Here is a 57,671-nt window from a genome sequence, read left to right as displayed (position 1 = left end):
ATCGTTACGTACAGATTCAACGGTTGGCATTTCCACTCCACGTTCACCAACTAGTTCTCTAAGCCAGACTGCATCGGATTCCTCCCACATATTCAGGTCGAGTCGTTCCGTTTTCAGCTGGAACGCCATCTCTTTAAATTCAGATGTCATAGCGATAACCTCCTATTTATATCACTGTACTACTTATAATCGTTTCGTACTGTACCCTATGGGAAACCTGCTAGATTCTCTAGTTTTTTTGCATTAAGATACATTATTGTTATTTTATGCATAAGCAATTCCTTTGCAAAATAGACCTTGTTATGAAACTTCATTTTAAAAATTTAACTAGATTACACTCTTTTAGTTGCTACTTATACAGTATATGAAATTTATATCAACGATTTTCTCGATATATCGACGATTCAACACAACATATCGATTTACCAACAATATTATTTATGAAGCACCCACTCAATTAACTCAATTGCTGCTTTAATACGGTCCTTCGTATCATCTAAAAATAGTTTATTAAGTAACGCATCTAAATGAATTGGCTTATTCGGTAACGTTTGAATATACTTCAACACAGATCCCGCTGGCGGTACTGGCTTATTATTAATAGCCCATATTCCTTCTAACAATGTCCAAGTTGAAGTTTGAACTATGTATGAAGCCTTTAACTCATCATTTGCTTTCAAAGCAGATTGAATTTTAATTAACGAACTCTGTAACCAATGAGAAATGCCTTTCACTTTGTCGCTAGAAACACGATAGTTTTCAAATTCAGATATAGCTATTTCTTTTAGTTTTTTTAAGTCACCACTTTTATCAAATAAACATTTATCACATCCATATTTTACTATAAATCAAAAAAAGAGGATATTTGTTTATTAATAAACAAATATCCTCTACCTTTACATATATATTACGACTGTTGATAAGCCGCTTTCGATGATTTTACATAATAAACTGCATGATCTACATTAATAATATGATCTGGTTTTGGTTTACCACGGCTCGCTCTATGACCTGCTAAATGCTCTTCACTTGTTTCCCAGTTTTTCCATGCTTCTTCAGATTCCCAGCGAATCATAACGACTACTTCTTCGTCGCCGCGTCTTACTTTTTTCACAAGAACACTTAAATCAATAAAACCTTCAAACTTTTCAATAATACCTTCTCCAGTAAAACGTTCTACAACTATATTTGATGTACCTTCTTTTACTGTAAATGTTTTCGTTTCGATAAACATATATCCCACTCCTTCATTCTAATACGAATACTACTATACTTCTATTATAGTTGATTATGATAATTATTTTCAATTATAAAGTTTAGATTTTTCGAATTATGCTGTTTTCTCTTCTATCGCCTCATCTAAAAACTTGAAATACGGAAGTAACATTCCTATTAAAGAGGTGACACATATAATTGCACCGATGATTAAATATAGCGCTCTTACTCCCCACATTTCACTCAATATTCCCCCTACTAACACACCTAACGGCATAGCGGATCGTATGAAAAATAATCGCACTGAAAATACTTGTCCTATCATATTGTTCGGAACTGACTGTTGGCATATCGTTGTGTTATGAACATTGAAAAATGCAATACAAATCCCTGCTATTACTTCAACTATTATTGCAATGATAATACTATGATTGAACCCTAGCGAAATGTATGTGAGCCCCCCTATAAACAATCCTCCAAGCATAAGTATACGCCGGCTTTTATATGTTACTTTTCCGACTAGTATAGATCCAACTACATAGCCAAGTGGGAATCCGGCCATAAAATAACCAAATTCCGCATATCCCGCTGATAGCTCATCTTTTATATAAGGAAGGTTTGTGACCATTGTTACTCCTACTCCAAATTGAACAAAAGTTAGAAATATACCGAGCCAAACGATGATTGGTTTTGTGAAAAAATATGTAAAACCGTGAAGAAACTGTTCTAGCCACGTTTTCCGAATAGGTTGCGACGTTCTATTTTCTTTTATATAAAGTAAGAAAGTGCCACTAACAAATAAACAAATGCATACGAAAGATAACGCAAGTTCTGTGCCAATCAAATGAATGACTACTCCACCTAATACTGGCGCAAGAAACATCATAAGACGAGTCATTCCATCAATGTACGCATTTGCATCTTGAAGTTGTTCTTTCCCTACAATGCTCGGTGTAATTGCTTGACTTGCAGGTGTATAAAGTGGTGTAATAAGTCCCACTACAATTTGAACAACATAAATGTGCCAAACTTCTAAACTACCGGAAACTAACATTATCAAAGGTAATAAGAATACGGACGCTCGTATCCATTGTGAAAAAATCATAATCCACTTCCGACTCCATTTATCAATAAATGGGCCACTGATTAATTGCAGTATGAGTGATGGGATGAAATATAATAGCCACATACTACTTAAAGCCATTTCCGATCCTGTTAACTCATATACTAGAATTGAATTACATAACGTTCCGAACCCCCCTCCTAATTCTGAGATTGCACTACCAATCCACATAAAAAAGAACGAACGATTTTTCAATACATTTTTCAATTTCACACACCAACTTTTCTTTTATATTCCTCCCTTTATGTACATTCTTGTTGTATATTATCTATTTAAAAACGCATCTAATTCTTTCGCTAACGATTGTACTGCTTTCTTTCTTAATACATATTTCCCATCATGTATATCCACTAACTTCGCTGCACGTAACAATTTCAAATGGTGGTGTACAGTCGATTTACTAAGTTGCAATCTTTCTGTAATTTCCTGCAATGTTCGTTCTTTTTCGAACAACATTTTTACAATGCGTAACCTCGCTTCATCTCCAAGAGCTTTATGTTTTTGAACTAAAAAATAGTTCGGTTCATATGGATCTTCAGGATGGATACTTTCGTTTGCAACTGGATAATGAAATACTTTCGTATCTTCAACATCCGCCTCAATATTCCACGGTCTGTACGTTATTTGCGGGATAAGAAGCACGTGATGAACACTTGGTTCTGGCATATAATGAACGCCACCTGTAGCCCACTCGACAAACTCTTCTGGTTTCATCTTTTTATTCATTTCACTCTTTGCTTCATAATCTCGTTTTAATATAGAAAGTATTTCTTCTTCCTCTTTCTGAATAACGCTCTCATACCATCCTGTCATAACAGCAATTAAATGGGATTTTAGCACTTGTACATCAACATCGCATATAAAACGAATATAAGTAGAGAAAAACTGATGTTCTTGTGTCAGTTCCATTAGTTCATGTATTGCAGTTACGTTTGCAGTTACGTTTCCACTTGCCGCTAAAATTCTTTTTTCTTGGTACTTCTCTCCTAAAAACGGTAAACATATATACTTCAAATCTTCTTCTGAAAGTGAATCAATTTTAGCGTGAAACTGCGATACATCGTGAAAATCTTCTTCATACAACAACTGAAGCAATGCTTTCCACGTATTATTTTCTTTGACAAATTGTAAATGCTCTCTCATTTCTTCTGTTAATGATTTCTTAATTTCTTCCCATTCATTTTGACTCTTTTCAAGTGTATCAATTAACCTCTTATGAGTAATTGCTGCAATTCCAAGAGCACATTCGAAAAGTATCGAATATTTCACTTGAACGTTATAAGTTTCCCTCTTTCTACTCGTTATGTGATAGACCTCCATTTTTATCCCTCCTTGTTTGCTATATATTAAATTCTATTTTTATCGAATTTTACCTTCTATATTTTTAGAATCAACAAAATTTTAGTTGAAATACATTCATTCTAAATTAAGGAGAATAGGAGCTTTTTTATATACAAATAATAAGCCTCAAGGAGTTGTTGACATGTATTTCATATTGAATATGTTAGGGATTTTCGTTGTCATATTAATTGTTTACTTATGTTCGCCTAATAAAAAACATATAAAATGGAGACCAATTGTAATTCTCATCATATTGGAGCTTTTTATTACGTGGTTTATGTTAGGCACAAAGCTAGGCAGTATTATCATTAATAAAATTGCTTCATTTTTCAGTTGGCTACTGGCATGTGCGAATGAAGGAATTCGATTTGCATTTACTTCTGCTATGGAAAATCAAACAATTGATTTCTTCTTTAGCGCATTACTTCCTATCATTTTTGTTATCACGTTCTTTGATATTCTGTCTTACTTTGGAATCTTAACTTGGATTATTGATAAAGTAGGTGCAATTATTTCAAAGATTTCTCGTTTACCAAAGTTAGAAAGCTTCTTTTCGATTCAAATGATGTTTTTAGGGAACACCGAAGCGCTTGCGGTTGTTCGGGATCAATTATCTGTTTTAAAAGAAAATCGTCTGCTGACTTTTGGAATTATGAGTATGAGTAGCGTCAGCGGATCCATTCTTGGTGCTTATTTATCAATGGTTCCAGCAACATATATTTTCAGCGCAATCCCATTAAACTGTATTAACGCATTAATTTTAGCCAATGTATTAAATCCTGTGGAAGTTTCGAAAGAAGAAGATGTTGTTTATTCACCTTCCAAACATGAAAAAAAGGATTTCTTTTCTACTATTTCCAACAGTATGTTAGTCGGGATGAATATGGTTATCGTTATTTTAGCTATGGTAATTGGATATGTAGCTTTAACAGCATGTTTAAATGGGATTTTAGGATTTTTTGTAACGGGTTTAACAATTCAAAAAATCTTCTCTATTATCTTTAGTCCTTTCGCTTTTTTACTCGGTTTATCGGGCAGTGATGCTATGTATGTAGCTGAACTAATGGGGATCAAAATAACGACGAATGAATTTGTTGCAATGATGGATTTAAAATCAAACTTAAAGTCTTTACAACCGCATACGGTTGCGGTTGCCACAACATTTCTAGCTTCTTTTGCTAACTTTAGTACAGTAGGTATGATTTATGGAACTTACAATTCATTATTTGGCGGCGAAAAATCATCAGTCATCGGGAAAAATGTTTGGAAGCTTCTTGTGAGCGGAATGGCTGTTTCCTTATTAAGCGCTATGCTTGTTGGGCTTTTTGTATGGTAAATAATTTTTAAAATAAAAGACACCCAAACGAATTGAGTGTCTTTTATTTTTATTTTCGAATTTGTCCATTTCCACGAATGACGTATTTTGTAGAAGTTAATGCAGGAAGCCCCATTGGTCCCCTTACGTGTAGCTTTTGTGTACTGATGCCAATCTCAGCTCCGAATCCGAATTCAGATCCATCAGTAAAACGAGTTGATGCATTGTGATACAGCGCAGCAGCATCAACAGATACGAAAAATTTGCTGACGTTTTCCTCGTTTTCTGAAATAATCGCTTCAGAATGCATAGATCCATACGTATTTATGTGGTGAATCGCTTCTTCTATAGAAGAAACTAATTTAACTGCTAGCGTGAGAGATAAAAATTCTGTCCCCCAGTCTTCTTCTGAAGCAAGTACAATTGATGAATCAATTGCCAATGCTTTTTGATCACCACGTAGCTCCACGCCTCTTGCCTTCAAAGAAGAAAACAACTCGCTACCATATTGCTCTGCCCACTTCTCATGAAGTACAATCGTTTCAATCGCATTACATACAGATGGACGCTGCGTTTTTGCATTTATAATAATATCAAATGCCATTTGTTTACCCGCTGTTTCATCAATGAAAATATGACAATTCCCCGCACCTGTTTCAAGTACTGGAACAGACGCTTCCCTCACAACAGTATCGATTAATTGTTTGCCACCTCTTGGAATAAGAACGTCTAAATAATCATTCATTGTAAATAACTGCTTCGCGCTATCTCGCGTTGTATCTTCTATAAGCTGTACACTTTCTTCTGGTAAGCTTGTTTGTTTGAGCGCTCTGTGAATAACGGCAACAATGGCTTTATTAGAATGAATAGCAGAAGAACTACCACGTAATATGACTGCGTTTCCTGTCTTCAAACAAATAGTAGCAGCATCCACTGTTACATTCGGTCTTGCCTCGTAAATCATCCCAACAACACCAAGTGGTACACGCATTTCCTGAATAGATAGTCCATTTGGCCTTTCCCATGCACTTACACATTCTCCTACAGGATCACGTAATTCAATTAGCTGCTTAATCCCCTCTGTCATATCAATAATACGATTTTCAGTTAGCATAAGACGATCAAGGAGTGAATCCGAAAATCCTTTTGCCTTACCTTCTTCTATATCACGTTTGTTTTCCTCTAAAATATAAGCTGTTTCACTTATTAATTGATTTGCAATTGCAGCAAGTGCTTCGTTTTTTTGATCCGTATTTTTAAGCACAAGTTCTCCAGCGATTTCTTTCGCTTTTTTTCCCTTTACTAACACTTCATTCATTTTTATTTCCTCCTTTTTGATCCCTCTTCTTAAAGTGAAACCCAATGATCTCTATGGATGACTTCATAACTATGCCTTTCGCCTCTTGCTTGAATATGTTGGCTTTGCATACCTTTTATCTCTCTTAATTCCTCTGCGCTATATGTGCATTGTCCTTTTCCAATTACGCGCCCTTGTTGCGTCATGACTTCTACAACATCGCCAACTTTGAAAAATCCTGACACATTTGTAACACCCGCAGGAAGAAGACTCTTGCCATGCTGAATGATAGCTGTAGTTGCTCCGGCGTCTATTTCAATTTGACCGCTAACAACCGAATGCAAGGCAATCCATTGCTTGTTCATCTTCATTTCTTTTTGAGGGGCATTTCCGACATACGTCCCGTCACCTTTCCCCTTTAAAACATCAACAAATTTCTCTTGTCCACGTCCTGTACCGATAAATACACTTACCCCAAGAGATAGCGCCGTCTTTGCAGCATCAATTTTTGATTTCATACCGCCAGTCCCAAGTTTTGAGCCAGCATCTCCAGCAAGAGAAGCAATTTCTTCTGTAACTTCAGGAAGGAAATAATATTTTTTCGCATCCTCATTTTTTTGAGGATTTTTATCATATAAACCGTTCACATCTGTAAAAATCATAAGCATATCTGCCGAAACAAGTCCGCTTACTAAAGCTGACAGCATATCATTATCACCGAACGTTAACTCCTCTAAAGAGATGGAATCATTTTCATTAATAATTGGAAGAGCAGAACGGTTTAATAACTCTCCTAACGTAGCGTAAGCGTTACTATATTGTTCTTTTCTAGAAAAATCACTTCTCGTCAGCAATAGTTGTGCAGTAACGATACCGTATTTACGGAATTCCTCCGTGTATGCCTGCATTAACAAACTTTGTCCGACAGCCGCAGCAGCCTGTTTCCCTTTAATTGTTACAGGTCTGCTAGGGTATCCTAGAGCAGAAAAACCTGCAGCAACGGCCCCAGATGTAATTAACAACACTTCATGCCCTTCCTCTTTCAATCGAGCTAATGCGGCAACATGATCTGAAAGTTGTTCTTTAGAAATGCCTCCATGACTATCCGCCAAAGAACTGCTCCCAATCTTTACAACTATTCGCTGTTTCTTCACTTTTTTATCCCCCAAGTCTAAAATCAAAGTTTTTTATACATTACATTTCTATTCATACAGCTCGCAGCGATTTCTATTCTTATGAGTGCTGCACGTAGCCTATTTAAGAGCAAAATAAAAATGACCGCTTCGCCCTTCATAAAATAAAAAGGACGAAACGGTCATTGTTCCGCGGTACCACCTTAATTGATATACATAGATATCCACTTGGTGCCTATAACGCAGGCGAACGCCTAAACTTTCATTTAAGACTCAGGGATAGGTTCGATATATTCTATACGAGGAATCTTTCAGCCGGTGAATTCCACTCTCTTTCGCAAGAAGACATATGTACTATTTCCCTTCAACGATTTTCGGTTTAATTTTTTTATATTATGCGATATAGTTCGATTTGGTGTCAAGAGGTATTTTTAAAAATAAATAGAGGAGCAAGTTACTTGCATGAAAAGATTGCTCTACTGAATGAAAATACAAATTGATATAACTACAACTCATATTCATAAACATAATACCTTACATTATAGTGTATATATTTACAGAATGTCGAATATAATTGATTTTTTATCTTTTGGTGTTGCAAAAAGGAAAATATTCTCTTAGAATGTTTCTTTATATTGCATGGAGATGTTATTGTTATTTTAAGATAACAATTTCAAAATGATATAATTTATTAAAAAAGGAGCAAGATTGAATTATTATGGATAAACAAATTGGATTCATCGGATGCGGAAATATGGGGATGGCTATCATTGGCGGGATGCTAAACAAAAAGATAGTGTCTTCAAATAAAATCATGTGTTCAGATTTAAACACGACGAATTTAGAAAATGCTAGTACAAAGTACGGAATAACTATAACTACTGACAACAATGAAGTCGCTAAAAATGCTGATATTTTAATTTTATCAATTAAACCAGACTTATACTCATTAGTAATTAACGAAATTAAAGAAGTAATAAAAAACGATGCTATCATCGTTACGATTGCTGCTGGTAAAAGTATTGAAAGTACTGAAAATGCCTTTAATAAAAAATTAAAAGTTGTACGAGTAATGCCTAATACCCCTGCTCTTGTTGGAGAAGGAATGTCAGCATTATGTCCGAATGAAATGGTGACAGAAAAAGATTTAGAAGATGTGCTAAACATTTTCAATAGTTTTGGTCAATCAGAGATTGTAAGTGAAAAGTTAATGGATGTTGTAACATCTGTAAGTGGCTCTTCACCAGCATACGTATATATGATAATAGAAGCGATGGCAGATGCTGCTGTACTAGATGGCATGCCAAGAAATCAAGCATATAAATTCGCTGCTCAAGCTGTGTTAGGCTCTGCAAAAATGGTACTAGAAACAGGAATACATCCAGGTGAATTGAAAGATATGGTTTGTTCTCCCGGCGGAACAACGATAGAAGCTGTAGCAACTTTAGAGGAAAAAGGCTTACGAACAGCTATCATTTCAGCTATGCAACGTTGTACACAAAAGTCTGTCGAACTATCTGGTCAAACGAAAAAGTAAAACTATAAATTCACATGAATGTAATTAGAAATGCACTACATGATAAACGGCCAAACTCGAATTTACTTGAGTTTGGCCGTTTTAGTTGTTAATTATATTAAAATAATTTCATTTTCCCCTTCCCTACTACGCTTGTGTAATTTTATTAGAAACAAGTAATTTTTCAATGCAAATCGGTAACATATCTAATAGCGTTTCAAATGCGTAATTTACATCTAGACGTTCTGTCCATTGATGTGCATCTTTCCCTACCGGTCCCATATTTAAAACTGGAACGTCAAATTCTTCTAGTTCCTGAAGTGGAATTGAGTAACCTTTATCCCATAATGGCATATTATCTACAAGTGAACTCATTGAATGTAATGGATTTTGTAAGCCCACATAGCTTAAATCTGAAATTCCTCCAAAATAGTTTTGGTTTTCAAATGTAATATTATGATTGAAGTGTGCATACCTTTCCATTTCTCCGACTACTTCTTTAATTAACTGGTTGTTGCGTGAACTTACAGCTGGATAATATGGCGGAGCGAAGAAAAGTACAATCATCGGCGCCTTTTCTTTACATAAAATAGCTAGTTTATCTACTAAATCAATCGTTACCGCACGATCATCTTTATCTTCTCTATTTTTAATAATGCTAGATTGAATATCATCTATTTTCTCTTGCCCGTGTTGTTCAATTGCATAAGCGATAAGCTCTTCATATGTTAATACATTTACTTTGAGGTTAGGTGGTATAAATGGATTATATTTAGAAAAACGATAAGCTTGCTTCTCATATGATTCTTCTATTTTTTCTGCTACTTTCGTTATTTTTTGACGCAGCAATGAAACGACATCTGTCATTGATTTTTCTAGTAAAAACAAATTAAATAATGTGACTGCGCGATGCGGAATTTGTACAGAATACTCCTCCTTTAAGTCCCTTTGAAGTAAGTTAGTTGGCGGAGGACTCGCTTCCCCTTCTACAATATCACAAAGGTCTGTATTCAACTCTAATTCTGCTGTTATTAATGAAGCCATATAACTCCCATTTAAACCTGCAAAAGGTTCACCTACATGTGTCTCTTTTCCGTAGCAAAGAAAACCAGGTAACACTTTACCAATAGAACCAGTGTAAATATATTTCTTTTGGTCACCAGGATGCCTTGAAAACATAGGCTCTGAATTTAGTACTGTTTTATAATCTAAATCATGTTCTCTTGCTAAATCTAATAATCTTGGGACAGCAGCTCTCATCCCTACAGAGTTTACTTCTTCATCTGGTACAGCCAATAAAAGAACATTCCCATCAAACCTTCCTTCGCAAGCTTGCTCAATCATTGCCATTTGTAACGTGAGGCCGCATTTCATATCCATTGTTCCTCTACCAAACAGCCAATCTCCATGTTCTATATCTTCACGTACATGGTCTGGTAATTCATCTTTATGAGAATAAAACATAGACGTTAACTTTTTAGGATTGAATGCATCTTCTTTCCACACTCCATAATCTTGTACATCTACAACATCAAAATGACTTACTAAAATTACGGTATTTTTTGTACGATCGCTTTTCTTTACTAGTGCTGTAACAAAATATCTTCCGTCCCCTGTCGGATTTTTTTGCAAATGGTGCGGATTTTCTTTGAAGTACTGTAAATCAGATAATTGTTCCACAACGAAGTCTGGCAATATCACTTCAGCTTCTGTACCTGTAATACTAGGAATTTCAACAAGACCGCTTAATAATTGAATCAATTGTTCTTTTGATTGCCACTTTGACATATAAATCCCCCTATTTTTCCGCATTATGAAAATGAATTCCAGTATATGAATAAAAAATGACGACAGTTATCAAAATTATAGTTCTGATGTACTGCCGATTTTTATTGATATTTCATGTGCTGCTTGTTTTACCTTACCAATAAGAAAAGATAGTCGATCATCATTAATGCGATGACTAATTAACCCAACACTTAATGCTCCTACTACTTTATGATTAAATCCGATAATAGGTGCAGCTACTGAAGCTGTCCCTTCTGTTTTTTCTCCATAACTGACAGCATATCCTTCGTTTCTTATTTGCTTTATTTGATCAAGAAGAATTTGCTTTTGTTCTGGTAAAGCAGAAAGTAGTTGCTCAACAATATATTCCATTTCATTCTGTTTCATATTGGCAAGCATCGTTTTATTTGCAGCACCAATTGAAAGAGGAATCTGTTCCCCTAAGTTATCAATAACTCGAATTTTTAAAGGGCTATCCATTCTTTCAATAATAATAGAATGTGTTCCATTTGGAATGTTCAAATAAACACTTTCTTCCACTTCATAGGCCAATCGTTTCATTACTTCTCTTGCGACTGATCTGTAGTCTACCTTCTCCAATTGTCGTAATCCTATTTCCATCCACATTGGTCCAATTTTGTACTGTTTCGTCTCTGAAATTTGTGTAACTAGCCCATGCTCGATTAGAGAGTTAAGTAATCTATGTACTGTACTAACTGGGAGATGTGTTCTGTCCGCTATATCAGAAATGGCCCAATACTCTTTTTCATTAGTAGAATTTAATAACTTTATAATACTTATCGCTCGATCAATGGACTGTACCATAACTCACCTCTACTTCACTTGTAATATGTTAGCACGCTCAATTACCTATCAATTTAACAAACATTCGAAATGAAATCAATCTATTTATTCAATTTTCTAAAAATAAAAATATGTTGCGAACAATAATTTGAAAGCGCAAACAAAAAAATATTGACTTTTCTTTTTAATTATCTGAAAATTATAACAAGATTTCACATCACGGAATATATTCCACAATACGGAAAAACATCAAAATTTATGCTATCAACTACGAAAGTGAGGAAAACAATGGCGCAAGTAAATAATACAAACAATGAATTAAAACGTACGATGAAAAGTAGACACTTATTCATGATTGCACTCGGTGGCGTGATTGGAATGGGATTATTTAACGGATCTGGTTTTATTATAAGTCAGCTGGACCTGGTGGATCCATACTTGCCTTTATGGCCGGTGGATTATTAATGTATTTCGTTATGCTATGTCTTGGTGAACTCGCTGTAGCCATGCCTGTTTCGGGGTCTTTCCAGGAATATGCCACTAAGTTTATCAATCCTGCAACTGGCTTTACAATCGGATGGTTGTATTGGTTAAGCTGGGCGAATACGACCGGCCTTGAATTTACAACTGCTGGCATTACAATGCAGCGCTGGTTTCCTGATATTCCTGTTTGGGTTTGGTGTTTAATATTTGGAGTTACAATCTTCACGATTAACGCACTATCTGCTCGTAGTTATGCAGAAACAGAATTTTGGTTTTCAAGTATAAAAGTATCTGCCATTATCGCTTTTATTATTCTTGGTGGCGCCGCTATGTTCGGTTTTATTGATTTAAAAGGCGACGAACCAGCTCCGCTATTATCAAATTTCGTGAATCATGGTGGTTTATTTCCAAATGGACTTGCAGCTATTCTATTAACAATGGTTACAGTCAATTATTCCTTCCAAGGTACAGAACTTGTTGGAATCGCTGCAGGTGAAAGTGAAGATCCAGCAAAAACTTTACCTCGTTCTATTAGAAATATTATATGGCGTACGATGTTTTTCTTCGTCTTAGCAATCTTTGTTCTTGTTGCTTTAATTCCTTGGGAAGAAGCAGGATTAACAAAAAGCCCGTTCGTTGCCGTTTTTGATAATATCGGTATTCCCTATGCGGCTGATATTATGAACTTTGTTATTCTTACTGCTGTTCTTTCTGTCGCAAACTCAGGACTATACGCGGCAACTCGTATGCTTTGGTCATTATCCAAAAATGAAATGGCTCCAGCCTTTTTAAAGAAATTATCATCACGAGGAATACCTTTAAACGCTTTAATTATGACAATTGCTATTTCTGCTTTTTCTCTTTTAACAAGCGTTGTAGCTGCTGAAACGGTTTACTTATGGCTCATTTCCATTTCTGGAGTTATAACAATCATTGTTTGGATGTCAATTTGTGTCTCTCAATTCTTTTTCCGTAAACATTATGTAGCAGACGGCGGAAAATTAGAAGACTTAAAGTTCAAAACGCCACTTTATCCACTTGTACCAATACTTGGTTTTGGATTGTATGGCATTATATTAATCAGTCTAATCTTTATCCCAGAACAACGTCTAGGAATCTATTGCACTGTACCATTTATCATCTTTTGCTACACGTACTATCACTTTAAAGTTAAGAAAAGACTTGCTACTAACACTCGTAGTGAAAGTAAAATTAGCGAGACTATGTAATACTATACTTATATATAAAAGACCGCACATAGCTTTTACCTTATGTGCGGTCTTTTATCATTCTAATTCGCTTTAAAATTATATAACGGCTTAATAATATGCTTTATATCTATTGTCTCTTTCGTATTTTCGATAATTTCATTCATTGGCTTGTATACCATTGGTGCCTCATCAATTGTGCTCTCTGCTACCGATGTAGTCCAAACTTCTGTCATCGTATTTTGGAAGTCCTCTAGACTCAATAATTCTTTAGCCTTCTTACGACTCATGATACGTCCTGCCCCATGCGGACCAGAAAAATTCCAGTCTGGATTACCTTTACCAAATGCAATAATTGAACCATCTCTCATGTTAATTGGAATAATGACTCGTTCATCTTTCTGAGCTGAAATAGCACCTTTTCGTAGAATCATATTTTCTATGTCTATATAGTTATGTATTGTAGTAAATTGATCGGTTACTTTCCAGTCCATTTTCGTAACAATTTCATCAATCATTGCTTTACGATTTAACTCAGCATACTTTTGAGCAATATTCATGTCATTCATATAATCTTTGAATCCCTGTCCTTCTAAATAAGCTAATTCTTTTCGAATATTAGGCTTCTTTATTCCACGTAAAGTTTCTTGTATTTCTTTTTCTCTCCCCTCTTTCATTAATCTCTTAATAATCTCATCTTTCATTGATGTAACATCAATGAGTTGTTCATATGCGAAGTTTTGGTAATACTCTGCTATTTGTTTACCTAAATTACGAGAACCACTATGAATGACAATATATACATTCCCTTTATCGTCCTCATTCAATTCGACAAAATGATTTCCTCCCCCAAGTGTACCAATACTTTTTTGAGCGCGTTGTAATGTAAATGGAGCTCTCACACCATCAAAATCAATCATTTTTGAGAATCGATGTTCTTTATCTCGGATACGAAAACCACTTGGAACGAATTTACGAATTGTTTCATCTAAACAATCGAAATTAATTTCTTCTTTTTTCTTATCAATTACAACAACCTCCATACCACAACCAATGTCTACCCCTACAAGATTAGGAACAATTTTATCTTGTATTGTCATTGTTGTCCCAATCGTACACCCTGCTCCCGCATGTGTATCTGGCATAATACGAATTTGACTATCCTTTACAAATTCTTGGTTACAAAGATCAATAATCTGCCCTGTCGCAGTCTCATCAACGTTATTCGTAAATACTTTCGCTTCATTGTATTTTCCTTGTAATTTCAACATCTTTCATTTCCCCTTCCTTTTGAAAGAATTATTTTATTACGTTGTTTCTATTCTCATCATTACTCTCATCCACCTTCTGCTTTCCATTATATATGTATGATATCCTTCACAATAATAAAAAAAATGATGTTTTATCTTGTTTACATAATATTATTATCATATCCTTGAATTTATACCTACATATGAGTATTCCACGTCCTCAATATCCGTTATATATAACAAAAACTCCCCTTAAATCGAAAATGATTAAGGGGAGTTTTATAGCCGATGAAATTATAATTCCGATTTCACCCGGACAGAAACATTATTTTTAATTATATTTTTGACTTCTTTAAAGCTAACAAAATTGTTACTTTTCTCATCCCAAAGACGGAAACGTAGTGATTGTAAGCTTGTAGCAAGTGTAATTGTTGGTACATTTTTTAACAGAAGCGTATTATTGTGTGCCTCTTCTAGCTTATAATTAGGTACTCTTGGACTTAAATGGTGAACATGATGAAATCCAATATTACCAGTTAAGAATTGCAAGATTTTTGGAAGTTTATAAAATGAACTTCCTTCTACTGCCGCTTTTACATATTCCCAATCTTTATCCTCTTCAAAATAAGAATCCTCAAAAGTGTGCTGTACGTAAAACAGCCAAATCCCTACTGAACCTGCAATTAAGAATATCGTACCATGTACTAATAGAAACGATTGCCATCCTATTGCCCAGCAAAGTATAGCTACTACAGCAACGATAATAATATTCGTCAAATACGTATTCATACGTTCTTTCTGTCTTGCACCTTTTCGGTTAAATCTATTTTTAAGCAAGAAAACATAAATCGGACCTAATCCAAACATAACGAATGGATTGCGATATAAACGATATGCTAAACGAAGTCTAAATGGTGCAGCTACATATTCATCGACTGTAAGCGTCCAAATATCTCCTGTACCTCGCTTATCTAAATTACCACTTGTAGCGTGATGAATCGCATGCTCATGCCCCCATTGATCAAATGGGAATAACGTTAACACACCCATACATGTACCTACTATTCTATTTGCACGTCGACTTTTAAAGAATGAATAATGGGTACAATCATGAAAAATTATGAAAATTCGCGTCATAAAACCAGCAGCTAACAAAGATGGAACTAATGCTAACAGATAAGAAACAGACAAACTTTTATAAGCGAGATACCATAAAACAACAAATGGCACGACTGTGTTAATAAGTTGCCACACACTTTTTTTAATTGTTGATTTTTCATATGGAGCAACTTGTTTTTTTAAATTTTTAGTATTTTCTAATGTCATTTTACTAATTCCTTTCCTTTTTGTTGCTAATTCATATTATAGCATACTATTAGTATCAGGTGTTAAAAGTAGATGTAATAAATATTATTATATACTATAAAATTCTCTTTTTTCTTACTCAATACTTACAAATTACTTACGCTCAAAATAGCGCTATAATTGAACAGATTGAGCATTTTATTTATCAAATACATTTCCAATCTTTACAATTAAAACCGAGAACTTTTTACAAGCAGAAAAGAGCTGCCATAAGTCAGTTTCACCGGCTTATGGCAGCTCCTCTTCATTTCATTTCATTTCATTTTATTTTATCGATGGATCCAAACTGCACCTGCAGACTTGTCTTCAGCTTGACCTACTACTTCAAACTTCAATCCTAGTTTAGGTAACTTACGTCCCGCATCTGGAATAACGCTGTTGATGTATTGCTTAGAATCATCAAATTTTGCAACTCCTGGTAATCCTTTATAGTCAAAGATACCGCGAGTTGGTGAATTTACTTTCCATGCTGGCGTTTGATCAAATGAGAATGCCGCATCGGCAATTTGATAACGTGTACTGCTCTTCACAGTAGGTTGTCCGTTTAATGTTCCTACGATTGCCTCTGGATGAGAATCTACTACTCCAAGGAACCCTTCACCTGGATGAACGCCTACCCAGTTATCTGTAAAGCTTTGATCCGCATACCATACAACCATTCCTGTATTAAATACTGGACCACGTGCATATTGTAATGCAGTATCAGACCCAGCGTAATTACGCCACTCGATATAGTAGTTATGTTTCTTCTGTTCAAATCCGTTAGACACAGTAAATCCTTTTAATGTCATTGCTGGCTGGCCTTCTGCGTCATCAGAGAAAACAACTTTTCCATCTACAGTTAATGCTGCATTGTCTAACGCAAATCCTTTATATGCTACTGCAATATCTGTTACATACTCAAATTGCAGTTTTACTTTCTTTCCTTTGAATTGATTTAAATCATATGATTTATCAATCCACTTACCATCCGTTGTATCTATACCGCCTTTTACATCTTTTTCGCCCATTCGATCAATGCGTGTCTTCGTTCCATCTTCTGCAATCGCATATACGTCAAGGAAATCATACTTCGCTTCCAGTTCGTAAAATGCCTTATAATCGAACTTGGCATCCGTTGCAGTCGTTAAGTCAAATACTGGTGTCTCAAGTGTTGTATGAATGTCATTTCCTTTCGTACTGTAATAAAACTTCTTACCAAATGCTGACTCAATATTTTTTATATCTTTGTCTGGCAAGTTAACACGAATGATTCCTGGTCGTTTTGATTTTGTCACACTTTGATCTAAATACGTTGCAGTACCGATTCCCGTGCGAAGTTTATCATAATCTACCTCAACAATATTCGCCCAGTTCCCCTTCATATTTTTTTGGAAAAACTCTTTATTTTGCGGTGAGAAACTTGTTGGCTCTGTACCTGCAATTTTTCCAGCCCAGCTACCGCCGCTCATTAGGGACCATGATTCAACTGGTTCACCTTGTCCTGAATACTTTGTATCATATTCATCTGGCAACCCTAAATCATGACCATACTCATGTGCAAACACACCAACCGCTCCGTCTTCAGGCTCGATTGTATAATCGTATGCTGCCATCTTTCCGCCCCAGTTCGAAACAGAAGATTTTGTCCCATCAATCGCATATGGCTTCGATCCTAGTTTTGAACGATGAGACCAAATCGCATCATCTTTCAATTTACCACCGCCAGCTTCTTGACCCACGCCTGCATGTACTACCATTAAATGATCAATGATTCCATCTGGCTCATTTTTATTTCCATCACCATCTTGATCGTATTGATCAAATTGATCATAATCAGCTAAATTAATGCCTTTTGCTACTGCTGCTTTCAATGCTTCTTTCACAAAATCTTTTGGGCCTAAAGGACCTTTGTTGTCATGACCAGTTCCCGCATCAGCACCATAATCTGACGCTTTTCCTGGAACAGTAAGCCATTCTGTTACAGTTCCATCAACTGTGTAGCTTCCGCCAGATTGTTCTTCATAATATTGTTTAAATGTATTAATCTTCGATCCATCAAATAACGTAAATGGCTCATCACCAAATAACATTTTTTGATAATGTTCACGATTAAAGTCCTTAGAATACATATACCCCGGTTCTTGATCGATATTATTATGCTTAAAATCGCTAAATTCTACGAGTAATACAAGTACTTTATCTTTTCGAACAGCCCCATTGTACTCAGCTTGCTTCGCTGGTGTAGTCGGTACTTTTCCATTTAATTTTCCTGGGTTCAATCCTGGACCTTGCCCAGCTACTGATCCTACTTCGGGCTGCTGCGCTTGTTCATTTTCCTTCATTTTTGCATCTTTTACTTTTTTCATAAAATCTGAAGCTTCTTGCGTAAGATTATCTCCTGTCAAGATTTCTTTTCCAGGGTTTTCCCCTTTCTTTTTCTCAACATATTTTTCGACAGCCTTTGATGTCTCAGCTTGTGATGCAGATTGATCGATTACTCCCCGTTGCTTCAGCGCTTCTGCCAAGCGTTCCTCTGGTATTAAATGCTCATCAATTGGTAGAGATGGTGGCGTATCAGCATACGCTGCATGAATTCCAAAAGTAAACGTACTACTTAGCACTGCTGCTGTTGTTAATACCGCTAAAGGTTTTAATTTCTTTTTCTTTTTCAATGTATTTCCTCCCCAGTGTCTGCAAATTATCGATTTTTGCCGATAGCAATATAATATTCGTTATAATACGAATATTCAATTTTTTTAAAGTGCTAAAATGTTGAGAAATATTTTTTCTAGGATGAAAAACATAAAATAGGTAAATTTACAGGAAGTTCACTCTAGAATTTGTGGTTCTCTTTCCTCTTTTTTTCGAGTGAAATCTCATCTACACAAAAATGCCAATTCCTAAGTAGTAGCTAAGGAATTGGCATTTTTTTAACGAGAATGCTTTATGAATAAACGAATTGCTTCTTCTGGTACATAGAACTTACCATTGCTTTCTACAACAACACTTCCTAGTTCATAATCTTTATTCTTAATACGAATTATATTTTTGTTAACAAATAATTGAGCTGTTACATTATTATGTTTTACTATGAGTACAGGATTCGCTACATCAGTTTTATCTATTGTTACAGTTGCACCATTCTGCTTAAAGGCTAATTCACTCTCTACAAATAATTTGTTTGTTACTTCTTCTAAATTAAAGCCCATCGCTTTCGCTATTGTCTTTGCAACGTCCGTGTTTTGAATCAAACCAACTGGCTTTTGAGGGCCGTATGAATATAAAAATACATCCTCACCAGTATGACCTCCTGTTGTAAAGCCTATGTTCGCACGGTTAGCCAATAATGTAGTGAAAATTGGACCTACGTCTATTTTCTTTTTAACCACTTTTAACCTTTCTTTTTCATCATAAGTTAAATTGTCCAACCCGTATAATTTAGCTACCTCTTCTACATTGGATAGATCAGATTTCAAATTATTGATAGCCCCTTCAAGTGTCATTTTCGCTTTTTTCAATGGATCAATATATGCAGAGACCGGCGTAGTATTATAACCTTTTGTCGTATTCATATTGCCAATAGAAATACCGCTATTACCATGGTCCGCTACGGCGATTAGCATCGTATTACCATCTTTTTTTGCAAATCTTAATGCTTCTGCAACTGCATGATCAAATGCTAACACATCACTAATCATCCCAATTGGATCATTCACATGTGCTGCCCAGTCTGGCTTGCTTCCCTCCACAAATAAAAAGAATCCGTTTTTATCTTTTGATAACGTTTCAATTGCTTTTTCCGTCATTTGCGAAAGCGTTGGTTGCTTTGGATTTGTTGCTTCTCGGTCCATATCAAACGCTAAGGCATTATGTGAAAAAGAGCCCCAAATTTTATTAGATTTAGATTTCAATAATGCCTCTTTCGTTTCCACAAATTCGTATCCTTTGTTTTGAATTACTTCTATTAAATCTTCACCATCTTTTCGAATTCCACTACTTTTCACAGGGAGAAGTGCCGCTTTTCCCCCGCCTAATACGACATCTATATTTTGATACACTTGCTGCTCCGCGATCACTTCAAAATTTTTACGATTCACATGATGAGCGGAGAATCCAGCAGGAGTAGCATGCTGAATTTCAGCTGTGGCAACAATTCCAGTAGCGCGACCAGTACGTTTGGCACCTTCTAAAACATTGGCAACTGGCCGTAACTTGTCCTCTTCTTTTATTGGTTTTAAGCCAGGTGAACTCACAATAGTAGGTAATACCCCTACATATCCTGAATTCGATTTATTCCCCGTCGCTAATGCTGTAGCTGCTGGAGCTGAGTCTGTTATAGCTGATTCCGCCGAATATGTACGAACTCCTCCTGTTACAATTTCATCTAATGCAAGTGGTTTCCCTTTATACAAGCGAGCTAATGTGGTTGCTGAAGAACTTGTTCCGTCCATAACCATTATGATTACATTTTTCGGTTGGCGTTCTACTTTTTTCACTTTCGCTTCCACCGTATGATCATCCATCATACTTTCAGTACATAACATACTTAGTGTTATCGTTCCTACTAACAGTAACTTCTTCATCTTTAAACCCAATACAAACATGATTGCGCCTCCATTAGTTTCACATTCATTTACATACAAAATTCTGACTGCCTACATATGTTTTATTAGTTCCCAATTTTTCTAAAGCTAACAATAGTAACTTTCTCATTCATTACATGTCGGTATAGTTCATCTATCTTATAAAAAAGATTTCCCATCATTAACTTGTTTAACAACAAATCCCCAATTAAAATAAATAAAAATTTATTGTTAAACAATAAATTTCATGGTAAATTAATAAGATATTAAATAAATGAGGTGCTTTTTATGAAACAAGGATCAACACTTTTCTTAAAGACAGCTGTGATTCTAATGGGTATCCCTGTTCTTGCTATGTGCATTTTTTTAGTCCCTAAAATAGGGAATTTCGCTGCTGAATTATATCCCGAAATGGCATATATTAAATATCTTGTATTTATCAATTTATACGCGACAGCAATACCTTATTACTTCGCACTGTACCAAACATTTAAGCTTTTAAACTATATTGATAAAAACAACGCATTCTCAGAGTTGTCTGTTAAAGCTTTAAAAAATATTAAGTACAGCGCACTAGCCATTAGTGTATTATATGTATTAGGTATGCCACTTTTCTATCTTGTGGCAGAGAGAGATGACGCCCCTGGTATTATTATTATTGGAATGATTATAATTTTTGCTTCAATGGTAATCGCGGTCTTTGCTGCCGTACTCCAAAGACTATTAAAAGATGCGATAGATATAAAATCAGAAAATGATTTAACGGTCTGAGGTGAATAATATGGCAATTATTATTAATATTGATGTAATGTTAGCGAAAAGAAAAATGAGTGTAACAGAGCTTTCGGAGAAGGTTGGAATTACAATGGCTAACCTTTCGATCTTGAAAAATGGAAAAGCAAAAGCAGTCCGTTTTTCAACTTTAGAAGCAATATGTAAAGCATTAGAATGCCAACCAGGAGATATTTTAGAATATCGCCCTGAAGATACCGAATAAAAAGAGTCCTTCATACGAGAAGGACTCTTTTTATTGTACATTACGGCGCAAAGCTAATTTGACCAGTAAACAATAAGATAATTGCGATAATCCAAAATATAAAAAATGATGAGGACAGTATGAATGAAAGAATCGCAATCCCCTTCTTCTCTGTTTTTTTCGTCATTGTAATGATAGAAAATATGATACCTACAACTGTTAGGGCAACTGTAACATAATCTCCCACTATATTACCTGCATTCGCTATCCTTGTCGGTGTAATAAAAACGAACAGAAAACATAAAATGCCGATGAGTAAAGATATGTAGCTTATTATACTGTACTTCTTTTTAGGAACTATTTCAGTTTTCATACTAATCCCCCCTTCTATATAGCTATAAGTTCATATTAGCACAAATAACCATAATTTAGTTAAAACAAAAAAGAGATACAGCGGAAACTTCCACTGTATCTCTTTTTTATTTAATAACTAAACCCGCTATTTCTTCTTTATCATTATAAGTTATAATGAATGTCCGTTGTTCTTTACTATATTTTGCTACAAGAATAACAGTATATAAGCCATCTTTTTCTTCAATCGATTGTTTTTCAATTTTTTCAAATGTACCAGCTTTCTCTATTATAGGTGTAAGATCTTTCATCTTTTCTTCTGACAATGCAGCTTTCATTTTACTATCAAATTTTTCACGCACGTCTTTATACTTTGCCTCATTTAATAATGATACAATTTCTTCCGCCTTTGGAATAAACTTTTTTGACGTACTTTCATCTACTTTATTACCGGTACATGCTGCGAGCGCGAACGCCGCGATAGCACTTATAATAATAAGTAACATTCTTCTCATTTTAATACACCCTTTCTTTTTAAAATGAAACTATAACTAAAAGTGAGTAACGCAAAAATTGCTATTGAAACTTCTGACATAATAATCCCGCTTTTCCCTGGCACATATAGCGATATAATGCCAGCTAATGCATTTACAGTCCCATGGATGAGAATTGCATATACAACATAACGAAATTTCTTTTGGACAACAGCTTGCAATACAATGAAAGAAAGCCCAACATGCAATACCATCGCAAAGATGCGTTCAATACCACCGAGATAATAACTGTCACCATTTTGAATGACTGTTTGTGATAATAATAGGGATATTACTGGGATACCGACTATCAACACCGCCTCAATACCACCATGCCCTGCTCCAAATAAAAAACCAGACTGCCAATCTCGTTGCTTCATAAAATAACGCATTGCGATAAAACGAGCTATCTCTTCAAAAATTCCAGCTGATATACTAAGCAAAACTGCAAATAGTATAGGCTGCATAACAGAAAACATTTGAAAATCTGTGCTAGTTCCATTTAAATAATTTAGCATTGGTATGCGAATCAATATTTGTGATACAACAAAAGCCAATATACCTAACATATATGGAATATAGCGTTTCTTCCAAAAAGCATATAAAAGTGCTATAAGCGGTAAACCAAAGCTAATCATTGTTGTAAAAATAAGACCATTCATCTCGCTTCACCTCTTACTTGAAGTGTATAAAATTGAGTGAAGAAAGTATGTAGTTATTTCTTATTCGGTTTCCTTTTCATCATAGATGGTCATTTCATCTCATTTAATATAAATGTTTGTGTGAAATAAGGACTTACATAAGTTGTTTCTAACGTCGCATTATTTGTTTTATTTATGATTCGTTTTAACGAAAATAGCCCGTACCCTCTAGCACCTTCTTTACTTGAATGGTTTTTCTCATAAATTTTTTGTAAATCAATCGCTTCCCCCTTTGAACTATTACGCACGATAAAATATTGTCGTGAATCCATTTCAAAGAATGCGATTTGTAATATCTTTTCCTCACTACATACTGCTTCCTCAATTGCATTATCTACTAAAACTGAAATGATACGAATAAATGAAATAATCGTCATCGAAACACTTTCAATGTTCTCTGGTATATCAAGCATTACTTTTATTTGTTGCTGCTGAGCAGTGCTAACTTTTGCTCTTAATACACTTCTTACTTCAGGAATTTGTATGCGAGATAATTTTGCGATATCAAGTTCATGATCATTTATTGTTTTTAATGTGGGAGCAATAACATCGTAGTACACTTGCTCAATTTCTTTCACATTTTTTGTACGTATTCCTTCTTCTAACGATAGTAATACATTCATATAATCATGACGAAAACTAGCAAGCTCATCATGCATATCCTCTAATTTTTCCACATAATCTAATAACTCTTTATCTAAACGTTTTTCATGCTCTTCTCGTAACTTTTCTTTCGATAAATGTGAGCTTATTAGTACGATGATTAGTAATAATAAAAAAATAATAATCGCTGAATTATAACTTACTTCACTGTATTGTTGATTTATTTTTGCTAAAAACTCAGTTGACGGCTGAGTTAAAATTAATTCAATAATAAACCCGATCATTAATAATATATAAGTTACATAGTATAACGGACTACTTACTATATATTGAGCGATTTTTTGAATTCTTTTTCGCGCTACTAAAATACCGATAAAAGTAAGGATTGATACGATAAGATGAATAATACTACCTGTCCATAAATATAAATTGAATGGCGTTAACATAAAGATTTTCATCCCTAAATCTAATAGCAACATTTTCACTAACGTTATAATCACCATACTCACCAGTGCAAAATATACATTATGCTTAAATTTCAATTCATTTTGCATTAATCCTAAACTTATTAAAAATAACACAATCGTACTATTCAATTCTGGATATCTCGTTACTGTTACGACAATAGCAAGTAAAATAATGAATACCGTACTTAAAGCTATTAACATTCTAACTGACAATCTGTTGTATCGGATTAATTGTATATATAAAAACGTATGACACATACTAGTAAGCAGTATTGCAAATAAATCATAAATATACATTACATCTCACCCTTTAACATGTTACGTACTTTACTCACTAAACGCCGTGACACTGGAATGCGTTTCCCGCTTTTTAAAACTATCATTTTTTGTTTCGCATCGTAAGAAGACATTTGCTTCGTATTCACGATATATGACTGATGGCAACGAAATAAACGTTCATCTATTATTTCTATCTCCTTTAATGCTCCATAAAAATAAACGATTCGATCTAACGTCACTAATGCTAACCGGTGCGGTTCATCAGTCATAACATATTCAACTTCATGAAAAGGAACCCGCACAGTGGCATTACTATTTGCAACGATAAAGTCATCCGACGGAATAATATGCTTATTTCTTGCTTCATATTGAAGTAAACATTGTTCAAAAACTTTATATCTCTCCTCGTATGGCAACCCTTTATCAATAAAAGTTAAAGCTGATACCATGTATTGATATGAAATAGGTGCAAATTCAGAATGCGTCGTTACAAACACGATAATTCCTTGCGTATCATACTTTCGTATCTCTTGTGCTACTTGTAACCCTTTACGCTCTTCCCTTTTAATCTCTATATCTAAAAAATAGATTGGGACATACTTCGCCTTCGGAATATTAGTAATAATATTCTCACTTTTACTAGTCACCTCAATAAAATCAAAAGGCAACATATATTTCTCACAAATCTCTTCAACTAACCGCTTCATTTGCTGTGCTTGTATGACATCGTCTTCTAAAATGAAAATACTCATGTAATCACTCGCTTTATTGAAATCTTTTCATCTATAGATTTATCTATAAATATATAATTCAAATTATAATAATATTCTCCTTCTCATTAATTGAAATAATTAATCTGCTATTACATAGAGAAACCTCAACTTTTCAAACAAAAAGTTGAGGTTTTCTTCAAATCAATTTATAACTAAATCCGCCCAATCCTTCGGCAATTCCGTTTCTAAGTAATAATCCTCTGCTTTCCAATACCTATTCTCAAACTTTGAAAGGTTTTTCTGTGTTTTCTTACTCTCGCGTAGAAATCTTGTCTCTCTTGGACAATCCAAGTACACCATATAATGAAAGAAATCTCTCCATTCTTTTCGCTGTAGAAAAACACCTTCAATTACAATTACGCCTACTATGGGAATCTGTACTTTCTTCATTTCACATGAGTCTACCTCATCATTATAGAACGGTAATTTCAGTCTCGTTTCATTTTGTAACTTTTGAAAAAACTTTTGCCGAAGCCACTCAATATCCCATTGCAAATAATAATACTCATACCATTCTTCAAATCCGGTATCATAGCGTTTATTACGCTCCACTATATGATCATCAATATGAAAAATATGAAACGGAATGCTTTCCTGTTTCATATTTTCCTTTAAATTTGCAACAAATGTTGTTTTTCCTGAACGACTTAAACCATCTATACCTAAAATGAACCTATTTTCTTTATGCTTCTTCATAACATTTATCAATTCACTCGTACTCATTATTTCTTCCACTCTTCTTTTAATAAAGAATATAAAATCGTATCATGCGCAACTCCATTTTGAATCATATGTTTTCGAAGTAATCCTTCTTCTTGAAATCCTGCTTTACTTAATAATTTTTGAGAAGCTTTATTCTCTACATATACAACAGCAGCAATTCTTATAAGTTGCAACGTTTCAAACCCGTAAGCTAAAATCGCCTGTAACGCTTCCGAGGCGTATCCTTGTCCCCAATATGTATCGTCTAATTCATAACCAATTTCAGCTCGCTTATGATGATGGTTAATTAAATGAAAACCGCACGTTCCGATTAATTGGCCCGTCCCCTTTTTCTCTATTCCCCAGCGAAATACACTTCCCTCTTCATAACGATTTTTAAACGTTTGAATCGTTGTTTTCGCTTGCTCAATATTTTCGAAAGAATCCATTCCGAAATAACGTATTACAGATTCTTTTGAAAAATAATGGAACATCGTTTCTGCATCTAACAGTGTTAGTTCTCTTAATTGTAAACGTTCTGTTTCTAGTTTCGGAAATCCCATCTCTTTTTCTCCTTCTATTCTAATGAACTGCAAATTTCAATATAATTTCCATCTGGATCAGCAATATATGCAATGGTTTGCCCCCACGGCTTTACAATTGGTTCAACTAAAACCGTAATACCTTGTTCTCTAAGTTGCTCAATCGTTTCTTGTACATTTTTGACAACGAATCCTAATTCAAAATGAGAAGATTGTAACTCGCCTTCTGTAAGTGGTAATCCTGTTAATTCTTTCACATCTTGCCGCGTATTCATTGCTAATATTGTAGATCCCGTATTAAATTCAATATATGTACCGTGCTCTGATTTTATAGGTAACTGTAAAATATCTTTATAGAATTTTAAACATTCCTCAAACTTTTCTACATATAAAATGATGTACTTCATTTTCAAATTCATTTTACATCCCCCTTTATATCCATCCCTAAAATTTCGACAAAAGTCTCATAAAAACCTTGTTTCCTATAGTAACGAGCACAAAAAAATGAGGCCGATTTCTCGGCCTCCCAGCTTATTGGCATAAAACAGGAGATTTGGTTTGGACATAACCAGTTCGTACTCTTATTATATTTTATTTTTCTGAATTTTAAATACATTAAACACCTATTTATATTGAGAAAGTTTTTTCGCTTGCATAAAATTAATGAGTTTAAGAAATGCTACAAATGGAGGTGTATACATATGGAACCAATGCTATGTCCAAGTTGTAAAACGAACCGCACTCGCTTTAATATTCTTGAGCAACAAGTAAAACCAGTCAAATTAAATCCACAAACTGGTCAAGTAGAAGAAGAATATACAAATGAAACGATGAACGCTTTTCATATGGCCTATCAAGGACCTACTTACAGAGTCCAATGCGCTGTATGTGGGCTTGTTGAAAATCCTGAACAATTTATTAAACCTGCTCAAAATCAGTCTTTCTAATAAAAACATGATTATCCCTTGTAGAAATAGATTTTTCTATAAGGGATTTTTTCGTTTTATACTTTAATAAAAAACGTGTTTCTTCCTTATTATAAGTTACACCCCACATCTTTTTAGTCATCTTTTATTTTTTGATCCTCAATATGAATCTTTTTTCTTCATTTATTATTTTCAGGGTAAATTATTGCGGCTTTGATATTGTTAATTTTATGCCTTCATATAGATTTTTATTATATAAAAAAGAGTGAGCAAAAATACGATTATATAGAAACAAAAGAAGTTGATTCCCATATTTAATTACCTCTTTACAAAATCAACTTCTTTTCAACTCCACTTTTTATTATAATATTTCACTTTTTAATTTCTTGATTTTCCAAGAAAGTCTTATAAAGAAGTACATCCACATACCACCTGTAAGACCGGTCATAACTTTCGCCCACATTGGCACTCTTGATTCCATCGGGCTTAAAAACAGATTATACATTGATGGTAATAAACTTGCTGATATAATAACAAGGAATAACAATAATTCATTTAGTTTTTGTATCCTCGTCTCCTTTTCTGAGTAAATATCAGGCAATTCATTTACTTCTTCTACTTCTTTACAAAAATAATTCCATCTTGTGAAACTTGTTACGCGTTTCCAACCTGACATTTTGTATATTTCGAAATATTCTTGTTGTTGTTCTTTCGAATCTCTATAAACCAATCTAAAATCAGCTTTGTACATTACATCTTTTGGCTCCGTTTTCTGAAACGTATACATTAAATTATATTTTTGTAATGCCCAACCTTGCTGATGCATCTTTCGTAAAAAAGCTTCTTCTTTTTCTAAATTCCATGCCATAAAAAATTTGAATACCCTTTTTGTCTCCATCTTCCATTCACTCCCCTAATATACTATTCCCATTCCTTACAGATCTCTGCAACCTGTTATACTCTAGCTCTAACACTTCTTTACCAAGTGGCGTTAACTCATAGCACTTCTTTCTATCTGTTGAGGCAACTTCAATAATTAATTTCTCTTTTAATAACTTCGTCGTATTCCCGTATAAAGTTCCAGGACCGAGTTTTACTTCTCCATTTGTCATCTCTTCTACCATTTGCATAATTCCATAACCGTGCATTGGTTTCACTAGTGATAACAATATGTAATATGTCGCCTCAGTTAACGGAATATATTTTCTCGCTTTCGTATTCATTATAACCACCTCCGATACATCGCTTCATGATATATCGACTTGCGATACATCGTATACCGATATTGTATATTCACATTCCAAAATATGCAAGATTATAATTTAATAATTGAATATTTATTTCTTTGAATTGAAAAATCATATAAATTTTCTGAATAATTTGTTAAAATATAGAAATATCCGTTTATATTTTGAAAGGAATGATATATATGATAAATAAATTGAAGGAAAATATAGGATCAGTTTTTGTAGGTAAAGAAAATGTTATCGATCTATTAATTGTTTCCTTGCTTGCTGACGGTCATGTACTTCTTGAGGATGTACCTGGTACTGGGAAAACGTTACTTGCGAAAACACTTTCCAAAAGTATTGGTGGTAATTTTTCTCGCGTTCAATTTACACCGGATGTACTTCCGAGTGATGTGACAGGTATTGAATATTTCAATCCGAAAACGAGCGAATTCGAGTTAAGACTCGGACCAGTCGTGGCAAACATTCTACTGGCAGATGAAATTAACCGTGCAATGCCGAGAACACAGTCTAGTTTATTAGAAGCGATGGAAGAACGACAAGTGACGCTTGAAAAGCAGTCAACTCCTCTTCCAAAACCGTTCTTTGTTATTGCGACGCAAAATCCAATTGAATCACAAGGAACGTTCCCTCTTCCAGATGCACAGCTTGATCGCTTTTTAATGACAATTTCTATAGGTTATCCGAATTCTGAAGATGAACTACAAATGATGCGACATTTTCGTAACGATGCACCACTAGAAAGTGTCACATCTGTTATTACTTTAGATGATATTTTAGAGGCACAGAAACGAGTAAAAGAGATTTTCGTATCAGAACCGTTAGAACATTACATTATTAAACTTGCTCATGCTACAAGAAATCATGATTATATCGCTAACGGTGTAAGTCCGCGTGCCACACTTGCTTTAGTACGTGCAGTTCAAGCGCTAGCCTTTTTACGCGGGAGAGAATATTGCACACCAGAAGATATACAATTGTTAGTTCCTTCTGTTTGGAATCACCGTATCATCTTATCAATGGAAGGCGCATTACGTACGACAAAAAATGAAATGATGCAAAAGATTTTAAAAGAGGTTGACGTACCAGTGGAGATTGAGCAAACATGAATGGACAGCGCGTTGTAACTGTACCTTTATTTTTTCAACTTCATATTATTCAACTATCTGTTCCAGGCGCGATACTATTTACATTTTTTATGCCGCAACGAATCATTATGTTTTTCTTTTTCTTCTACTATTTATTTGCGATTTTCATTTATAAATATGTCGCATATATAGAGAAACAGTTTCAAGTGCTAAACGAGAAACAAACAACTCGTTTATTTCCTAATGAATCTGGACAGTTTTTTATTCATTTAAAAAATGGAGCAAACATACCACTCGTTAACGGTGTTTGTTATTTTCATTTAGACCCGTCCCTACTACCGAATAAAGATCAAGGAATTGAACAAATATCAAAAACACTATTCTCTTTCCCATTTTCACAACCTGCTCATTCAGCGCAAAAATGGGATTTATCATTAACTGCAACGAAGCGTGGCGTGTTTCAAATTGAACAGTTCGAATGTGTTTTGAAAGATCCTTTTCATTTATTATCTGTACATTTACCTGTATTTGATAAATTAAGAACTGAAATTATTGTGTATCCATCACCTAAAGAAGTAGCAGATTTGCAAGAACTTCAGCAACTTTTAAATGGATCTTATCGAACGAATTTTTCTTTTTACAATGATGAAACATCTATTATCGGTGTGAAACGGTACGAACGTGAGTCTTTCCGTTCCATTCATTGGAAAGCATCTGCCAAAATGCAGGAATTACAAGCAAAGCAATATGAGCCTGTTAAAAATTATAGTTGGACAATTTGTCTTTCATTAGCTGCTGATCGCGGGTTTGGTTGGAAAGATAATATAGAAGACCTTATTTCATTTGCAACATACATTTGTCAATATGCTACGAAGCATCAAATACCGTTTGAATTATTTATTAGTGTATTAGCTGAAGGTGGCCCTCTGCACTTACCATTAAATGAAGGACAAACACATTACGCAAAAGCTTTAGAGGAATTGGCACGTATTTCAGACGATAGCACACTAATTCCGAAACAAGGATTTCTCCATTATACAAATAGAAAAGGAGAACGATCGTCTACAATGATTTACATTGGCTTGCAGAAGAATGACCTCTCCCTTCTATCGCAACCTACGTTTCTCATAAATAACGAAGGGATGGTGGAAAAGCTTGAAAACTTGGCTCTATCACGTTAATGACTTTATTCTGCTGCTCCTCCTTTCGTTATTAACAGAAAGGGACGAACTTGTTGCTATTGCTATATTTTTAGCACTAAGCTATATTGGTGTATTTCTAATCCATACATTCACGAAGAAAAAAACAACAGGATTTGTCATACTGTTAATGACTCAAATAATCGGTTGTTCTATCTTTCTCCCGTTCTCTCTATTTGGCACAATTATGTTACCGCTTTTCTTCTTTATCGTACATGTAGTTGGACCAGGATACCCAGTTCAAAAATCGTTAGGTGGTATTGTTTGGTTTGGTGTTTCAGCTATATTTTATGCGCCTTTTCCACCACTCGGGAAACTATTACTATTAGTTATACACATTATGATTACATTTTGGTTAACTGGAGCAAATCGTAATCAACAGTTATTACGTTTCGCTTCTATTATTACGATTGGTGTAATGAGTATAGTACTTATTCAAGTGTTTCCTTTCATTCGGCTTGTTTTTTCATTTATCATAGAAGCAGTTGCATTAGGGTTCGGATACGCTATCAATCCATTATTTTCAGCAGCCGTGTTAAAAGAAACAGATGATTTTTGGTCGAATAAAGGAAATCTAAAAGACCCTACAATTAAGGATGATTTGGAGCCACGTTCTTTTGATCCAACTCTTATAAATAGCATTACCATATTAGTTTGTACACTCATTGCTATTTATGTCGTTTGGAAAATAATAAAAAAACGAAAACAATTCAGTTTACCAAATATACCTGTCTTTGAATCTACTATCATCACTGATAAAGAAGGAATGAGCCAAAAACGTTTGAAACGAAACAAACCGCCACATAACGAAATTCGAAAAGAGATTTTTAAGCTTGAAAGTAAGTTAACTCCCCCTTTAAATAGAAATCGAGGAGAAACTATTGAGGCATGGTTAGATAGAATAAATAGTGAAGAAGATGTAAATATTCAGAGTCATATTATTAGTAATGCTTATAATACAGTGCGTTATTCAAATGAGGAAAACATCGTACTTTTGCAGGAATTTAAGGATGAAATTCATAAGCTTTACATGTATCAGAAGGATTTAAAGAAAAGGAAAAAATAATACAACAAAAAGACTCCTATTTTCATAGGAGTCTTTTTATACTTCTACCTTACTTTTTAAATTGAGGCGTTTTTCCCTGCTTCAATCTCTAATGACTCTTCATGCCACCAAAGTGTTTCTTCAGGATCTTCTTTAGCAATTTGGTGTGCTTCTTTTTTCGATTCTACTGTAGGATATGAACCTTTTAGCGCACGTCCTGATGTTGTAACAAATAGTACACTAAATACAACTAATCCAATAATACTTACACCTGTTAAATAAAATGCCGGTGCAAGCGGGTTACCAGTTGAATGAACTAAGTATGAACATACAAGTGGTGTTGTACCACCAAATATCGATACAGAAATATTAAATGAGATCGAAAGTGCTCGATAACGTACATCAGTGAAAAAGAGTGATGGTAATAATGAAGGTAATGTTCCTTCATATACACTTAGGAAGAAACCTAATACGAAAATACCTGCAAATATAGCTGCAATATGCCCGTTACCTATTAGTAAAAAGGCTGGAATTGCAAATACAGTTAAACCAAGTAAACCAATTTGCACGACGCGTTTATTACCAATTTTATCACTTAATTTACCGAAATATAGTGCTAGTGGAATCATAAGTGCCATCGTAATAGAAATAATTAGTAAGCCTGTTGTTTCTTCGACTTTAAGTACTTGAGTTAGATAAGAAGGAATATACGAAAGAATCATATAATTTGTAATATTAAAGAAGGCGACAATTACTGTGCTTAATAAGAAGTCTTTTTTGTGATATTTCATAATATCCATAAATGAAAATTGTTCATTGTCTTCAGATTCCTCTTGTGCTTTTTCCATCTCTTCAAAGATGGGAGATTCATCTAAATGACGGCGTAAGTATAAACCGACCAAACCAATTGGTGCAGCTATTAAGAAAGGAATACGCCAGCCCCAGCTGAGCATTTGTTCATCTGTTAACAATAACGTCAAAATGGTAACAATTACCGATGCAGCAATGTAACCTGAGAGTGTTCCAATTTCAAGACCACTACCGAGTATACCACGCTTTTTATCTGGAGAAGATTCTGCGATATAAACCATTGCTCCTGAATATTCGCCGCCTGTAGAGAAGCCTTGAATCATTCGGGCAACTAAAAGTAGTATTGGTGCCCATACACCAATTTGTTCATAGGTTGGTAGTAATGCGATGAATAATGTAGAAAGTGCCATTAAAATAATAGTAGTACTTAACACGATTTTTCGGCCGTACTTATCTCCTATTCTACCAAAGAATACACCTCCGATTGGTCGAACGAGGAAGGCCGCTGCAAATGTACCGAATGTAAGTACAAGTTGCAATCCACTATTATCAACACCTGAGAAGAATAATTGACTTAAAATTACCGCTAAATACGCGTATAATCCAAAGTCAAACCACTCCATTGCGTTCCCAATACCAGTAGCAACGACTGCTTTCCTGGCTTGTTTAGGATTGACAATATTAACGTCTTGAGGTTCAAAATTTAAATCATTATTTTGTTGCATATAATAAAACAGCTCCTTATTTAATTTAACTTCTTTAAGCACACCTTCTCTTATTGAATAAAATTAATTCGAAGCACTTAAGGAAAATTAACGTCCCCTTATCTGTTATTATTGTTTCACATAATTAATTATTTGTCCAATGAGATGCTCTCTAGGTTAAGTAATTTACTATTTTAAAAAGCTGAAGAAGCCGCTAAAATAGCGGCTTCTTCAGCTTTTTATATTTTTTTATATTTTTTTAAATACTTGCTGTAGCAGCTATGTTATGAACACAAGAAATAAACTCATAAATGAATGCGTCAATTTCCTCTTTCGTAATAATATACGGCGGAAGTAATCGAATAATATTCCCTTGTGTTACATCGACCAACATTCCTTTATTCATTAACTCAATCTGTAATTTCTTCACATTTTCATTCGTGTCATTCACACTTATCCCAAACATCATCCCCGCATGACGCACTTCCTGAATATAATAAGAATTTTCTTTCTGAATGTCTTGCAGTTTGTCATTCAAATATAGTGACGTTTCATATGCTTCTTGCATTAAACCATCGTCAAGTAATGTATTTAATACAGTTAAACCTAAAGCCGTTCCTATTGATGAATGAGCAAATGTGGTGCCGTGATCTCCTGGCGCAAATACATCACATAACTTTTCACCTACAATAATTCCGCCAAGTGGTATCCCGCCTCCTGCTCCTTTACCAATTTGAATAATATGTGGTGTAATATTGAAATTTTGATAAGCAAATAGTTTTCCCGTTCTCCCCATACCACTTTGAACTTCATCAACGATAAGTAGTACATTATATTTCTCACATAAATTTTGAACACCATGTAAATATTCACCCGATAATGGATAAATTCCCCCGCTTCCTAATACAGGTTCTAACATAATTGCAATTGGATTTTCATGAATTATTGTCTCTTCTAATTGCTCTATATTCTCGCGCTCAACTTCATATACTGGGATCGATGTTTTCGGGAAATTTTGATATACACTTTCTTGTCTTGTAAAATGAAGTGCCCCCAACGTACGCCCGTGGAAACTATTCTTCAACACTACAATTCCTTCACGTTCTTCATGCATAATAGCTCTATATTTATCAATTAATTTCAACGTCGTTTCTGTCGCTTCCGTACCTGAGTTTGTAAAAAAGACCTTTCCGTTTTTTAAAGAGCAATCAACTAATTTCTTTGCATATTCAATCGCAACTGGATTTAAAAAATGAAACGGTAAATGCAACGACTTCGTAACTTGATCCATTGTTGTTTGTACGATTTTCGGGTGATTGTATCCTAATACATTTACTCCGACACCAGAAAATAAGTCTATATACTCTTTACCATCCACATCATACAGTTTACACCCTGCTCCTCTTTCTATCGCAAGCTTTGTACGACAGTACGTTGACATCATATACTCTTTATCTAATTGAAACCAATCCGACATGTTACATTCCTCCTAGTTATTTTCCCTGTTTTATTTATGTTCATTTTCTATAAAGTCATGTATAAATTCATTTTTAAGATTGAAATTTTAATAGTAATGTTCTTCCCGATATTCATTTTTCCATAATTTCTTCTATTTCAACAGGTCCACTACATACGCGTTTTTCTCATCTAGCGGTCTGTAACTAGTTTGAACTTAGCGTGTTATACATAATCAAGGCTATAAAATCATATTTAGTAACAATGGACGAAAAAGATTTGGAGGCTATATTGATGAATGAACACTATGATAAACAGAGGCAATCTTTACTAGGGAAAGACTTTAATGAAAATGGAGAACGTAATGAACAAGCAATCCTTCACTCTCAAACAGTTGGTTCACGTGGACCTGTTCTAGAGCAAGATAGTGTGCTTCACGAGGCGTTACAACAATTTATTCACGAAAAAATTTTAGAAAGACCTGTTCATGTAAAAGGATTTGGTGCGTTCGGTTATTTTCAAACAATCTATCCAATGCCCGAACATACTAAACTAAATTTCCTACAAAATGCTAATGAGAAAGTTCCCGTTATGGTGCGATTTTCATTAGCTGTTAGCACGAAAGGAACACCTGATACTTCTAGAAATGTACGCGGTTTTTCTACAAAATTTTATACTAAAGAAGGTATTTTCGATCTATTATGTAATCACATTCCTGTCTTTTCTGTACGCGATCCGATGCGTTTCCCTGAAACCATTCAAGCGTTGTCACCTTCACCTAAAAATAACTTATTAGACTCTAATAGATTTTGGAGCTTTGTCGCTAGAGCACCTGAATCCATACATTTCGTTGTCCGTTTGTACTCTGATAATGGTACGGCCAAAAGCCTTCGCCACATCCCAGGACATAGTGTAAATACATATGTTTGGAGAAATGCAGAAGGCAATCGAAAGTATGTAAAGTATCATTGGTACCCATTTGAAGGTGTACAATTCATTACTAGCGAGGAAGCAAATAAACTGGCTGCCGAAAACCCTGATTATAGCGGCAAAGATTTATATGATGCAATTGCAAACGGTAAACCAGTGGAATATGGTTTATATGTCCAGCTCATGGACCCGAAAGATGAAGCGCATCTTTCTTACGACCCTTTAGATGATACAAAAATATGGGATGAAAAAGCGTATCCTCTTATACCAGTCGGCAAAATGGTATTAAATAAAAACCCTGAAAATTATATGGAACAAGTAGAAAAAGTCGCTTTCTCCCCTTCTAATTTACTTGACGGTGCTGAATTATCAGATGATAAAATGTTGCAAGGGCGAGCTAACATTTATAGTGATTCTCAAAGAAGAAGAATTGGTCCCGAATTTCGGAAATTAACGATTAACCAACAGCAAAATTGGACACCTGCTAATCAAATAACGAGCGGTGACGGAAGATACATTGAAGGTGAACTTGAAAGAACTTCAATAACGAAACAAGATGACTTTACGCAGGCTGGTGAATTTTATGCGAAGTTAAAACCGATAGAAAAAGAACATCTTGCAGAAAACTTAGCTGGTGATTTGAAAGTTATATCTGATGATATTAGAAAGATAGTGTTAGAGTATTTTCATAACGTGTCAGCTGATTTGGTGAAGAGGATTGAAACCAAGATAGAAAAATAATAAGAAGTAAGAACGCATCGACTTTTTTCATAAAAAAGAGCCATTTATCTAACCTTTTTTAGTCAGCTAAATGGCTCTTTTTTATTTTTTCACCACATTATATCTTTTCAGAACTACACTTCCGAATTTATTAAATATCCGATCCATCAAGAAGCCCATCAATCCAAGAATAACAAGACCGACAAAAATCCAATCTGTTTTGAAATATAACCTTGCATTCCAAATCATATAACCAATTCCTTCATTAGCTGCAACCATTTCAGCTCCAACAATGGCCATAAATGAGGATCCCATTGCAAGCTTTGCCCCCGTATAAATATAAGGAAGTGCTGCTGGTATGATGACATGGAACATAATTTGCCATTCTGATGCTCCCATACTTCTCGCTGAGCGAATTTTATCTTCTTCAACAGCTTGCACACCGGTAATTGTGTTAATCGTCACAATAAAGAAAGTTGCATACATAATGAGAAAAATTTTAGATTGCTCTCCAATACCAAACCAAAGCATAAATAATGTTATAAAGGCAAGAGGTGGAATAAAGCGAATAAAATTGATAACTGGATCAAATAGCGCTCTTAACCATGGGATTCGGCCAATTAATAATCCTACCGGAATGGCTACAAGATTCCCTAAAATCCATCCAGCTATTACTCTTAAAAAACTAACTCCTATATATATAAATAAGGAACCATTTTGACTCAGTTCAATTGCTCCATACAAAACTGCTATCGGACTTGGCAAAAATTGCGGATCAGAAAAATTCGCTACAACACTCCATATCGTAAGGATAAGTATCCAAGCGATAATTCCACTTTGTAATAGCTTCTTTTGTAAACCAATCTTGAAATTATTTGTTTCATAAATAGTCTCTTTTCTTGCAATCTCATCTTTCAACACGCTCATATTTGGACCTCCTTTCAATCAAAGTGTGATTGAATCATTTGATAATAGTAATTAAATTCTTTATCTGTAAATGTTCTCGGATACGGTAGTGGAATATCGTAAATCTTTTCAATTTTTGAAGAAGGTCCTTTAGACATTACCCCTATTCTTTGCCCAAGTAATAGAGCTTCTTGAATATCATGAGTGACAAAAATAATCGTTTTGTTTGTTTCTTTCCAAATTCGAATTAACTCTATTTGCATTGTTCTTCTAGTCATTGCATCGAGTGCTCCAAATGGTTCATCCATTAATAAAAATTGCGAGTCATTGGCTAACACACGTGCTAATTGAACTCTTTGTTTCATTCCTCCAGAAAGTTCTCTTGGATATTTTCCTTCATGCCCATCTAGTCCAACAAGTTTTATATAGTGAGAGGATATATCATTTCGGGTCTGCTTTATCATTTTTTTCATTTTTAAACCAAATTCAATATTTTCTTTAATTGTTAGCCACGGAAAAAGCGCTGCGTCTGCTTGTTGAAATACGACGCCACGATTTCTATCAGGCTTAATTACCTCTTCATTATTGACTATTAGTTTCCCTGATGTCTTTTCAACAAATCCAGCAAGCATACTTAATAACGTAGATTTTCCACATCCGCTTGGGCCAAGTAATATAAAAAATTCACCATTCCCAATTGTTAAATTTACATCTTCTAAAACAAATTGTTCGTTATTAAATGATTTAGATAACCCAGAAATAGAAATGGCCACAGGAGATTTCAATACTTCTTTTTCACTTACTGTACTCACCATACTTCACTCCTATTCTATTTATAAGTAACAGATTCAGGGAAAGCTTTTTTAAGTGCTTCAAGATTAATTTTATCTTTCAATTCATATTTATCTTTCAGTTTCCCTTTCTCTTCTAACCATACTTTCATATCTTCTAAATGTTTTGCGTCCTCCTCTGTAAATCCAAGAACATAGTTTTGTCTTTCAATATCTTTTAACGCATCTTTCTCTGGTAGTTTCAATTGCTCAAAAGCAAGCTTAGCAGTTTCTTTTTTATTGTTATCTACATATTTAATACCTTCAGATAAAGCCTTAAGTGTGTTTTCAACAGCTTTTGGATTCTTCTCGACGAATGATCTTTTTGCTAGTAAATAGCTGTCAATTGTAACGCCTGCACTTTCTAAATCACCTAATTTTGTTACACCTTTTATATTTTTAAATTTATCCTTTAATGCACCAGAACTCCAAACAGCATCTATATCACCATTTTTCATTCCTACAATAGCTTCGTCTGGTGTACTATATGGAACGAAGGTAATATCCTTTTCATTAATATGTTTCGCTGCCAAATATTTCGCCCAAACATACTCCGTTACAGTCCCTTTAGGTACGCCTAACTTTTTACCTTTTAAATCATTTTCTGTTTTAATCCCCTCTCTAACTAGAAGCTCATTGTCTTTTGATGATTTTTCATTTCCTCGCGTAAGTGTTGAAATTACGACCATATCTCCTTTTCCTAACGAATTTAAAAGCGCATAATCAGCAGCAAGACCTGTATCAGCTTGTTCCGTTAATACCGCATTAACTGTATCAATTCCATAAGCAAAATTCGATAGTTGAGCTTTAATACTATTTTTCTCAAAATAGCCTTGTTTCTCGGCAGCTCTAAACTGAAAAGATCCGCCAGCAGCTGTATCTATAGCCATTTTCACCGCGGCCGTTTCTTTCCCATTACTTTTTGTCGTTCCCGCACTTTCTTTTGAAAAGTTTGAGCATCCTGCTACAGCTAAACTAGTAACCATTGATAAACTTAAAAATAAAGGCTTTAGTTTCACCATTTATCATTCCTCCATAACAATTTGTTCAAGCTTGAAGTAAGATTTATTTAACCGAAATATTACGTTAAATTATTACAAATAAAGAAATGGAAACATTTTGTCATATAACAAACCTATCAAGTTCATTTTAATAAGTGGGGGAAATGACTCTCCCCACACTTTAAATTACTAACGTTAATCTCGTATTTTATTTATTTCTTCCAATGTCGCTACACAGAAATCTCCCGTGCCGTAAGATATTGTTCCTTCGACTGTCACAACAGATTCCGTACCAGCTTCTGCAGCATTCGGGACTCTAAATGCTGCTATATCAAGAGGAGTAATTTCTTTCTCCTCTGGTTTTTCTAGTTGAGGTACCCACTCATACGGTACACGATACGCACGGTAAACCATATTGGAGTTTCTGTTATTTTTATAAGGTGAAATATATTCCCATACAAGCTCATGCTCACGAGTAACTTCAAAAATCCGACCATCTGCTCCTTCTGTAATCAATGTATTTCCGTTTGGTAGCCTTTGGGCAGAACTAATATATGGACTGTAAAATCGATACGAATCTAAAGGAGCTTGATATCCAGCTTCAGTTGGCGTATATTGCCACTCAATTTCTAAAGTTACTGGATTAATTTCTAGAATCCTCGAGTGATCACGAACAGCATTTTCGGAACCGTATGGAGATGCAGGGTTTGGAAGACCGTATCCTGCCCAACCACCATTATCAAATACAAGTAAATTCCCTTCTCCAGGCAATCCTTTCGGAATGATATGTGCATGATGTTGTCCAATGATCCATCCTAAATGCTTAACATCTGGGCTAGAATAATCAGGACCGAGTTTCCAAACTATATTTCCTGTCTTCTTGTCAATAATGGCAATTATATTTGACTCCCTAGCATCCCAAATAATATTTTCAGGATGAAAACGTTCATCTCCTTGGTCATAAAACTTATTCGGACCAATTGTAGACATAGAATTTATATGCATCCAATCTCCATCCGAATTACCACCAAAGGATCTAATATTAGGATTACGGAATAGTACATTTTTAGCACTTTCATCAAATCCAAGTTCTTCAAAATGATCACTGACAGCCCACTCCCATATAATATTCCCTTCCCAATCTACCTCAATAATGACATCATCTAATAACGGCTTATCGGATATATTCGGATTATGTACATTTTTGTGTGCTAAAATTAACGTATTTCCACCATCTGTTTTCGGTTCTAATTCTGGTGCATAGTAACCCACGGGATTTCCCTCACGCTGATAATCATGATGAGCTCTAGCCATCCACTGCGGATCATGGCCTGGGTCTTCAATGTGTTCCAGACGGTTAAATCTCCAGACTATGTTTCCTTCCCAATCTACTTGAACTAAATCTACTTCATCTTGAAAACCGTACTCAGGATCTCTTTGTGCTGTATGACCAAAAACATATACGCCTGGTAATAACTTATTTGGAAATCCACGCAGTCCTTTCCATAAGTGTACTTCCTTTCCATTCATATCAATTAATAACGCACCATGATCTGCAGCTTGATAAATTGTATAACCACTCCAAGCTTTCCCGGGATTATATACTGTTGCCCCTGTTGGATAAATTGTTGGATGTCCCATTCTTTCCACTCCTATTCATATTATTAATAAGTCACCTTTTAACAGTTTGAATTTTCAGACCTAAATAACTAGAGTAATAGTATTCTTTGTTATTCCTCTGTATTCTCATTGCTTAGTTTCATAATTGTATCCGAAAGGTGTTCTAAATTATGGGCTAAGCGTTTAAAAACTTCGGTCTGCACTTGTAATTCTTCTGTTGAAAATCCATCGAATAAAACAGACATAAAACTTGTTCTTATTTTATTATTTCGCTTTATAAATTTCAGGCCATCTTCAGTAATATCAAGTAAAGTGATTCGTCTATCTTCCTGATGACGTTTCCGAATAGCCAAGCCTCTTTCTTCTAACTTATCGCATAATGCCGTAATCGCTCCTGATGTAAAATCCAGTTCTTCTGCTAAATCAGTTAGACGCTGCTCACCATCTCGAATAATTTTGTTTAATATTAAGATGCCCGGCAACATAATACCTTCAATCTTAATTTTGTCACGTTCCTTTACAAACTAACGGACCATTTTACGAAACAACCAATCTGTTTCTTCGATTAATGTTGGCATCGTTTTATTCATATCTCCTCCGCTCCTTGCTCTATGAATAATACAAAAAGGCACGAACACATTTCAAAATTATGAAATGTATACGTGCCTTTGGTTATCCAATCAGCTATTCAATTTGTTTTAGCATTAAAATAATGAGTGGTAAAATAAGTAATACCCACATATTAATCCATTAATTCCTATGCGTCAAGTATGTTTTAAAATATATTTTCCTAATTTATCTATTTGTTCTCGTTTAAGGTTATTTTTGAGGTTATTTATATGTAACCCTATTTATAACAATACATCTAAAATATAAAACTCCCCCACTTTACATAACTACTGTAGCGGAGGAGTTCTTTCTAATATTACTTTATCAAATTCACCGGCGAAGCAACTACCTTTCCACTTTTCACATCATATAGCCCTATAGGCGTTACCCGTATAAAAGGCAAGTGCGTCGCAGAAAAGAATAAAATTGTAAATGCTGGATCATCATGCGCGTAGCCACGCTCTTGTAGTAATTTCACCATCTGTTTCTCTTCCTGTATTAATTCACTCATTTTTAAATTAGACATAATTCCGAGCAATGGTAATGCGATTTCATGTAATACTTCATTCTTCTCAGCTATTACCATTCCCCCGCCAAGCTCTTTTACTCTATGAAAAGCTATAAGCATATCTTCTTTTCTTTTTCCGATAAGAATGATGTCACCTGTACCAGAATAAGAGCTAGCAAGCCCACCTAGTTCTTTCGCAAAACCTTTCACAACTGTATTCACTCGCCAACTGCCATCACGAGCAATCATCATAAGGAAACATTCATCATGATCTGTGGACAATTCATTACATTCTATGTTGATTTTACTAGTATATGGTTTTGTAATAACGTTATTTAATAAGTGTATACCCGTTTTATTAGAGAAAATCATATCCTCTTTTTCTATGGACCAATCTAATGATAATGGAGTTACTTTACATTTACTCCAGTCTATATGTAATGCTTCATGCGTATTTACACCGTCACGCTTCACCCATTTCCCCTTTGCAATAACGCTCGCTGGTACTGGGTTTTCTTTACTTTCTAAAATATTGATATTTGCAATTCTCCCTGTCCCAATCGAACCGTGTATATGCTCCATATTATAATAACGAGCAATATTATAACTTGCCATATGATATGCATCTATTACTGGAACACCTTGCTTTATAGCAGTAGTAATCATTACATTCGTCATTCCGTTTTCATAAAAGGACGGATGAGAACCATCTGTTGTGAAAAAGAATCTATCAAATTGCTTCACACCTAATTCCAGTAGTTCTTTTAATAAAACTTCTAAATCTGGTCGGATGGAAGAGTTTCGAAGAGAAACAGTGTAACCTTGCATAAGACGAGTTAACACTTCTTGCCCCGTCATTGCTTCATGATCACAGTCTGTACCTAACAGTTTTAATTTTACTAACGTTGCTTCAGATGCTCCTGGGAAATGTCCTTCTACTTTTTTCTGTAATCGCTTTGTTTCCTGCACCCAAGTTAGCATTTCATCATCGCCATGTAATAATTTTGGCCATGCTGTTAGCTCTCCTCCTTGAAGAACTGCTTCATGCTGTAGCCATTCTATTATTTCTTCACTATTAAATAAAGATTGCCCATTTTGCAATTCAGTTTGTCCATCAAAACGGCACCACCAATACATACTAGCTGGAAGCTTTTTAAATTTATCTAATAAATGAAATGATTCCTCACGCTTTAATGTGAAAAATAGAGTTAAATTATCATTAATAAAAGTTGTTGTCCCAAATTGCATCGCATGATTCGCTAACGTCTCTGGATTATATAATTGATATGGATGTGCATGCGGTTCTATGTAACTAGGAACGACATACTTTCCATCACAATCAATAACTTCACATTCATGTAGTTGCTCTGGTAGTTTTTCTCCTACATATATAATTCTGTCATCATAGATCCAAATATTTGCTTCCATCCATTCACGTATATAGGAATTTAAGTATGTTGCGTTCTTTAATAATTTATGAGGACTTCTTGTACCGTCTATTATTTCAACATGTTCTCGTAATTGCTCGTTACTCCATCTGAACTGATTTTGTCCCAATGTATTTCACTCCAATGCCATATTAGTTAAGACGAAAAATAATTAATTAACTAAACTATTTTCTATTTAAGTCCACTCAATATATATCACTATTATATTTAACAATCATAAAAATTACAATTTTCGGAATATAAATCGTTTTATTGTTCACTTCTTCCTCATTTGAACATGAACATTTCTGTGAAGTTGTTTTACTGGAACCTTTGAAAGAATAATGAATATTTTGTAAGGGCAAAAACGTATTTTTTAACAATGGATGTTCTTTTCAAGATAGAGATGGGATTCAAATAGGAGACAATTGTATAATCGGTATGAATGCTACAATTGCCACACTTAATCACGGGCTAACTTTAGAAACAAGAAACACGACATACGCCTCCCCTGTTACAATTGGTGAAAATGTATGGATCGGGTCTAGTGCAACCATACTTCCTGGTGTGACACTTGGAAACAATTCAGTTATTGCTGCAGGTGCAGTTGTTACAAAGGATGCACCTGCAAACATTGTCGTTGCAGGAGTGCCCACAAAAGTTGTGAAAGTAATTCATAGCAATTAAAAACATTCTAGATTTTTCAAATGCAAACAAGCTACTTTTATTGAAATTTGCTTTACTGCTTATATATTTATTTTATCGTTCTTGTTAAGAATTTTATTTCTCTTTGTGAGAAGAGAATGTGCCTATATATTTTTCTATACAGCAATAAAAAGACTTATAGAATGATTCTATAAGTCTTTTACTATAAGGAATTAACCTATACTTATCAATTAACAAATTCAAAAACCAAAAGGTTCGCTATGAATAAAGTTCTAAAAAATAACTATCGACTCTAATTATCAATCATTTCATAATAGTCTATCAATCCCTCTTACTGCCTCATAGCCAAAATATATTCCAAACATAATTAAAACAATTCCTGCTACTATAGAAATCCATTTCATTACTGTATGATTAATAAATCTTCTACCAAAATGAATAGATGTAGCCATAAATATATCCCAAAGCATAATCCCAGCAAAAATAGCTGCACTATACCATAAAGCTTGTTCTTTTCCAATAGTATTCATAGCACTAGTTAGAACTGATCCGTATATCCCTATCCAAAAAATAATATTTAATGGATTAGAAATTGCGATAGCAAACCCCGATAGAAAAGATTTTAAAGGATGTTCTTTTTCACCTGATGAAATATATTGAACTTGTTTAGTAGCTTCTTTCATGCTTTCATAGCCTAAATAAATCATCGTTACAAAACCAAAAATCCAAATGCAGAGCTGGGCAACTGGAGTTGTTAAATAAGTCGAAATACCAAAGTAAATTAAAAACATCATTACAACATCTGCTGACATTGCTCCAACTCCTACTAACCATGCACTCAAAAAACCATTTTTTATTCCTTTATTTATTTGAGCAACATTAATCGGACCGACTGGTGCAGACAATGAAATCCCTAATAATATATAACTGAATATCATGCTAATCATTTCTCTTCACCCCCGTAATAGGACATTTAAACCTTTCTCTAATTTTTCTATCTGTTTCATAATCTAATATTAGCTCATATGTATATTATTTATACGATATAGCCGCTTCTTCTAACAGTTCTACTACTTGTTTATACATATTTATCCTTCCTTTGATTTCATTACAAAATTTGAAAAGATAGCCTTTTCTATTGCTGTTCCCGCTCCCTATTCTTTTTCACAATATATTCAATTATAGTTTACGACACAATTAAATTTGAAATAAAATACAAATTTGTAATATAAATGGAATCAAAATATAAAACTTATATTAATCATTATTTTCATACTAGTCAATCATTTTTACACAAATCATAATTATCTATTTTTGTATACTTAATTCTATTTGTTATTAATTCATACGATAAAAGTACCTTATTATGTAAATTACGGAAATACATTTAAATATTTTTCAACAAAAATCAGAATTTGCTTATTATTAACTCCGAAATCTAAAACTACTTACCTTTGTATGTTGCAATATTTTAAAAATGTAAAAGTCACTATAAATAAGAAATATCAAATAAATATAATAGTTTTATAGTAAAATGAAAAAATTTAAATACATCATTACTTTTCTTGTAACAGCACATAAAAAAACCCGCATCATGGGAAGTAAATTGCTCATGATTCGGGATTTTTTAAGAGTATATTTTCATAACAATTAAATCACATACAAGTCCTTATATACCTCTATAGTAGAACTCTTTTCATCTATTATTTATTAAATTCAACTTGCATCATTTTATTAAACTGTGTAAGGATTTCAACCGGACCTAAAGAATTAGCATTGACAGCAAATGTATGCTTGCCTCCAATTACTCCACCAGCAAAAGTCATAAACCCAGGAATTGATCCTCCGTGACCCCATACTGAGACACCATTTGGAAGTTTAGTCTCATAAATTCCAAGGCCATATCCATCACCAACCCCTTTTCCTTCTATAGGAACTGTAGTAAGCATTTCTTTTAGCTCGCGTTCCTTCAGTAACTTACCACCAAGTAAAGATGAAAAGAACTTGTTTAAATCATCCGCATTAGAAATCATATCTCCAGCTGCATTAGCTAAACTCGGATTATAATACGTAATGTCTTTCAACTCGCCTGTTTCGTCCATTTTCACATATCCACGAGCATGATTCTTTCCTGGGATGACGGGTGAATTTCCTGGTAAAAACGTATTTGGCAAGTCCAGAGGTTCAATAATTCGCTTTTCAATTTCTTCCGCATAACTATTACCAGTTATTTTTTCAATTAGCATTCCCAATATTACATATCCTGTGTTTGAATACAACCAGTCTTTGCCCGGCGAGAAATCTGGAGGTAGAGAAAGACCTATTTTCACTATTTCTTCAGCTGTATACGTTTTTTTCGAATTCATTATGTCAGCATCTTTTGACTTTAAGTATTCAGCGATACCACTTGTATGATTCAAAAGTTGGCGTATCGTAATTTGATTGCCATCATACCCATTTCCTTGAACGAGACCCGGTAACCACTTCTCAATTGAATCGTCAAGTTGTACGCGATTTTCTCCAACTAATTGAAGAACCGTCGTGGCGGTAAAAGTTTTCGTCACACTACCAATTCGAAAGCGATAATCTGATTTCACCGGTTTCTTTGTGCTTAAATCTGCTACGCCAGCAGTATAACTACTAATTTTCCCTTTATTAGACGTCTTAGCTAATACCCCTGGCGCTCCAATTTGAATTGTTTCCTGCATGACCCTTTTCCAACCATTCCGATTCTTTTGATCATGTGCTTCTGACGAATTAGAAATATTTTGAGTAGACTCTGCTTTTACAGTAAAGCCAGATGTAAATAGAGTAGTACCCGCTAATAAAACTGTCAAACTCGCTAACTTCATTGAATTACGTTTTTTCATAAGGATTTCTCTCCCCTATTCATATCGTATTGATTCAAGCTATACTTTCATCCTATATGATAAAACTGTCTTTTTTCTTATCCATTCCTTACGAAATACTTACGTTTAAATTTAAATAAAGTAAACTGGGGAAGAGTTATGCATGCAAATAAAAAGAGAACATGTTTTCATTTTTTATGTAAACATGTTCTCATAAACATTTAAAATTCTATATCAACTTTTCATCCTATTCTTTACACAACTAATCTAAATTCATTTTTACCAGCCTGCACTAGCATTCATTCCATTTCCAATAATAGAAAGTAATAGTGGCCATAATACTGGTCCTAACGTAAGCAGTACATTTAGAAGTATAAGTATTCTATATCCACCGGTGAAATTATGATTTTTACGATTCACAAATACGAGACTGACTAATGAGATTATGGTCGTTAAAAATAACACTAACATTACCAGCCAATACCACACCATTAAACTGAGACTCCATGGTGTTAATAGCTCGTGTATGATGCAAAATGAGATTCCTAATACCGCAAAACTAAAGCTAGTCACCGCTGTTTTTATAAGCCATTTACTTATTTTTTTATCGTATGTATTTTTACAATATAAATCTATTAAAGTATACAAAGATAAATATGCCATGAATACGCCTACCCAAGACAATAACCAGTCTCCGTCCCCTTTGAATAATAAGAACAGCAACCAACACATACTTACTGCAGAAAAAACAAAGGAAATAAGTATGCTTTTTAATACCGATTTCATTACATTTTCACACCCTTAAAAAACTTAAAAATTAATTATAATTTACAAAAATTAAGTATAGGTTAACATGTAATGAAGTATAAGTAAATAAAGTTAATTTACAGTTAATTTCGTTTTCTTAGTTGAAGGCTGTTATATATATGAAAATGATTCATGATAATCAAACTTCTCTACAAAAAAGTAAAGGTGAATATTTACGTATCCACCTTCCCATCTCCCTCTACCCACTTCATTATTTTTTCCACATCTAACTCCGTATACGTCTTTTCACCATAACGAACAGACTCATATAGCGAAGTAATATTTCTCGTTCTACTAATTCTTTTTAACCACTGTTGCATCGTTTCATAGGATCTTCTCTGTTCATGAAATGGTAATGTTCTTTCCCATTCAACTAGCATTTTTCTTATCGTATTTGTCGGTAATGGCTGTTTTAACTGATGAATGACTTTCTTGTTATTTTCGGTTCTTACCGTATTTTCTTTTGTTACCGATTTTTTCTCCTGTTCTATTTCTGGTTTCGTTAACTTTTTCCTAACGGATTTATAAAGAAAATATATAATTCCCCCTGCAATCATTACATAAAAAACTATACTGATCCATGAATTTTCCTTTTCAAAACCTTTAAATTTTTTACCCGTTGTCGTTCTCTCACCATTATCTCCTACTTTTTTCTCTTCTATAGGTGTTCCGTAATCTTCAGTATCACCATAGTTTATAGTTTCCTTATAAACTTTTTCAGATTTCTTTTCAGTAAAAAAACGTTCTTTTACTATGCTTTGCACATGCACAACACCTTGTGATAACGTTATTGCACTAATCGCAAAGAAAAATATAATTAAAGCTCTTACACTCCACAACTTCACTTTCATATGCCGCGCTTTATTCACCATGACATAAGCCCCTTCTTATTCTTTCATTACAATCCATTTATTTGTTCTACTATATTTCTTTGGAGAAGTACCAAGGATTAAAGGAACCGCATCCAGTTCCTTTCGCCGAAATCCAGCTGTGTAAAAATAAGAAGAAGATACAGGCGTATCTTGATCCGATATTGAGGCAAGTATTTTTAATACATTTTGCAAATGTTTCCGATTATCCCCGTTTTTTATATGTAGTAAACCGTTATCTTTTACACTATTGATCCATACTTCAAATGAACAGTTTTGCATGAGCAATTGTTTACATATGCCTGCTGTTAATTCAATTAATTCTTCTATATCATTTCGCAATGAAACGCCACTTTTATTTTGCAAGTTGAGATAAATCGCGTATTTATCTGATTGCGTTCGCTCATACTTTTTCGCAGTTAACGTCCCTGTTTTCGCTGTTGCACTCCAGTGGATGGAACGAAAATCTTCATTTTCATAAGACTTCACTCCCATTACTTTCGTTTCATCATATAAGGGTGAAGACATCGCTTTTCGAAATCCTCGTGACCATTCTTGTAATTCAGGGGCTTGCATTTTTGGAACAGCTGGTAAAACTAAATAGGACGGCGTATCGACTTGTTTATATGTTATATGATTCGTTATAAATCCAAAAGGATCCGTAATAACAATTTCAACTTCTTCCCATTTCGCAATTCCTCTTTTTAACGCTACAGCTTGTAAATGAAATGAAGCTGACTCTCCTCCTTTTAAATTAAAATTCATATAATAATTTGAACCTGTATTCGTATTTTTGTTTATTTCATCATGATTCCAAATTAGCTTATTTTCACATTTAAATCGAAATACGATATTGAAAATAGGAAATATCGACTTATTTGAAATTTTCATTTTGCACATATTCGTTTCACCTATAAAAACGTTTGAATTCCCTTGTCTATATTCCCATTCAACACGAGATACTTTACGTATGTATACATGCATCGCACCTATTAAAATTACATACAAAAATACGAGAGATAAAAACAGTAGATTGCTTGAAAATACGCATAAAATAACGGCTACAACTGACATAACTCCCATTACGAAAGGCTCCGCTAATGGTGTATACACAAGCTGTTGATTCATCGTATATTCTCCACTGGTACATTAATCGTATGAAGAATTTCTTTCATGATTTGTTCTTTCGTCGTTTTCATCTCCCCTTCAATCGTTAACGTTAAACGATGAGCACAAACGGATGCAGCAAGCGTCTTAATATCATCTGGCGTACAGTAATCTCTTTCATTTAATATAGCCCTTGCTTGAATCGCTCTCATAAATGCCAACGTCCCCCGCGGACTTACACCAATTTCAATTAGCTCATGCTTACGCGTTGCCTCAATAATTTCAAGAAGATAATCTTGCACATCATTTCCTACTAACACTTCTCTTGCACGTTTTTGCATCATAATAATTTCTTCACTTGAAATAATAGAGTGTAACGTTTCTAACGGATCATTCATTTGAAATCGATTCATCATTTCCTTTTCAGCTTCTCTCGTAGGATATCCTTGGCGAATCGTAAGTAAAAATCGATCTAATTGAGCATCAGGTAACGGAAATGTGCCCGCTGATTCGAGTGGATTTTGCGTTGCAATTACTAAAAAAGGTTCTGGTAATGAATGCGTCTGTTTCGAAATCGTAACAGTACGTTCTTCCATCACTTCCAGTAATGAAGATTGCGTTCTCGGTACAGCACGATTTATTTCATCCACTAATACTATATTTGCAAAAATAGGACCTAACCTCGTTTTAAATTCCGATTCCTTTACATCAAAATATTCAAGGCCAATAACATCTCCAGGCAAAGTATCCGCTGTGAATTGAATTCTTTGAAATTTAGCGTCCACACTTTTAGCCAAACTTTTCGCTAATGTTGTTTTTCCTGTCCCCGGTACATCTTCTAATAAAATATGCCCTCTTGCTATAAGAGCTATAGCTGCCAGTTCTATCGATTCATCTTTTCCTATAATAACCTTCGAAATATTGTTAGTAATTTTCTTTAATGTACTCATATATCAACCTACCACCTTTTAATTTTCTGAAAATTAAGAATATAGACTTTCCAAATTATAACATACGAAACAAAGTTGAAACAGAGCAACAAGCAAACTTATATTTTTACTTTACTCCACGTAAAAAAAAAGCACCTATTGTCCTCTGTTGACAATGAAGTGCTTAACTCACGTAATTTTCATATTGGGCATTTGACACCTTATATAAATACATTATCTTTCCTCTCTGCACAAATGAATATAATGACCAAAATCAGGAAACACATCCCATTTATTTTCAAGATCATCATGATTCTCTCGTTCCTCAACTAACCCTCTATTCACATCCACCTTTTCCATTACTGTATAACCATTTTCTTGGAAATTGAAAATCATGCTAGTTTTTTCTTTTTCATTCGTATCATTATATTCCCAATACATAGCTGTTCTTAAGAAAATTCTATTATCATTTATAACTTCAAAATCATAATTTAAATACTTACGAACTAATTCATCATAAAACCCAACTGAAATCCAATTTTTTGTAACATTTATAAGATACTTAATCCTTTCACCTTCAGTTAACACGGCCGTATATGGTTCGTTATTTTGATGACACAAATATGCTTTACACTCATCAATCATATTCCAAGGTTTCTTTCTAATATCTGACCACTCGTCACAATAATAAATTTTCATAGTTAATTGTCCCTACCTTCTAAACCTCTTAAAAAGATGTATATTTTCTACTTTTTTCATCACATTCTAAAAATAAATACTGTAAGTCACCATTTATAGGCTTATCATGAACATTAATAGTCAATTAAAAATCCAAATATTTATCTTCAATACGCAGCCCTTCAGCTATTCTGAAAACTGTAGATACAGTATCCACTTCTATTTGTTTAAGTATTTATTTCATATAATATCGCTTTATTTTCATTAGAAAGCCCCGTATATAATCGCATCCTTCCAATAGGAATCATTCACTTCATTACTATTCGTACTTTTTATTACATCCTATTTTCATTTGATTGTTGCATTCACATAAAGTATTTTTTTATCAAAATAAAAAAATACTCAATACAAACTAATAATGTTTTGAGCATGTGAATTACTTATGTATAATAATTTACAGTATCTTATTACTTACTACTTTCAATTGTGGGTTTTACCATACACATTACTTGTTTTACTTTTAAAATCATCATACATTAAAAATGCCTCTCTTAATATTCCCTCTAACTCCATATAGTTTCGATATACTGGTGTTTTTATTCTTTCACTTGCATTCATCAATACCCTTGAATACACACTCCAAGGACTACCTAGCCTCACTTCATTATTATGATATACAACCCATACAAACTCTGTCATTCCATGTTCTAAAATTATATGAAACCATATCATATAATTTGGAGAATGATCTAGAACACCTACCTTAAAAAATTTCTCCTTCTTATCAAAAGTTGCTGCATATCCCAACCTTATAAATATTTCATTTACCTTTTCTATATCATAATCCTCAAGTCTATCATTCAAATCATTAAGATTTGAGCTAAAGTTTCCAGACAATTCCTTATATCTATCTACAAATTTAATTTTTTTCAAAGCTTCTTTAATTTCAGGTTTCATTTCAACATTCATTTTCTAATCCTCCATGAAACTTTTTCATTAGATTCATTTCTTTTCTAATTCACTCCAAATATCAACATCACATTCATTTAAAACCGCTTTAATTTCGTCCTTCTCAAATACTACTAAATAATTATATGGTAAGGCTAGCACTTGAATAATTGCGGGTTTCATTTTTAATAATTCATAGGCGTATATAAATTCCAATTCTCCTGATACTTCTTCATTGATAGGGCCTATATACCAACCCGAATCATCTTCATCACAACCACTAGATCTTTGTAAATAATACTCTTCTTGTTGCAACACATTTTTCGCTATCACAATCTTATCGTTAAATTTTATTAATTGCCCCTCTATATTTAATCGACGTAAGCAATGCGATTGTTCTAGTTGTACCCATAATGCAATTGTTAAATCTTCCGTCGTATCTTTCAAAGGGTTTTTAGTATAATCCTGGGTGATAATTTGATAATAATCTTCATACTTATATAAACTATAAACAGACCATCCAATTTGTATTGAAAATCTATCTACTAATTTATCTTCTACTTTAGATAATAAATTAAAAAGTGTTTTTACGTGAAAACTTAATGGTTCTTCTACTTTAGCTTTTATATTTTTATTACCTATATTTTTGATTATTGTTTTCAAATCAATATTCTCCACTTCTATTATAATAATTTTCAATTGAAATCAACAAAAGAGACCTCAAATGTGAAGTCTCTCTTGTTGATTATTTTCCATAAGTAACTCGCCATTTATTTGTTTATTTTAAGACAGATAACATGGTTCATTCAAATATATACCTTAAAGAAAAAATTTTTCCTGCCGTCATAAGCTAGTAGAATAGATTCAATTAATTCTTATTAATTGCGATAAACTCACTAGGAATCTCATCTGCTAACCAAACTTTTTCATTTCCTAAATAAAATTTAACGCCTTCTTCTCTAGCTTTTCCAGTATTAACTTCTAAAATAATAGGATGCTTATCTTTTCTTTTTCCCACTAATTCAGCAGTTATAATATCTTCAGAAAGATGGACATATTGTCTAGACATAGGTGATAGCCCATTTGATTCAATAGAATTTAAAAAGCGAGGAGATGTACCATGATAAAGAAATTCAGGTGGAACTCCTTCTTCCTTTACTATTTTCATGGGAATAGAATGTCCATACAAGGCACGAATTTTATTTTCTTTTAGCTCATGCCTTTTTTTCTCAGATTTCTCAATCATTATTTTTAAATCTTCTATCTTCACATCTCTCCATTCAATGGATTGGTGAAGTGCGTGTAAAAGTTGCTCAACAGACACCCAGCCATTCTCATCTAACTCCAATTCGTATTTCCACTGAGCATGACGTAAAGCATAAGATACTTCTTTACTTAAATTTGTATAGAATTTTTGTTTATTCAATTTCTTCACTCCGATTGTAATCAATCATTTCTTTCATAGCAACTTCGACCCACTCCCAAAAATCATCAAACTCTTTTCTTTGTTCAAAACCTTCAGAAGCAAAATCATGAATAAGTTGAACTTTACTTCCTTTGCCAATTTCAAAACACGCAATATCATCGTTGTCATCTCTTCTAGCAAAAGGAATTAAATTCCTTTTTGGATATCTTTCCTTTAAATCATGATACCTTCTAGTAGCCTGTTCAGATTCAATTAAATACCATACATCAAAATCAACTAAATTCAATTCCACGAATTTTTGGTAAGATTCAGGATATACATATATATCTTTATCAACATAATACTTTTCCATAGCTATAGCACTTCTTTCTAACTCAAATGAACCCATTGGATTATGAATTCTAAAACTAGTCTTTTGCTTTAGAATTCTTAAGTCTAGAGCTTCCCCCCAATTTTTAGGTACTCCCTTTTTAGTTATAAATCTATCAATCAGATTAGCTGGAAGCGGATCATTATAGTTTCTAATAGTTGCTTGAACTTCTATCCCAACCTCTCTAGCTGCAGCAATATTGTCTTCCTGCTCTTGTAAGTTCAATTGTTGTTCTTGCAAAGTAAATTGTTTCATCTTGGTTTGCCAGCTTGTACTTCTATAATCTCTTGAGTTCGTCTCATTGTTTCTTTAAAGAGTCGACATTGATTTCTATTAGATATCCTAAGTACACTCATGCTCTCATCTGCCTCTTATTCTTGCAACCAATTTCGTGCCACTGATGAACACCCTTTACAGGTGTTAAAAACATAGAAAAACCTTGAAAAGCATATATGCCAATCGAGGTCTCAGTTTATATACCACCTATTATTTATATATTCCACTTTCCCATACTTTTTTTCCGTCAGTTAAAAACACTGCACTTGGCGGATCATCATAGAGAGAAATTTCAACCAATGAACTTTTTTCTTGTATCAACCAATTATATACAATACCTTCGTTAGTAGAAGGTTGAGATAAAATATGATTTACTTGAAATGCTGTTGCATAATATTCTGCGTATGCGGGGTCATCATCATCTAATCCATTGTCTGTCTCATAAAATGTGTCTGTTTTGCCTATAATTCTCAATCCACTGTTCCACTCTAATATGATTTCTACACCTTCATGCTCTGTTAATGTTTTAAATAAAGAATCTGCTTCCATAGACATCCTCTTTCTTAATTTTATTCTGATGGTTTTGCTGGTACTATATGGGCACCATCTTTTCCATAATGTATCATTCCTCTATTAGTCTCTATATATTGTCCGGTCACAGTGTCATAGTATTTACCTATTGGTTTACCAAAGTCCACTCTTTCTTTATTTTTGGTAACAGTGGTTCCTTTTCCTGCAAACTTATCAAGCAATTCTTGTGCTATTTTATTATCGCCATAGAAAATGCTCTTATTTTTTCCATTTGCTAATTCTTGTTTATAGTTCGGTGTATCGGGAATATGCTTCTCTTGAGCTCCTGCTTTCACTTTTATTGGATAACCATTTACTTCACGGTATGGACCTTTAGGTACTGAATCTTTTCCATAAGAAGGTATTCGATTACTCGCACCCTTACCCCCACCAGAAGACTGGATTTTTTGAAGAGTATCCTTAGCATTTTGAATCGATTTATTCCAAACAAATCCACCATGCGCAAAAAGACTAGCCCCAGCAGCTGTTGCTGCTATATCTAATGGGATAACAATTGGTGATGCTAACCCGCCAGTTCCTACTTCTGCGACGATAGTTAAGAAATTAGATCCGCCTATGAGCGAAATACCTTCAAATATTTCTACAATGGACCCGGCTATTTAATAATATTGCCCTATTTTTTTTATGTTTTTTGACATTGAAAAACAAACTATATACCTGCAATTGAAGCCTATGTGCATATTCTGTTAGCTTTAATTCATAAAAATAATTTCTATAAATTTATAGCTTACTTTTCAATTAAAAAAGCACTTATTGCCTCAAATAGACAACCAAGTGCTTTAAGTTCATATGTTGTAAAATGTCATCTTACCTAAACTCGTACTTTTTTTCTATTCTATCATTGGACACAGTACCCAATGATGGGCCAACCATCATGAAGTACGTAATTTCAAACACTTATTTCTTTCCCTAAAACACTAACCTTTATTCTGCTTTTTAATCATTTCCATCCCATTCATAAATCTCTTAATAGAATCCTCATTCTTCAATAATTCACTTAAGTATAACAATACATCGAACTCTTCAGGGTCTTCATCATAATAAATCATTCCTGGATCAATAAAAGGCTCATAAACTATATTACAGATATTTTGTCCCCCTATTGTTACACTAAAACATCTTTTCAATTTTGAAACATAACTATTTGTACAAATTAGATCTTCTATAGATGTTTCAAATGATTTTCCATTATAGAAAAAAAATAGTTTGTTATCTTTAACATAAATACCAACTACCTGTCCATCTTCACTAAATCCTCCGACGCCTTGTCTAACCAACTTTACTTTATTTTTTTCAACTACTGAATATCCGCTAGGTTCTAATATAATATACGTTCCTGTCTTAGAGTAATTATTCATTATTATCATAAGTTATCCTGTCCCTCCTAATGCTCTAATCCTAATAGTGTGTTTATTACATCATCTTTTTGCATTGATTTTTGAATTATAATTTTCCATACTTGTTCATCTGATTCATAAATTCCTTTATCAATGTACGAATCTCTTATCTTATTAAACATACTCTCAGCTGTCGGTCCTATTGGATTACCATATTTTTTTATATTTCTTTCCTCTAAACCGGCTCTCTCCTCAGCAGTCATATTTTCCCTCGCTGCATTTTTTTGCTGGTTACGTGCTTCTACAACATGTTCAGCTATTTTTTCTTTAGAAAATCCTTCAGATATCATTTTTTCGATATCATTTTCTAATTGTTTAGATGCTTCAAGATAATCTTTTCTTACATTTTGCATTTCTTTTGTCCATTCAACATTTGTAAAGTCATATTCTGGTTTATTATATGCAGTACCCTCTTTTGGTAAATATCCATATGCTCCATTATCATCAGCATGTATCTGTTTAAGTACATCGGGCTTTACTTTTTCTAAAGGTATTCCCTCACCCGTTTTACCAACACCAGTTTTACCCGTACCCTTATTTAAAACCAAAAGCGATAATTGGGTTACCAATTATCGCTTACTAAGTCAAACCATTTGATGTACTATAAAGTAACAATTATTTTATTATCTATGATAGTTCTAAAATTGGTGTAATTTCTCATCATATTATTACCATATGCACTAACTGCTTCATTACCACACACCATACTTTCATAGTTATCTTTAAATTCTTTTTTTATTGACTCTTCCAAACTGTCATAGTATCTTTTGATAGCTTCCTCTGCCAATTCACACGACCCGTGCGTTAATATAAAATTAATATCTACCATATAACCCTTTTGAGGATAAAAACCCCTTTCAACAACCTCTTTTACAAAGTTGTTCAAATCATTCGTACACCTTTCTACAATTGGCATAAATACACTATTTAACCAATTAGTGAATTCGTTAACTGTCCGCTCCCACTCTTCCTCATTTGCTATGTTCCAATATAACTGACCGCTTGGTACATTGCACTGACGTGTATTAATATGAAATATTTTATCTTCAGATTTTAAAGGAAGAATTGCGCATTCACCATAAAATACTACGTTTTTATCAGATATATTATTCCAACTTGTATAAAAGAGTACCTTATAAATGAAATTTTTATCTTTTTTACTCATCCAATGACCAGACTTCGAATATTTCCAGCCATTATCTAAATACTTTTCAGATATTAGATTACATACGCATTCAAATGCTTTATTAGCTTTCACATTACCCCTCCAACAATTCCATGCAATTTCCAATTATTTTATATTTACATCATTTAATACAGTTTCAACTAATTCTCCATATGAAAAATCAACTTCATCAAAACATGTTTCAAAACAACTACTTATATTTATCTTTGCATAT

55 protein-coding genes, 4 pseudogenes and 1 other annotated feature (1 of these 60 running past the window's edge) are annotated in these 57,671 nt (G+C 34.0%); of the genes and pseudogenes, 11 read left to right on the top strand and 48 right to left on the bottom strand.

The features are described 5' to 3' along the window. The 5 genes and pseudogenes from PDQ33_RS10595 to PDQ33_RS10575 form a co-directional block, all read right to left on the bottom strand. On the bottom strand, nt 1-150 hold the start of the coding sequence (locus PDQ33_RS10595; protein WP_270755564.1) for a GNAT family N-acetyltransferase. It extends 354 nt beyond the left edge of the window; the window shows 150 of its 504 coding nt (coding positions 1-150); the start codon lies at nt 148-150; the stop codon falls past the left edge of the window. A gap of 284 nt (nt 151-434) precedes the next feature. Then, a pseudogene (locus PDQ33_RS10590) lies at nt 435-818 on the bottom strand (DNA polymerase subunit beta); the annotation flags it as partial. A gap of 89 nt (nt 819-907) precedes the next feature. Beyond that, entirely contained in the window at nt 908-1,234 is a 327-nt protein-coding gene (hmoA, locus tag PDQ33_RS10585; RefSeq protein WP_000469503.1) for a heme-degrading monooxygenase HmoA, read from the bottom strand. A 96-nt stretch (nt 1,235-1,330) separates the two neighbouring features. Further along, nucleotides 1,331-2,551, bottom strand: coding sequence for an MFS transporter (locus tag PDQ33_RS10580; RefSeq protein WP_025991647.1), 1,221 nt, complete (start codon nt 2,549-2,551; stop codon nt 1,331-1,333). A 51-nt stretch (nt 2,552-2,602) separates the two neighbouring features. Next, a complete protein-coding gene (locus PDQ33_RS10575) occupies nt 2,603-3,658 on the bottom strand; it encodes an ArsR/SmtB family transcription factor (protein WP_270755568.1) in 1,056 nt (351 codons plus the stop codon). Between the two features lie 163 nt (nt 3,659-3,821). Here PDQ33_RS10575 and PDQ33_RS10570 point away from each other — a divergent pair, with 163 nt between their 5' ends. Further along, nucleotides 3,822-5,015 carry a NupC/NupG family nucleoside CNT transporter gene (locus PDQ33_RS10570; RefSeq protein ID WP_270755570.1) on the top strand — a complete coding sequence of 398 codons (1,194 nt, stop codon included), beginning with the start codon at nt 3,822-3,824 and terminating at the stop codon, nt 5,013-5,015. A 49-nt stretch (nt 5,016-5,064) separates the two neighbouring features. On the opposite strand, the gene proA is transcribed toward PDQ33_RS10570, so the two are convergent. Then, nucleotides 5,065-6,312 carry a gamma-glutamyl phosphate reductase gene (gene proA, locus PDQ33_RS10565; RefSeq protein ID WP_001006729.1) on the bottom strand — a complete coding sequence of 416 codons (1,248 nt, stop codon included), beginning with the start codon at nt 6,310-6,312 and terminating at the stop codon, nt 5,065-5,067. 29 nt (nt 6,313-6,341) lie between these two features. Then, nucleotides 6,342-7,445, bottom strand: coding sequence for a glutamate 5-kinase (gene proB, locus PDQ33_RS10560; protein ID WP_000744725.1), 1,104 nt, complete (start codon nt 7,443-7,445; stop codon nt 6,342-6,344). A 145-nt stretch (nt 7,446-7,590) separates the two neighbouring features. Then, nucleotides 7,591-7,801: a binding site (T-box leader), on the bottom strand. 341 nt (nt 7,802-8,142) lie between these two features. Between proB and proC the strand changes: the two genes are divergently transcribed. Then, nucleotides 8,143-8,961, top strand: a complete 819-nt coding sequence (gene proC, locus PDQ33_RS10555) for a pyrroline-5-carboxylate reductase (RefSeq protein ID WP_046199270.1) — start codon at nt 8,143-8,145, stop codon at nt 8,959-8,961. A gap of 126 nt (nt 8,962-9,087) precedes the next feature. Here the strand turns inward: proC and PDQ33_RS10550 are convergent, their stop codons facing one another. Together PDQ33_RS10550 and PDQ33_RS10545 are read right to left on the bottom strand one after the other, a co-directional pair. After that, nucleotides 9,088-10,728: a M20 family metallopeptidase gene (locus tag PDQ33_RS10550; RefSeq protein WP_270755574.1), complete on the bottom strand. Its 1,641-nt coding sequence runs from the start codon at nt 10,726-10,728 to the stop codon at nt 9,088-9,090. 75 nt (nt 10,729-10,803) lie between these two features. Continuing rightward, the gene (locus PDQ33_RS10545) at nt 10,804-11,553 is read right to left on the bottom strand and encodes an IclR family transcriptional regulator (RefSeq protein ID WP_270755576.1); all 750 of its coding nucleotides are present in this window, start codon (nt 11,551-11,553) and stop codon (nt 10,804-10,806) included. Nucleotides 11,554-11,820: 267 nt separating this feature from the next. Here PDQ33_RS10545 and PDQ33_RS10540 point away from each other — a divergent pair. Next, nucleotides 11,821-13,244, top strand: a pseudogene (locus tag PDQ33_RS10540) (amino acid permease). Nucleotides 13,245-13,306: 62 nt separating this feature from the next. On the opposite strand, the gene PDQ33_RS10535 reads toward PDQ33_RS10540, so the two are convergent. The 4 genes from PDQ33_RS10535 to PDQ33_RS10520 form a co-directional block, all read right to left on the bottom strand. After that, nucleotides 13,307-14,494: an RtcB family protein gene (locus tag PDQ33_RS10535; RefSeq protein WP_061130957.1), complete on the bottom strand. Its 1,188-nt coding sequence runs from the start codon at nt 14,492-14,494 to the stop codon at nt 13,307-13,309. Nucleotides 14,495-14,767: 273 nt separating this feature from the next. Next, nucleotides 14,768-15,799: a fatty acid desaturase gene (locus tag PDQ33_RS10530; protein WP_061130956.1), complete on the bottom strand. Its 1,032-nt coding sequence runs from the start codon at nt 15,797-15,799 to the stop codon at nt 14,768-14,770. A 308-nt stretch (nt 15,800-16,107) separates the two neighbouring features. Further along, nucleotides 16,108-18,492 carry an immune inhibitor A domain-containing protein gene (locus PDQ33_RS10525; RefSeq protein ID WP_000727459.1) on the bottom strand — a complete coding sequence of 795 codons (2,385 nt, stop codon included), beginning with the start codon at nt 18,490-18,492 and terminating at the stop codon, nt 16,108-16,110. Between the two features lie 258 nt (nt 18,493-18,750). Continuing rightward, a complete protein-coding gene (locus PDQ33_RS10520) occupies nt 18,751-20,424 on the bottom strand; it encodes an alkaline phosphatase (protein WP_163072683.1) in 1,674 nt (557 codons plus the stop codon). Nucleotides 20,425-20,691: 267 nt separating this feature from the next. Between PDQ33_RS10520 and PDQ33_RS10515 the strand changes: the two genes are divergently transcribed. Then, nucleotides 20,692-21,174: a DUF2975 domain-containing protein gene (locus PDQ33_RS10515; protein WP_000809102.1), complete on the top strand. Its 483-nt coding sequence runs from the start codon at nt 20,692-20,694 to the stop codon at nt 21,172-21,174. Between the two features lie 10 nt (nt 21,175-21,184). Next, nucleotides 21,185-21,400 carry a helix-turn-helix domain-containing protein gene (locus tag PDQ33_RS10510; RefSeq protein WP_000974625.1) on the top strand — a complete coding sequence of 72 codons (216 nt, stop codon included), beginning with the start codon at nt 21,185-21,187 and terminating at the stop codon, nt 21,398-21,400. 40 nt (nt 21,401-21,440) lie between these two features. On the opposite strand, the gene PDQ33_RS10505 is transcribed toward PDQ33_RS10510, so the two are convergent. From PDQ33_RS10505 to PDQ33_RS10470, 8 genes are all read right to left on the bottom strand, one after another. Further along, nucleotides 21,441-21,752, bottom strand: coding sequence for a hypothetical protein (locus PDQ33_RS10505; RefSeq protein WP_000845552.1), 312 nt, complete (start codon nt 21,750-21,752; stop codon nt 21,441-21,443). 106 nt (nt 21,753-21,858) lie between these two features. Further along, nucleotides 21,859-22,245: a DUF3887 domain-containing protein gene (locus PDQ33_RS10500; protein ID WP_001253792.1), complete on the bottom strand. Its 387-nt coding sequence runs from the start codon at nt 22,243-22,245 to the stop codon at nt 21,859-21,861. Continuing rightward, nucleotides 22,242-22,925 (bottom strand): YhfC family intramembrane metalloprotease, encoded by a 684-nt coding sequence (locus PDQ33_RS10495; protein WP_001013700.1) that lies wholly within the window; start codon nt 22,923-22,925, stop codon nt 22,242-22,244. Before PDQ33_RS10495 ends, PDQ33_RS10500 begins: the two co-directional genes overlap by 4 nt. Before the next feature lie 89 nt (nt 22,926-23,014). Continuing rightward, nucleotides 23,015-24,331 (bottom strand): GHKL domain-containing protein, encoded by a 1,317-nt coding sequence (locus tag PDQ33_RS10490; protein WP_061130954.1) that lies wholly within the window; start codon nt 24,329-24,331, stop codon nt 23,015-23,017. Beyond that, complete coding sequence (locus PDQ33_RS10485; RefSeq protein ID WP_000021630.1) at nt 24,331-25,065, bottom strand: response regulator transcription factor; 735 nt, start codon at nt 25,063-25,065, stop codon at nt 24,331-24,333. Before PDQ33_RS10485 ends, PDQ33_RS10490 begins: the two co-directional genes overlap by 1 nt. Before the next feature lie 162 nt (nt 25,066-25,227). After that, nucleotides 25,228-25,809, bottom strand: a complete 582-nt coding sequence (locus PDQ33_RS10480; protein WP_000107742.1) for a kinase — start codon at nt 25,807-25,809, stop codon at nt 25,228-25,230. Then, nucleotides 25,809-26,351 (bottom strand): GNAT family N-acetyltransferase, encoded by a 543-nt coding sequence (locus PDQ33_RS10475; RefSeq protein ID WP_000506659.1) that lies wholly within the window; start codon nt 26,349-26,351, stop codon nt 25,809-25,811. Before PDQ33_RS10475 ends, PDQ33_RS10480 begins: the two co-directional genes overlap by 1 nt. A gap of 14 nt (nt 26,352-26,365) precedes the next feature. Beyond that, a complete protein-coding gene (locus PDQ33_RS10470) occupies nt 26,366-26,749 on the bottom strand; it encodes a VOC family protein (RefSeq protein ID WP_061130952.1) in 384 nt (127 codons plus the stop codon). 282 nt (nt 26,750-27,031) lie between these two features. Here PDQ33_RS10470 and PDQ33_RS10465 point away from each other — a divergent pair, with 282 nt between their 5' ends. After that, the gene (locus tag PDQ33_RS10465; protein WP_000433609.1) at nt 27,032-27,277 is read left to right on the top strand and encodes a hypothetical protein; all 246 of its coding nucleotides are present in this window, start codon (nt 27,032-27,034) and stop codon (nt 27,275-27,277) included. A gap of 340 nt (nt 27,278-27,617) precedes the next feature. Here the strand turns inward: PDQ33_RS10465 and PDQ33_RS10460 are convergent, their stop codons facing one another. Then, on the bottom strand, nt 27,618-28,154 hold the full coding sequence (locus tag PDQ33_RS10460; RefSeq protein WP_270755583.1) for a DUF2812 domain-containing protein: 537 nt from the start codon (nt 28,152-28,154) through the stop codon (nt 27,618-27,620). 7 nt (nt 28,155-28,161) lie between these two features. Beyond that, nucleotides 28,162-28,479, bottom strand: a complete 318-nt coding sequence (locus PDQ33_RS10455) for a PadR family transcriptional regulator (RefSeq protein WP_001092638.1) — start codon at nt 28,477-28,479, stop codon at nt 28,162-28,164. A gap of 206 nt (nt 28,480-28,685) precedes the next feature. Here PDQ33_RS10455 and PDQ33_RS10450 point away from each other — a divergent pair, with 206 nt between their 5' ends. From PDQ33_RS10450 to PDQ33_RS10440, 3 genes are read left to right on the top strand one after another with little or no spacing between them, the layout of a single operon-like run. Beyond that, the gene (locus PDQ33_RS10450; RefSeq protein WP_061130951.1) at nt 28,686-29,615 is read left to right on the top strand and encodes an AAA family ATPase; all 930 of its coding nucleotides are present in this window, start codon (nt 28,686-28,688) and stop codon (nt 29,613-29,615) included. After that, nucleotides 29,612-30,775: a DUF58 domain-containing protein gene (locus PDQ33_RS10445; RefSeq protein WP_076872867.1), complete on the top strand. Its 1,164-nt coding sequence runs from the start codon at nt 29,612-29,614 to the stop codon at nt 30,773-30,775. Before PDQ33_RS10450 ends, PDQ33_RS10445 begins: the two co-directional genes overlap by 4 nt. Further along, complete coding sequence (locus PDQ33_RS10440; RefSeq protein WP_000860526.1) at nt 30,750-31,859, top strand: DUF4018 domain-containing protein; 1,110 nt, start codon at nt 30,750-30,752, stop codon at nt 31,857-31,859. Before PDQ33_RS10445 ends, PDQ33_RS10440 begins: the two co-directional genes overlap by 26 nt. 56 nt (nt 31,860-31,915) lie before the next feature. On the opposite strand, the gene PDQ33_RS10435 is transcribed toward PDQ33_RS10440, so the two are convergent. Both PDQ33_RS10435 and PDQ33_RS10430 read right to left on the bottom strand, forming a co-directional pair. Next, the gene (locus PDQ33_RS10435; protein WP_270755586.1) at nt 31,916-33,373 is read right to left on the bottom strand and encodes an MFS transporter; all 1,458 of its coding nucleotides are present in this window, start codon (nt 33,371-33,373) and stop codon (nt 31,916-31,918) included. A gap of 238 nt (nt 33,374-33,611) precedes the next feature. Next, a complete protein-coding gene (locus tag PDQ33_RS10430; protein WP_001286490.1) occupies nt 33,612-34,829 on the bottom strand; it encodes an aspartate aminotransferase family protein in 1,218 nt (405 codons plus the stop codon). Between the two features lie 272 nt (nt 34,830-35,101). Between PDQ33_RS10430 and PDQ33_RS10425 the strand changes: the two genes are divergently transcribed. Next, the gene (locus PDQ33_RS10425; RefSeq protein WP_061130908.1) at nt 35,102-36,478 is read left to right on the top strand and encodes a catalase; all 1,377 of its coding nucleotides are present in this window, start codon (nt 35,102-35,104) and stop codon (nt 36,476-36,478) included. Nucleotides 36,479-36,559: 81 nt separating this feature from the next. On the opposite strand, the gene PDQ33_RS10420 is transcribed toward PDQ33_RS10425, so the two are convergent. The 6 genes from PDQ33_RS10420 to PDQ33_RS10395 all read right to left on the bottom strand — a co-directional run bounded on the left by PDQ33_RS10420 (nt 36,560) and on the right by PDQ33_RS10395 (nt 43,488). Next, entirely contained in the window at nt 36,560-37,384 is an 825-nt protein-coding gene (locus PDQ33_RS10420; protein ID WP_000114664.1) for an ABC transporter permease, read from the bottom strand. Between the two features lie 14 nt (nt 37,385-37,398). Beyond that, nucleotides 37,399-38,178: an ABC transporter ATP-binding protein gene (locus PDQ33_RS10415; protein ID WP_000255349.1), complete on the bottom strand. Its 780-nt coding sequence runs from the start codon at nt 38,176-38,178 to the stop codon at nt 37,399-37,401. Nucleotides 38,179-38,192: 14 nt separating this feature from the next. After that, entirely contained in the window at nt 38,193-39,215 is a 1,023-nt protein-coding gene (locus tag PDQ33_RS10410; protein ID WP_080349468.1) for an ABC transporter substrate-binding protein, read from the bottom strand. Between the two features lie 174 nt (nt 39,216-39,389). Further along, nucleotides 39,390-40,835, bottom strand: coding sequence for an aryl-sulfate sulfotransferase (locus PDQ33_RS10405; protein ID WP_270755590.1), 1,446 nt, complete (start codon nt 40,833-40,835; stop codon nt 39,390-39,392). A gap of 89 nt (nt 40,836-40,924) precedes the next feature. Further along, nucleotides 40,925-41,296 carry a MarR family transcriptional regulator gene (locus PDQ33_RS10400; RefSeq protein WP_270755592.1) on the bottom strand — a complete coding sequence of 124 codons (372 nt, stop codon included), beginning with the start codon at nt 41,294-41,296 and terminating at the stop codon, nt 40,925-40,927. Between the two features lie 443 nt (nt 41,297-41,739). Further along, entirely contained in the window at nt 41,740-43,488 is a 1,749-nt protein-coding gene (locus PDQ33_RS10395) for an adenine deaminase C-terminal domain-containing protein (protein WP_061130906.1), read from the bottom strand. Nucleotides 43,489-43,706: 218 nt separating this feature from the next. On the opposite strand from PDQ33_RS10395, the gene PDQ33_RS10390 reads away from it, so the two are divergent. Then, entirely contained in the window at nt 43,707-44,045 is a 339-nt protein-coding gene (locus tag PDQ33_RS10390) for a DapH/DapD/GlmU-related protein (protein WP_109629746.1), read from the top strand. A gap of 287 nt (nt 44,046-44,332) precedes the next feature. Here the strand turns inward: PDQ33_RS10390 and PDQ33_RS10385 are convergent, their stop codons facing one another. From PDQ33_RS10385 to PDQ33_RS10305, 17 genes and pseudogenes are all read right to left on the bottom strand, one after another. Next, on the bottom strand, nt 44,333-44,971 hold the full coding sequence (locus PDQ33_RS10385; RefSeq protein ID WP_000624904.1) for a LysE family translocator: 639 nt from the start codon (nt 44,969-44,971) through the stop codon (nt 44,333-44,335). 756 nt (nt 44,972-45,727) lie between these two features. Further along, nucleotides 45,728-46,894, bottom strand: a complete 1,167-nt coding sequence (locus PDQ33_RS10380) for a serine hydrolase domain-containing protein (RefSeq protein WP_229132328.1) — start codon at nt 46,892-46,894, stop codon at nt 45,728-45,730. A gap of 258 nt (nt 46,895-47,152) precedes the next feature. Continuing rightward, nucleotides 47,153-47,659 (bottom strand): DUF3902 family protein, encoded by a 507-nt coding sequence (locus tag PDQ33_RS10375; RefSeq protein WP_000843849.1) that lies wholly within the window; start codon nt 47,657-47,659, stop codon nt 47,153-47,155. A gap of 194 nt (nt 47,660-47,853) precedes the next feature. Then, entirely contained in the window at nt 47,854-48,552 is a 699-nt protein-coding gene (locus tag PDQ33_RS10370; protein WP_270755596.1) for a signal peptidase II, read from the bottom strand. Nucleotides 48,553-48,567: 15 nt separating this feature from the next. Beyond that, nucleotides 48,568-49,677, bottom strand: a complete 1,110-nt coding sequence (locus PDQ33_RS10365; RefSeq protein WP_270755599.1) for a DUF58 domain-containing protein — start codon at nt 49,675-49,677, stop codon at nt 48,568-48,570. Continuing rightward, entirely contained in the window at nt 49,674-50,606 is a 933-nt protein-coding gene (locus tag PDQ33_RS10360; RefSeq protein ID WP_000105668.1) for an AAA family ATPase, read from the bottom strand. The genes PDQ33_RS10365 and PDQ33_RS10360 overlap by 4 nt, the downstream gene beginning before the upstream one ends. 213 nt (nt 50,607-50,819) lie before the next feature. Continuing rightward, nucleotides 50,820-51,284, bottom strand: a complete 465-nt coding sequence (locus PDQ33_RS10355) for a hypothetical protein (RefSeq protein ID WP_061130292.1) — start codon at nt 51,282-51,284, stop codon at nt 50,820-50,822. 459 nt (nt 51,285-51,743) lie between these two features. Beyond that, the gene (locus PDQ33_RS10350) at nt 51,744-52,232 is read right to left on the bottom strand and encodes a hypothetical protein (protein WP_270755602.1); all 489 of its coding nucleotides are present in this window, start codon (nt 52,230-52,232) and stop codon (nt 51,744-51,746) included. A gap of 33 nt (nt 52,233-52,265) precedes the next feature. Then, nucleotides 52,266-52,874 (bottom strand): immunity protein Imm33 domain-containing protein, encoded by a 609-nt coding sequence (locus tag PDQ33_RS10345; RefSeq protein ID WP_000848824.1) that lies wholly within the window; start codon nt 52,872-52,874, stop codon nt 52,266-52,268. Nucleotides 52,875-53,079: 205 nt separating this feature from the next. Further along, the gene (locus tag PDQ33_RS10340) at nt 53,080-53,637 is read right to left on the bottom strand and encodes an RNA 2'-phosphotransferase (RefSeq protein ID WP_001041381.1); all 558 of its coding nucleotides are present in this window, start codon (nt 53,635-53,637) and stop codon (nt 53,080-53,082) included. Then, a complete protein-coding gene (locus PDQ33_RS10335) occupies nt 53,630-53,989 on the bottom strand; it encodes an SMI1/KNR4 family protein (RefSeq protein WP_000417647.1) in 360 nt (119 codons plus the stop codon). Before PDQ33_RS10335 ends, PDQ33_RS10340 begins: the two co-directional genes overlap by 8 nt. A gap of 504 nt (nt 53,990-54,493) precedes the next feature. Then, complete coding sequence (locus PDQ33_RS10330) at nt 54,494-54,832, bottom strand: hypothetical protein (RefSeq protein ID WP_000387011.1); 339 nt, start codon at nt 54,830-54,832, stop codon at nt 54,494-54,496. Between the two features lie 20 nt (nt 54,833-54,852). After that, nucleotides 54,853-55,218 (bottom strand): annotated as a pseudogene (locus PDQ33_RS29165) (polymorphic toxin type 50 domain-containing protein); the annotation flags it as partial. Nucleotides 55,219-55,791: 573 nt separating this feature from the next. Further along, the gene (locus tag PDQ33_RS10320; protein WP_270755606.1) at nt 55,792-56,241 is read right to left on the bottom strand and encodes a hypothetical protein; all 450 of its coding nucleotides are present in this window, start codon (nt 56,239-56,241) and stop codon (nt 55,792-55,794) included. A gap of 17 nt (nt 56,242-56,258) precedes the next feature. Continuing rightward, entirely contained in the window at nt 56,259-56,840 is a 582-nt protein-coding gene (locus tag PDQ33_RS10315) for a hypothetical protein (protein WP_076875053.1), read from the bottom strand. Between the two features lie 32 nt (nt 56,841-56,872). Further along, nucleotides 56,873-57,529 carry a hypothetical protein gene (locus tag PDQ33_RS10310; protein ID WP_061130307.1) on the bottom strand — a complete coding sequence of 219 codons (657 nt, stop codon included), beginning with the start codon at nt 57,527-57,529 and terminating at the stop codon, nt 56,873-56,875. A gap of 36 nt (nt 57,530-57,565) precedes the next feature. After that, a pseudogene (locus PDQ33_RS10305) lies at nt 57,566-57,671 on the bottom strand (pentapeptide repeat-containing protein); the annotation flags it as partial.

This window comes from Bacillus cereus group sp. Bc031 (assembly GCF_027716265.1).
GTDB lineage: Bacteria > Bacillota > Bacilli > Bacillales > Bacillaceae_G > Bacillus_A > Bacillus_A paranthracis.
The sequence above is the reverse complement of the archived record's forward strand: the minus strand, read 5'-3'. Positions and strand labels throughout refer to the sequence as shown.

What these genes read in the sequence shown, in the direction of transcription:
- hmoA (WP_000469503.1), bottom strand. Translation starts at nt 1,234, where the DNA reads ATGTTTATCGAAACGAAAACATTTACAGTAAAAGAAGGTACATCAAAT.
- PDQ33_RS10575 (WP_270755568.1), bottom strand. Translation starts at nt 3,658, where the DNA reads ATGGAGGTCTATCACATAACGAGTAGAAAGAGGGAAACTTATAACGTT.
- PDQ33_RS10570 (WP_270755570.1), top strand. Translation starts at nt 3,822, where the DNA reads ATGTATTTCATATTGAATATGTTAGGGATTTTCGTTGTCATATTAATT.
- proA (WP_001006729.1), bottom strand. Translation starts at nt 6,312, where the DNA reads ATGAATGAAGTGTTAGTAAAGGGAAAAAAAGCGAAAGAAATCGCTGGA.
- proC (WP_046199270.1), top strand. Translation starts at nt 8,143, where the DNA reads ATGGATAAACAAATTGGATTCATCGGATGCGGAAATATGGGGATGGCT.
- PDQ33_RS10550 (WP_270755574.1), bottom strand. Translation starts at nt 10,728, where the DNA reads ATGTCAAAGTGGCAATCAAAAGAACAATTGATTCAATTATTAAGCGGT.
- PDQ33_RS10545 (WP_270755576.1), bottom strand. Translation starts at nt 11,553, where the DNA reads ATGGTACAGTCCATTGATCGAGCGATAAGTATTATAAAGTTATTAAAT.
- PDQ33_RS10535 (WP_061130957.1), bottom strand. Translation starts at nt 14,494, where the DNA reads ATGTTGAAATTACAAGGAAAATACAATGAAGCGAAAGTATTTACGAAT.
- PDQ33_RS10530 (WP_061130956.1), bottom strand. Translation starts at nt 15,799, where the DNA reads ATGACATTAGAAAATACTAAAAATTTAAAAAAACAAGTTGCTCCATAT.
- PDQ33_RS10520 (WP_163072683.1), bottom strand. Translation starts at nt 20,424, where the DNA reads ATGTTTGTATTGGGTTTAAAGATGAAGAAGTTACTGTTAGTAGGAACG.
- PDQ33_RS10515 (WP_000809102.1), top strand. Translation starts at nt 20,692, where the DNA reads ATGAAACAAGGATCAACACTTTTCTTAAAGACAGCTGTGATTCTAATG.
- PDQ33_RS10510 (WP_000974625.1), top strand. Translation starts at nt 21,185, where the DNA reads ATGGCAATTATTATTAATATTGATGTAATGTTAGCGAAAAGAAAAATG.
- PDQ33_RS10505 (WP_000845552.1), bottom strand. Translation starts at nt 21,752, where the DNA reads ATGAAAACTGAAATAGTTCCTAAAAAGAAGTACAGTATAATAAGCTAC.
- PDQ33_RS10500 (WP_001253792.1), bottom strand. Translation starts at nt 22,245, where the DNA reads ATGAGAAGAATGTTACTTATTATTATAAGTGCTATCGCGGCGTTCGCG.
- PDQ33_RS10495 (WP_001013700.1), bottom strand. Translation starts at nt 22,925, where the DNA reads ATGAATGGTCTTATTTTTACAACAATGATTAGCTTTGGTTTACCGCTT.
- PDQ33_RS10490 (WP_061130954.1), bottom strand. Translation starts at nt 24,331, where the DNA reads ATGTATATTTATGATTTATTTGCAATACTGCTTACTAGTATGTGTCAT.
- PDQ33_RS10485 (WP_000021630.1), bottom strand. Translation starts at nt 25,065, where the DNA reads ATGAGTATTTTCATTTTAGAAGACGATGTCATACAAGCACAGCAAATG.
- PDQ33_RS10480 (WP_000107742.1), bottom strand. Translation starts at nt 25,809, where the DNA reads ATGAGTACGAGTGAATTGATAAATGTTATGAAGAAGCATAAAGAAAAT.
- PDQ33_RS10475 (WP_000506659.1), bottom strand. Translation starts at nt 26,351, where the DNA reads ATGGGATTTCCGAAACTAGAAACAGAACGTTTACAATTAAGAGAACTA.
- PDQ33_RS10470 (WP_061130952.1), bottom strand. Translation starts at nt 26,749, where the DNA reads ATGAATTTGAAAATGAAGTACATCATTTTATATGTAGAAAAGTTTGAG.
- PDQ33_RS10465 (WP_000433609.1), top strand. Translation starts at nt 27,032, where the DNA reads ATGGAACCAATGCTATGTCCAAGTTGTAAAACGAACCGCACTCGCTTT.
- PDQ33_RS10460 (WP_270755583.1), bottom strand. Translation starts at nt 28,154, where the DNA reads ATGGAGACAAAAAGGGTATTCAAATTTTTTATGGCATGGAATTTAGAA.
- PDQ33_RS10455 (WP_001092638.1), bottom strand. Translation starts at nt 28,479, where the DNA reads ATGAATACGAAAGCGAGAAAATATATTCCGTTAACTGAGGCGACATAT.
- PDQ33_RS10450 (WP_061130951.1), top strand. Translation starts at nt 28,686, where the DNA reads ATGATAAATAAATTGAAGGAAAATATAGGATCAGTTTTTGTAGGTAAA.
- PDQ33_RS10445 (WP_076872867.1), top strand. Translation starts at nt 29,612, where the DNA reads ATGAATGGACAGCGCGTTGTAACTGTACCTTTATTTTTTCAACTTCAT.
- PDQ33_RS10435 (WP_270755586.1), bottom strand. Translation starts at nt 33,373, where the DNA reads ATGCAACAAAATAATGATTTAAATTTTGAACCTCAAGACGTTAATATT.
- PDQ33_RS10430 (WP_001286490.1), bottom strand. Translation starts at nt 34,829, where the DNA reads ATGTCGGATTGGTTTCAATTAGATAAAGAGTATATGATGTCAACGTAC.
- PDQ33_RS10425 (WP_061130908.1), top strand. Translation starts at nt 35,102, where the DNA reads ATGAATGAACACTATGATAAACAGAGGCAATCTTTACTAGGGAAAGAC.
- PDQ33_RS10420 (WP_000114664.1), bottom strand. Translation starts at nt 37,384, where the DNA reads ATGAGCGTGTTGAAAGATGAGATTGCAAGAAAAGAGACTATTTATGAA.
- PDQ33_RS10415 (WP_000255349.1), bottom strand. Translation starts at nt 38,178, where the DNA reads ATGGTGAGTACAGTAAGTGAAAAAGAAGTATTGAAATCTCCTGTGGCC.
- PDQ33_RS10410 (WP_080349468.1), bottom strand. Translation starts at nt 39,215, where the DNA reads ATGGTGAAACTAAAGCCTTTATTTTTAAGTTTATCAATGGTTACTAGT.
- PDQ33_RS10405 (WP_270755590.1), bottom strand. Translation starts at nt 40,835, where the DNA reads ATGGGACATCCAACAATTTATCCAACAGGGGCAACAGTATATAATCCC.
- PDQ33_RS10385 (WP_000624904.1), bottom strand. Translation starts at nt 44,971, where the DNA reads ATGATTAGCATGATATTCAGTTATATATTATTAGGGATTTCATTGTCT.
- PDQ33_RS10380 (WP_229132328.1), bottom strand. Translation starts at nt 46,894, where the DNA reads ATGAAAAAACGTAATTCAATGAAGTTAGCGAGTTTGACAGTTTTATTA.
- PDQ33_RS10375 (WP_000843849.1), bottom strand. Translation starts at nt 47,659, where the DNA reads ATGAAATCGGTATTAAAAAGCATACTTATTTCCTTTGTTTTTTCTGCA.
- PDQ33_RS10370 (WP_270755596.1), bottom strand. Translation starts at nt 48,552, where the DNA reads ATGGTGAATAAAGCGCGGCATATGAAAGTGAAGTTGTGGAGTGTAAGA.
- PDQ33_RS10365 (WP_270755599.1), bottom strand. Translation starts at nt 49,677, where the DNA reads ATGAATCAACAGCTTGTGTATACACCATTAGCGGAGCCTTTCGTAATG.
- PDQ33_RS10360 (WP_000105668.1), bottom strand. Translation starts at nt 50,606, where the DNA reads ATGAGTACATTAAAGAAAATTACTAACAATATTTCGAAGGTTATTATA.
- PDQ33_RS10355 (WP_061130292.1), bottom strand. Translation starts at nt 51,284, where the DNA reads ATGAAAATTTATTATTGTGACGAGTGGTCAGATATTAGAAAGAAACCT.
- PDQ33_RS10350 (WP_270755602.1), bottom strand. Translation starts at nt 52,232, where the DNA reads ATGAATGTTGAAATGAAACCTGAAATTAAAGAAGCTTTGAAAAAAATT.
- PDQ33_RS10335 (WP_000417647.1), bottom strand. Translation starts at nt 53,989, where the DNA reads ATGGAAAAGTATTATGTTGATAAAGATATATATGTATATCCTGAATCT.
- PDQ33_RS10330 (WP_000387011.1), bottom strand. Translation starts at nt 54,832, where the DNA reads ATGGAAGCAGATTCTTTATTTAAAACATTAACAGAGCATGAAGGTGTA.
- PDQ33_RS10320 (WP_270755606.1), bottom strand. Translation starts at nt 56,241, where the DNA reads ATGATAATAATGAATAATTACTCTAAGACAGGAACGTATATTATATTA.